The organism is Methylophaga sp. UBA2496 (assembly GCF_002341635.1).
Taxonomy (GTDB): domain Bacteria; phylum Pseudomonadota; class Gammaproteobacteria; order Nitrosococcales; family Methylophagaceae; genus Methylophaga.
Genome location: NZ_DDOK01000007.1, coordinates 56,863 through 114,533, shown reverse-complemented (window position 1 = coordinate 114,533; position 57,671 = coordinate 56,863). Strand labels below are relative to the sequence as shown.

General features: G+C 46.2%; 56 protein-coding genes (2 of these 56 only partly in view). 15 read left to right on the top strand and 41 right to left on the bottom strand.

Annotated elements, in window-relative coordinates:
* The 17 genes from B2W60_RS10405 to B2W60_RS10325 all read right to left on the bottom strand — a co-directional run.
* Window positions 1-1,738: the 5' portion of a hybrid sensor histidine kinase/response regulator gene (locus B2W60_RS10405; RefSeq protein WP_292360824.1), read on the bottom strand. The gene continues 1,649 nt to the left of window position 1, outside the view; only the first 1,738 of its 3,387 coding nucleotides appear in the window; its start codon is at window positions 1,736-1,738; its stop codon lies beyond the left edge, outside the window.
* A gap of 194 nt (window positions 1,739-1,932) precedes the next feature.
* Window positions 1,933-2,502 (bottom strand): HupE/UreJ family protein, encoded by a 570-nt coding sequence (locus B2W60_RS10400; protein ID WP_292360825.1) that lies wholly within the window; start codon window positions 2,500-2,502, stop codon window positions 1,933-1,935.
* A 24-nt stretch (window positions 2,503-2,526) separates the two neighbouring features.
* Entirely contained in the window at window positions 2,527-3,135 is a 609-nt protein-coding gene (gene ureG / locus B2W60_RS10395; protein WP_292360827.1) for an urease accessory protein UreG, read from the bottom strand.
* 16 nt (window positions 3,136-3,151) lie between these two features.
* Complete coding sequence (locus B2W60_RS10390; RefSeq protein ID WP_292360829.1) at window positions 3,152-3,832, bottom strand: urease accessory protein UreF; 681 nt, start codon at window positions 3,830-3,832, stop codon at window positions 3,152-3,154.
* A gap of 1 nt (window position 3,833) precedes the next feature.
* A complete protein-coding gene (gene ureE, locus B2W60_RS10385) occupies window positions 3,834-4,337 on the bottom strand; it encodes an urease accessory protein UreE (RefSeq protein ID WP_292360831.1) in 504 nt (167 codons plus the stop codon).
* A 22-nt stretch (window positions 4,338-4,359) separates the two neighbouring features.
* The gene (ureC, locus tag B2W60_RS10380; RefSeq protein ID WP_292360832.1) at window positions 4,360-6,078 is read right to left on the bottom strand and encodes an urease subunit alpha; all 1,719 of its coding nucleotides are present in this window, start codon (window positions 6,076-6,078) and stop codon (window positions 4,360-4,362) included.
* Window positions 6,078-6,383, bottom strand: a complete 306-nt coding sequence (locus B2W60_RS10375) for an urease subunit beta (protein WP_292360834.1) — start codon at window positions 6,381-6,383, stop codon at window positions 6,078-6,080. Before B2W60_RS10375 ends, ureC begins: the two co-directional genes overlap by 1 nt.
* A gap of 11 nt (window positions 6,384-6,394) precedes the next feature.
* Window positions 6,395-6,697: an urease subunit gamma gene (gene ureA, locus B2W60_RS10370; RefSeq protein WP_292360835.1), complete on the bottom strand. Its 303-nt coding sequence runs from the start codon at window positions 6,695-6,697 to the stop codon at window positions 6,395-6,397.
* 24 nt (window positions 6,698-6,721) lie between these two features.
* Window positions 6,722-7,612: an urease accessory protein UreD gene (locus tag B2W60_RS10365; RefSeq protein WP_292360837.1), complete on the bottom strand. Its 891-nt coding sequence runs from the start codon at window positions 7,610-7,612 to the stop codon at window positions 6,722-6,724.
* A 121-nt stretch (window positions 7,613-7,733) separates the two neighbouring features.
* Entirely contained in the window at window positions 7,734-8,423 is a 690-nt protein-coding gene (gene urtE / locus B2W60_RS10360) for an urea ABC transporter ATP-binding subunit UrtE (protein WP_292360839.1), read from the bottom strand.
* Between the two features lie 21 nt (window positions 8,424-8,444).
* Entirely contained in the window at window positions 8,445-9,191 is a 747-nt protein-coding gene (gene urtD, locus B2W60_RS10355; RefSeq protein WP_292360842.1) for an urea ABC transporter ATP-binding protein UrtD, read from the bottom strand.
* The gene (gene urtC / locus B2W60_RS10350) at window positions 9,191-10,357 is read right to left on the bottom strand and encodes an urea ABC transporter permease subunit UrtC (protein ID WP_292360843.1); all 1,167 of its coding nucleotides are present in this window, start codon (window positions 10,355-10,357) and stop codon (window positions 9,191-9,193) included. Before urtC ends, urtD begins: the two co-directional genes overlap by 1 nt.
* Before the next feature lie 16 nt (window positions 10,358-10,373).
* A complete protein-coding gene (gene urtB, locus B2W60_RS10345; RefSeq protein WP_292360845.1) occupies window positions 10,374-11,297 on the bottom strand; it encodes an urea ABC transporter permease subunit UrtB in 924 nt (307 codons plus the stop codon).
* 114 nt (window positions 11,298-11,411) lie between these two features.
* Window positions 11,412-12,662 (bottom strand): urea ABC transporter substrate-binding protein, encoded by a 1,251-nt coding sequence (gene urtA, locus B2W60_RS10340; protein WP_292360846.1) that lies wholly within the window; start codon window positions 12,660-12,662, stop codon window positions 11,412-11,414.
* A 64-nt stretch (window positions 12,663-12,726) separates the two neighbouring features.
* Window positions 12,727-13,083, bottom strand: coding sequence for an FmdB family zinc ribbon protein (locus tag B2W60_RS10335; protein ID WP_292360848.1), 357 nt, complete (start codon window positions 13,081-13,083; stop codon window positions 12,727-12,729).
* 16 nt (window positions 13,084-13,099) lie between these two features.
* A complete protein-coding gene (gene fmdA / locus B2W60_RS10330; protein ID WP_292360850.1) occupies window positions 13,100-14,323 on the bottom strand; it encodes a formamidase in 1,224 nt (407 codons plus the stop codon).
* A gap of 46 nt (window positions 14,324-14,369) precedes the next feature.
* Window positions 14,370-15,488, bottom strand: coding sequence for a porin (locus tag B2W60_RS10325; RefSeq protein WP_292360851.1), 1,119 nt, complete (start codon window positions 15,486-15,488; stop codon window positions 14,370-14,372).
* A gap of 196 nt (window positions 15,489-15,684) precedes the next feature.
* Between B2W60_RS10325 and B2W60_RS10320 the strand changes: the two genes are divergently transcribed.
* The 4 genes from B2W60_RS10320 (at window position 15,685) to B2W60_RS10305 (ending at window position 19,709) form a co-directional block, all read left to right on the top strand.
* On the top strand, window positions 15,685-16,182 hold the full coding sequence (locus B2W60_RS10320) for a hypothetical protein (RefSeq protein WP_292360853.1): 498 nt from the start codon (window positions 15,685-15,687) through the stop codon (window positions 16,180-16,182).
* A gap of 115 nt (window positions 16,183-16,297) precedes the next feature.
* Entirely contained in the window at window positions 16,298-17,758 is a 1,461-nt protein-coding gene (locus tag B2W60_RS10315) for a circularly permuted type 2 ATP-grasp protein (protein ID WP_292360855.1), read from the top strand.
* Window positions 17,758-18,699 (top strand): alpha-E domain-containing protein, encoded by a 942-nt coding sequence (locus tag B2W60_RS10310; protein ID WP_292360856.1) that lies wholly within the window; start codon window positions 17,758-17,760, stop codon window positions 18,697-18,699. The genes B2W60_RS10315 and B2W60_RS10310 overlap by 1 nt, the downstream gene beginning before the upstream one ends.
* Window positions 18,696-19,709: a zinc-binding metallopeptidase family protein gene (locus tag B2W60_RS10305; RefSeq protein WP_292360858.1), complete on the top strand. Its 1,014-nt coding sequence runs from the start codon at window positions 18,696-18,698 to the stop codon at window positions 19,707-19,709. Before B2W60_RS10310 ends, B2W60_RS10305 begins: the two co-directional genes overlap by 4 nt.
* A 62-nt stretch (window positions 19,710-19,771) precedes the next feature.
* On the opposite strand, the gene B2W60_RS10300 is transcribed toward B2W60_RS10305, so the two are convergent.
* Window positions 19,772-20,497 (bottom strand): proteasome-type protease, encoded by a 726-nt coding sequence (locus tag B2W60_RS10300; RefSeq protein WP_292360860.1) that lies wholly within the window; start codon window positions 20,495-20,497, stop codon window positions 19,772-19,774.
* A gap of 331 nt (window positions 20,498-20,828) precedes the next feature.
* On the opposite strand from B2W60_RS10300, the gene B2W60_RS10295 reads away from it, so the two are divergent.
* On the top strand, window positions 20,829-21,896 hold the full coding sequence (locus B2W60_RS10295) for a GGDEF domain-containing protein (protein WP_292360862.1): 1,068 nt from the start codon (window positions 20,829-20,831) through the stop codon (window positions 21,894-21,896).
* Window positions 21,897-21,907: 11 nt separating this feature from the next.
* On the opposite strand, the gene B2W60_RS10290 is transcribed toward B2W60_RS10295, so the two are convergent.
* The 16 genes from B2W60_RS10290 to B2W60_RS10215 all read right to left on the bottom strand — a co-directional run bounded on the left by B2W60_RS10290 (window position 21,908) and on the right by B2W60_RS10215 (window position 39,507).
* Complete coding sequence (locus B2W60_RS10290) at window positions 21,908-23,605, bottom strand: TadG family pilus assembly protein (protein ID WP_292360864.1); 1,698 nt, start codon at window positions 23,603-23,605, stop codon at window positions 21,908-21,910.
* A gap of 34 nt (window positions 23,606-23,639) precedes the next feature.
* Window positions 23,640-23,918 carry a DUF3613 domain-containing protein gene (locus B2W60_RS10285; RefSeq protein ID WP_292360865.1) on the bottom strand — a complete coding sequence of 93 codons (279 nt, stop codon included), beginning with the start codon at window positions 23,916-23,918 and terminating at the stop codon, window positions 23,640-23,642.
* 23 nt (window positions 23,919-23,941) lie between these two features.
* Window positions 23,942-24,631: a tetratricopeptide repeat protein gene (locus B2W60_RS10280; RefSeq protein WP_292360866.1), complete on the bottom strand. Its 690-nt coding sequence runs from the start codon at window positions 24,629-24,631 to the stop codon at window positions 23,942-23,944.
* A complete protein-coding gene (locus B2W60_RS10275; protein WP_292360868.1) occupies window positions 24,628-25,539 on the bottom strand; it encodes a type II secretion system F family protein in 912 nt (303 codons plus the stop codon). The genes B2W60_RS10280 and B2W60_RS10275 overlap by 4 nt, the downstream gene beginning before the upstream one ends.
* A gap of 26 nt (window positions 25,540-25,565) precedes the next feature.
* Window positions 25,566-26,468 (bottom strand): type II secretion system F family protein, encoded by a 903-nt coding sequence (locus B2W60_RS10270; RefSeq protein WP_292360870.1) that lies wholly within the window; start codon window positions 26,466-26,468, stop codon window positions 25,566-25,568.
* Window positions 26,468-27,763 carry a CpaF family protein gene (locus tag B2W60_RS10265; RefSeq protein ID WP_292360872.1) on the bottom strand — a complete coding sequence of 432 codons (1,296 nt, stop codon included), beginning with the start codon at window positions 27,761-27,763 and terminating at the stop codon, window positions 26,468-26,470. The genes B2W60_RS10270 and B2W60_RS10265 overlap by 1 nt, the downstream gene beginning before the upstream one ends.
* Window positions 27,764-27,767: 4 nt before the next feature.
* Complete coding sequence (locus B2W60_RS10260; protein ID WP_292360874.1) at window positions 27,768-28,985, bottom strand: hypothetical protein; 1,218 nt, start codon at window positions 28,983-28,985, stop codon at window positions 27,768-27,770.
* Between the two features lies 1 nt (window position 28,986).
* A complete protein-coding gene (locus B2W60_RS10255) occupies window positions 28,987-30,369 on the bottom strand; it encodes a type II and III secretion system protein family protein (protein WP_292360876.1) in 1,383 nt (460 codons plus the stop codon).
* A gap of 1 nt (window position 30,370) precedes the next feature.
* Entirely contained in the window at window positions 30,371-31,351 is a 981-nt protein-coding gene (gene cpaB, locus B2W60_RS10250; protein WP_292360878.1) for a Flp pilus assembly protein CpaB, read from the bottom strand.
* Between the two features lie 77 nt (window positions 31,352-31,428).
* Window positions 31,429-31,962 carry a TadE/TadG family type IV pilus assembly protein gene (locus tag B2W60_RS10245; protein WP_292360880.1) on the bottom strand — a complete coding sequence of 178 codons (534 nt, stop codon included), beginning with the start codon at window positions 31,960-31,962 and terminating at the stop codon, window positions 31,429-31,431.
* Window positions 31,959-32,510 carry an A24 family peptidase gene (locus B2W60_RS10240; RefSeq protein WP_292360882.1) on the bottom strand — a complete coding sequence of 184 codons (552 nt, stop codon included), beginning with the start codon at window positions 32,508-32,510 and terminating at the stop codon, window positions 31,959-31,961. The genes B2W60_RS10245 and B2W60_RS10240 overlap by 4 nt, the downstream gene beginning before the upstream one ends.
* A 27-nt stretch (window positions 32,511-32,537) precedes the next feature.
* Window positions 32,538-32,732, bottom strand: coding sequence for a Flp family type IVb pilin (locus tag B2W60_RS10235; RefSeq protein WP_292360884.1), 195 nt, complete (start codon window positions 32,730-32,732; stop codon window positions 32,538-32,540).
* A 261-nt stretch (window positions 32,733-32,993) separates the two neighbouring features.
* A complete protein-coding gene (locus B2W60_RS10230) occupies window positions 32,994-33,728 on the bottom strand; it encodes an endonuclease/exonuclease/phosphatase family protein (protein ID WP_292360886.1) in 735 nt (244 codons plus the stop codon).
* Window positions 33,698-35,815 carry a VTT domain-containing protein gene (locus B2W60_RS10225; RefSeq protein ID WP_292360887.1) on the bottom strand — a complete coding sequence of 706 codons (2,118 nt, stop codon included), beginning with the start codon at window positions 35,813-35,815 and terminating at the stop codon, window positions 33,698-33,700. The genes B2W60_RS10230 and B2W60_RS10225 overlap by 31 nt, the downstream gene beginning before the upstream one ends.
* A 177-nt stretch (window positions 35,816-35,992) precedes the next feature.
* Complete coding sequence (locus B2W60_RS10220) at window positions 35,993-36,481, bottom strand: hypothetical protein (protein ID WP_292360889.1); 489 nt, start codon at window positions 36,479-36,481, stop codon at window positions 35,993-35,995.
* 62 nt (window positions 36,482-36,543) lie between these two features.
* Window positions 36,544-39,507, bottom strand: coding sequence for a bifunctional diguanylate cyclase/phosphodiesterase (locus B2W60_RS10215; RefSeq protein WP_292360891.1), 2,964 nt, complete (start codon window positions 39,505-39,507; stop codon window positions 36,544-36,546).
* Window positions 39,508-39,780: 273 nt separating this feature from the next.
* On the opposite strand from B2W60_RS10215, the gene B2W60_RS10210 reads away from it, so the two are divergent.
* The 3 genes from B2W60_RS10210 (at window position 39,781) to B2W60_RS10200 (ending at window position 43,822) form a co-directional block, all read left to right on the top strand.
* Window positions 39,781-40,587: an OmpA family protein gene (locus B2W60_RS10210; RefSeq protein WP_292360893.1), complete on the top strand. Its 807-nt coding sequence runs from the start codon at window positions 39,781-39,783 to the stop codon at window positions 40,585-40,587.
* Between the two features lie 133 nt (window positions 40,588-40,720).
* On the top strand, window positions 40,721-42,361 hold the full coding sequence (locus B2W60_RS10205; RefSeq protein ID WP_292360895.1) for an acetolactate synthase large subunit: 1,641 nt from the start codon (window positions 40,721-40,723) through the stop codon (window positions 42,359-42,361).
* A 9-nt stretch (window positions 42,362-42,370) separates the two neighbouring features.
* Window positions 42,371-43,822 (top strand): aldehyde dehydrogenase family protein, encoded by a 1,452-nt coding sequence (locus B2W60_RS10200; RefSeq protein WP_292360897.1) that lies wholly within the window; start codon window positions 42,371-42,373, stop codon window positions 43,820-43,822.
* A gap of 74 nt (window positions 43,823-43,896) precedes the next feature.
* Here the strand turns inward: B2W60_RS10200 and B2W60_RS10195 are convergent, their stop codons facing one another.
* From B2W60_RS10195 to cfa, 3 genes are all read right to left on the bottom strand, one after another.
* Entirely contained in the window at window positions 43,897-44,367 is a 471-nt protein-coding gene (locus tag B2W60_RS10195) for a Dps family protein (protein ID WP_292360899.1), read from the bottom strand.
* Window positions 44,368-44,431: 64 nt separating this feature from the next.
* Window positions 44,432-45,889 carry a catalase gene (locus B2W60_RS10190; RefSeq protein ID WP_292360901.1) on the bottom strand — a complete coding sequence of 486 codons (1,458 nt, stop codon included), beginning with the start codon at window positions 45,887-45,889 and terminating at the stop codon, window positions 44,432-44,434.
* Window positions 45,890-46,026: 137 nt separating this feature from the next.
* Window positions 46,027-47,214: a cyclopropane fatty acyl phospholipid synthase gene (gene cfa, locus B2W60_RS10185; protein ID WP_292360903.1), complete on the bottom strand. Its 1,188-nt coding sequence runs from the start codon at window positions 47,212-47,214 to the stop codon at window positions 46,027-46,029.
* Between the two features lie 274 nt (window positions 47,215-47,488).
* Between cfa and B2W60_RS10180 the strand changes: the two genes are divergently transcribed.
* The 4 genes from B2W60_RS10180 to B2W60_RS10165 all read left to right on the top strand — a co-directional run bounded on the left by B2W60_RS10180 (window position 47,489) and on the right by B2W60_RS10165 (window position 51,475).
* Complete coding sequence (locus B2W60_RS10180; protein ID WP_292360905.1) at window positions 47,489-49,069, top strand: methyl-accepting chemotaxis protein; 1,581 nt, start codon at window positions 47,489-47,491, stop codon at window positions 49,067-49,069.
* A 98-nt stretch (window positions 49,070-49,167) separates the two neighbouring features.
* The gene (locus B2W60_RS10175; protein WP_292360907.1) at window positions 49,168-49,488 is read left to right on the top strand and encodes a PepSY domain-containing protein; all 321 of its coding nucleotides are present in this window, start codon (window positions 49,168-49,170) and stop codon (window positions 49,486-49,488) included.
* Window positions 49,489-49,490: 2 nt separating this feature from the next.
* Window positions 49,491-50,153, top strand: a complete 663-nt coding sequence (locus B2W60_RS10170) for a response regulator transcription factor (RefSeq protein WP_292360909.1) — start codon at window positions 49,491-49,493, stop codon at window positions 50,151-50,153.
* The gene (locus B2W60_RS10165) at window positions 50,150-51,475 is read left to right on the top strand and encodes a sensor histidine kinase (RefSeq protein WP_292360911.1); all 1,326 of its coding nucleotides are present in this window, start codon (window positions 50,150-50,152) and stop codon (window positions 51,473-51,475) included. Before B2W60_RS10170 ends, B2W60_RS10165 begins: the two co-directional genes overlap by 4 nt.
* A 35-nt stretch (window positions 51,476-51,510) precedes the next feature.
* Here B2W60_RS10165 and B2W60_RS10160 read toward each other — a convergent pair whose 3' ends face one another.
* The 4 genes from B2W60_RS10160 to B2W60_RS10145 all read right to left on the bottom strand — a co-directional run bounded on the left by B2W60_RS10160 (window position 51,511) and on the right by B2W60_RS10145 (window position 53,609).
* A complete protein-coding gene (locus B2W60_RS10160; protein ID WP_292360913.1) occupies window positions 51,511-51,819 on the bottom strand; it encodes a PepSY domain-containing protein in 309 nt (102 codons plus the stop codon).
* 149 nt (window positions 51,820-51,968) lie between these two features.
* Complete coding sequence (locus B2W60_RS10155) at window positions 51,969-52,286, bottom strand: PepSY domain-containing protein (protein ID WP_292360915.1); 318 nt, start codon at window positions 52,284-52,286, stop codon at window positions 51,969-51,971.
* A gap of 75 nt (window positions 52,287-52,361) precedes the next feature.
* On the bottom strand, window positions 52,362-53,087 hold the full coding sequence (locus B2W60_RS10150) for an HPP family protein (RefSeq protein ID WP_292360917.1): 726 nt from the start codon (window positions 53,085-53,087) through the stop codon (window positions 52,362-52,364).
* Window positions 53,088-53,372: 285 nt separating this feature from the next.
* Window positions 53,373-53,609, bottom strand: coding sequence for a hypothetical protein (locus B2W60_RS10145; RefSeq protein ID WP_292360919.1), 237 nt, complete (start codon window positions 53,607-53,609; stop codon window positions 53,373-53,375).
* Window positions 53,610-53,698: 89 nt separating this feature from the next.
* On the opposite strand from B2W60_RS10145, the gene B2W60_RS10140 reads away from it, so the two are divergent.
* The 3 genes in view from B2W60_RS10140 to B2W60_RS10130 are tightly spaced (at most 58 nt apart) and all read left to right on the top strand, a layout consistent with a single transcriptional unit that may run on beyond the window.
* Complete coding sequence (locus B2W60_RS10140; RefSeq protein WP_292360921.1) at window positions 53,699-54,139, top strand: RrF2 family transcriptional regulator; 441 nt, start codon at window positions 53,699-53,701, stop codon at window positions 54,137-54,139.
* Complete coding sequence (locus tag B2W60_RS10135) at window positions 54,136-54,696, top strand: 5-formyltetrahydrofolate cyclo-ligase (RefSeq protein WP_292360923.1); 561 nt, start codon at window positions 54,136-54,138, stop codon at window positions 54,694-54,696. Before B2W60_RS10140 ends, B2W60_RS10135 begins: the two co-directional genes overlap by 4 nt.
* 58 nt (window positions 54,697-54,754) lie before the next feature.
* On the top strand, window positions 54,755-57,671 hold the 5' portion of the coding sequence (locus tag B2W60_RS10130; RefSeq protein ID WP_292360925.1) for a hybrid sensor histidine kinase/response regulator. The gene runs 47 nt beyond the window's last position; only the first 2,917 of its 2,964 coding nucleotides appear in the window; its start codon is at window positions 54,755-54,757; its stop codon lies off the right edge, out of view.

Sequence of the window (57,671 nt, the reverse complement as noted above, 5' to 3'; positions counted from 1 at the left end):
TCATGCCCATCAACAGGATGTAATGGCCTACACCATTCTGGATATATCCCCATAAAGACTTCGGCAACAGCTTTGTCATGGCAGCCTGCCATTGTGAATCCAGTTTGGCATGCGGCTTACAGGCATCGTTGCAGCGCGCATCCAGACAACAGCACAATGAACAAATCGCGCCCTGATAAGCAGGGCAATAAGCTATGTCGTCAATCTCATATTCACGCTCACAGATACTGCAGGTTTCTTTAGTCTTGCCGGGATGAAATTTATAAGGCTGACGCGCCAGATAATATTTGCCTTTGGTCCACCAGGCGAACAGGGGGGAACAGATTAATGCGGTAAACATCGCGATAAAGGATGAAAAGGACTGTGCTTCCAGTCCAAACACACCGACAAATGCCAAAACCGATAACAGGGAAGCCATGGCCATAGCCCCCACTCCGACCGGATTGATGTCATATAAATAGGCCCGGCGGAATTCAACCCCTTTAGGGCTTAAGCCCAGAGGTTTATTGATCACCAGATCGGCGACCACAGCCGTGATCCAGGAAATCGCGATATTCGAATACAAGCCCAATATCTGCTCCAGCGCCTGAAACACATCAAGCAGCATCAGCATGGTGGCAATCAATACATTAAATAATAACCATACCACCCGACCGGGATGGCTGTGGGTTAAACGGGCAAAGAAATTGGACCAGGCCAGTGAGCCGGCATAGGCATTGGTGATATTGATCTTGATTTGAGACAGCACCACAAAAAATACGGTGACCGCCAGCAACACATCGGCATTGGAAAAGACATAGCTGAAGGCCACATGATACATGTAGGTAGGGTTAACGGCTTCTTCAACGGATTTGGCTCCCATTAACACCAGATAGGCCAGCAACACGCCGGCAAACATTTTGATCATACCGACGAAGATCCAGCCCGGTCCCGCCAGTATCACGCCTAAATGCCACCGAAGCCGGTTGTTTTTGGTTTTTTCCGGCATAAATCGCAGAAAATCGACCTGCTCACCCACCTGAGGAATCAATGCCATGCCGATGGCGATGGCCGTGCCAAACATGTAAATGTTAAATCCACCATCAAAACCCGACCCACCGGCAAATGTCGTCAAACCTTTGAATGCATCCGGATCTTTGGCAAAGATAAAAATAAAGGGCAGCACCATCAAAAACAGCCATATCGGCTGAGTGATCATCTGAATCCGGCTGATTAATGTCACCCCATGAGTGACCAGTGGAATCACTACCACCGCCGATATCAGATACCAGATATAGATTGGCAAGTCGAAATACATGCTCAGGGCGTACGCCATGATCACGGCTTCCAGCGCAAACAGAATAAAGGTAAAGGTGGCGTAAACAAACGAGGAGATAGTCGAACCGATATAGCCAAACCCGGCACCACGGGTCAGCAAGTCCATATCCAGACCATATTTCGCAGCATAATAGCTGATAGGCAAACTGGTCAGAAAAATAATCAGACTAATCGTCAGAATAGCCCAAAAAGCATTCACAAAGCCGAAGTTGACGGCTAAAGCACCGCCAATCACCTCTAAAACCAGAAAGGAAATGGCCCCCAATGCCGTATTGGAGACACGGAAAATTGACCACTTCCTGAACGAGTGTGGTGTGAAACGCAGCGCATAGTCTTCCAGCGTTTCATTAGCCACCCAGGTATTGTAATCACGGCGGATTTTAACAATACGCTGTGGTGCGTTATGTTCTGATGACTCCATCAAAGCATTTTCCCGATAAATTTAGCCCAAGGCTTGATGGATCCCCACGCTCAATTATTGAGAGATACAGAGCTTACCCAATCGCATCATAACGTATGACGACCGATTTTTTATCTACGTAGTATTACGTATTGATTTTTCCATACCTAAGTCTGGCGAGGATTTGCAGCAACCCCACCGGAGTTTCTGGCTTTTTACATCACCAGCAAATAGAGTCCACTGAACGTCAACAGCGCTGCAAAGCCACGTTGCAACACTATACCAAGTTGATCTTTAAAGCTTGCCAGATAGACCCCCATACTCAGCAGCATCATGGTCGCCAACACCATACCGGTTACCGCCATCAGGCCATTCCCTGCAGCAACCAATTCCTGACCATGAACAAAGCCATGTAGCAACGCAAACACTGTGGTCAACCCTAGTTGCCACATGCTGCTGATGGAAGTGTTTAATAAAATCACCAGCCCCATTGCCAGAACACTGACCGCAATGGCCACTTCAACAAATGCCAGACCCGGAATCATGGCACCTAATGCCACCCCGCCCAATATAAACAACACAAACAGCATTGGCACCTGCCAACGTGTTGCTGATATGGATTGTCCGGCCCAATAGCCTACTGCCAGCATCACCAGTAAATGATCAATTCCGGTAAACGGATGGCTGAATCCGCTGGAAAAATTGGCCATATCATGTCCCGGATGGGCAAACGCAATAGCTGGAAAAGCCAAAAAACCCAACAGCGTTAACATCATTTTTTTCATTTCTTTTCCCTCTTGATTTAATGGTTAATTCAGCATTAATCCCTGTTTTTCAATAAACGCCACAATCTCATCCAGACCGTCTTCCTGTTTCAGGTTGCTGAAAACAAAGGGCCGTTCGCCACGCATACGTTTTGAATCACGATCCATCACTTCCAGCGAAGCACCCACCAAAGGCGCTAAATCGGTTTTATTGATCACCAGCAGATCCGACTTGGTAATGCCCGGGCCGCCTTTACGGGGTATCTTTTCACCGGCAGACACATCAATCACATAGATAGTCAGATCCGACAATTCCGGACTGAACGTCGCAGCCAGGTTATCGCCACCGCTTTCGACAAACACGATGTCCAACGGATCGAAACGTTTACTGAGTTGAGCCACGGCTTCCAGATTCATCGATGCATCTTCACGGATGGCTGTATGCGGACAACCGCCAGTCTCAACACCAATAATACGGTCCGCAGACAAAGCTTCATTGCGGGTTAAGAACTCGGCATCTTCCTTGGTGTAAATATCATTGGTGACCACGGCGATATTGTATTTATCACGTAATCGTTTGCATAAGGCCAACGTTAAGGCGGTTTTACCGGAACCAACCGGACCACCGATGCCAACTCGTAAAGGTTCTTTCATTTTGTCTTTCTCTTCTTCATGAACGAAATAAACGGGAATACTGGGTCTCATGTTTACAGCCAGCAATGCTCAGTGCCGGACAGAAATTCTGAATATCGTCATCAGGCAATTGTATGGCTTGATCGACTAAAGCAGGCAAAGTCATCGCTAACTCTGACAGAATACGTTGCCCGGCCACCTGCCCTAAAGGCACGGTTTTCATCACTGCACTGACCTGATTTTCCAGAAATGACCAGGCATAGGCGTGCAACATTTCCTCAAGCGAAATTTCCCAGCACAACGCCGTGACGGCATAGATCGTCGGAAAGGCGGGTTGCTGCAAGCTGCCCGTTAATAAGACGATTTGTGGTGGCCATGTGGCTAAATCCCGTTGCAGTCTTAACAACGAGTAGGCCATTTGACGGGTTTCGGCGAGCGCTTCGCTGCTATCGCGTCCTGCCTGATAATATTCATCCCAATACTGAATTTGCAAGCCATCCATTTGCTGCCAGGCTTTGAACAGCCTCAGTAAAACCGGCAGTTCGAAGTTGGCGTAATAGATTGACAGCACATCACCAATCCACTGTTTCGACGATTCAATATCCGTCACATCACCGCTTTCAATCGCCCACTCCAGGCCCTGCGAATAACTGTAGGCACCAACCGGTAGCATCGGGCTGGCAAGTTGTAACAGACGGGATAAAGATGCAGAACTCATCTCAGTGACTGTGACCGTGCTCATGGCTATGAGTATGTGAGTGATCATCGTCATGATGATGGTGATGACCGCCACCGCCAGCATAGGCTCCGGATTCCGGTTCAAATGGCGCTTGCAGTTCTTCAACCTGAACGTCTAACCCCAGCAACATTGCTTTCAGCACTGAATCTGTTTCCAGCTTCAGCCAGCCGTCTCCAATTTCAAGAGGAACATGACGATTACCCAAATGATAAGCGGCTCGGGTTAAAGACTTTGAGGTGGTAGTAGTCACTTTCATCACAGACTGATCAGCAGCAATGACTTCAATGATTTCACCACTATCAGCTTGCAGAAAATCCCCACCCCGCAGGATAGTGCCACGTTGCATATATAACGCCGCTTCTTTACCGGATTGTAAGGTCACGCGAATACGGCTTTTCTGCCGCAAATCAAAACTGAGACTGACCACATCATCTATCACCGTATCGGTGTGAATATGATCCAGCTTGGTCGAAATCGATAACATTTTTGTCCTTGAATATAAGCTGTCAAAACAGAAAATAACGTTGTGCCATCGGCAATTCAGTTGCCGGTTCACAGATTAATAATTCACCATCGGCCAGTACCTGATAGGTTTCCGGATCGACCTCGATTTTTGGTGTGGCATCGTTGAATACCATATCTTTTTTGCTGATATTCCGGCAGTTTTTCACTGCAACCAGTGGCTTTTGTAAATCCAGTGCTTTGACAGCCGGATTCGATAAGGCGGCTTCAGAAACAAAGGTTAATGAGCTTTTTAAGGCTTTACCAAAACTGCCAAACATAGGCCGGTAATGTACGGGCTGTGGTGTCGGGATAGACGCATTAGGATCGCCCATCGCCGCTGCGGCAATCATGCCGCCTTTTAATATCAGGGTCGGTTTCACGCCAAAAAACGCCGGACGCCATAACACTAAATCAGCAAATTTACCGGCTTCAATGGAACCGACTTTATGCGAAATGCCATGGGTTATCGCCGGATTAATGGTGTATTTGGCAATGTAACGTTTAATCCGGAAGTTATCGCAGTCACCCTCTGCGCGTTCGGCATCCTCTTTGAGTGTGCCACGTTGGACTTTCATTTTATGGGCCGTTTGCCAGGTACGAATCACCACCTCGCCAACCCGCCCCATCGCCTGAGAATCCGATGACATCATCGCAAACGCACCGGTGTCATGCAGAATATCTTCTGCAGCAATGGTTTCACGGCGAATACGTGATTCGGCAAATGCCACATCTTCAGCAATGGATGGATCCAGGTGATGACACACCATCAGCATATCCAGATGTTCATCCAGGGTATTGATGGTAAATGGTCGAGTGGGATTGGTTGATGAAGGCAATACATTGGCAGAACCAATGGCTTTGATAATATCCGGTGCATGGCCGCCACCGGCACCTTCAGTGTGGAAAGTATGAATGGTGCGACCTTTGAAGGCTGCCAGGGTGGTTTCGACGAAGCCCGATTCATTAAGGGTATCAGTATGAATTGCCACCTGAATATCCATCTCGTCCGCTACGGACAAACAGTTATCAATGGCCGCAGGTGTGGTGCCCCAGTCTTCATGTAATTTCAGACCGATAACACCGGCTTCAACCTGTTCTCTGGCGGGTTGTGGCTGAGACACATTGCCTTTACCGAAAAAGCCCAGATTCATTGGAAAGGCTTCAGCCGCTTCCAGCATCCGGTGAATATGCCAGGGTCCGGGTGTACAGGTGGTGGCATAGGTTCCGGTTGCCGGTCCGGTGCCGCCACCCAGCATGGTGGTAATGCCGGACATTAAGGCTTCTTCAATCTGTTGCGGGCAGATCCAGTGAATATGACTGTCAATGCCGCCAGCCGTGAGGATCATGCCTTCACCGGCAATAATTTCGGTACCGGCACCAATCGGGATGGTGACATTGGGTTGAATATCCGGATTACCGGCTTTGCCAATGGCCCAGATATGGCCGTCTTTAATCGCCACATCGGCTTTGATAATGCCCGTCACTGCATCAATAATCAGTGCATTGGTAATCACGGTATCGGCGACTTCACTGGCGACCAGCTGGGATTGCCCCATGCCATCACGTATGACCTTGCCACCGCCAAACTTGACCTCTTCACCATAGGTAGTGAGGTCCTGCTCGACTTCAAGCCATAACTCGGTATCGGCCAGTCGGACCTTATCGCCCACCGTGGGGCCAAACATTTCGGCATAGGCTTGCCGATCAATTTTAAGACTCATCACAAGGCTCCCATAACGCGGCCGGCAAAGCCGTAAACATGACGTAAACCGGATAACGCCACCAATTCAATGGTGCGGGTCTGGCCCGGCTCAAACCGGACAGCGGTACCCGGCGCAATATTCAAACGGAATCCATAAGCCAGTTGCCGATCAAATTGCAACGCATCATTGACTTCAAAAAAATGATAGTGAGAACCAATCTGTACCGGTCGGTCGCCACTGTTAGACACATCGATTGTGACCCGATCACGATCTACATTCATCTGCAAATCGCCCGCTTTTACTCGCATTTCACCTGGAATCATTGTCAGTGTCCTCAGATAATCGGGTTATGCACGGTCACCAGTTTGGTGCCATCAGGGAATGTCGCTTCGACTTGTATTTCCGGCAGCATTTCCGCAATGCCCTCCATCACGTCATCCCGTGTCAGCAATGTCGCGCCAAAATCCATCAGTTCAGCAACCGTTCGGCCATCTCGTGCCCCCTCCATAATCGCAGCAGAAATATAGGCAACCGCTTCGGGATAATTCAGTTTTACACCACGGTTTTTTCGTCTTTCAGCTAACAGTGCCGCGGTAAAAATCAGTAATTTATCTTTTTCTCTAGGGGTCAGTTCCATTGCTTTATTACCTTATTCATCTCTCTAGGTCGACCAGATACGGGGACGAACAGCATCACGTTTGCCATACCAGGGACGCAAGCAGTGCCATAATTTTTCAAAATAAACTTTAGCTTCCTGGGCGCACGGCCCGATATAACGTGCGGTAAAAATGTCTGGCAACGCCGACACACCATATTTTGCCGACGAATCAAGGGTAATCTGCTGACATTGCTGCAGGATCTCAGCAGGCGTGTTACTCGCAGCCACCACAAAACTGCCAAATACCACCTGAGATCGTAATCCGGCAATCGATGTTAATAAGGCGCTATCGGGTTTCAGCAATGCGGTTTCATTCCAGATCAGTTTGTTATCACGTTTAATGGTTAATTGTTGGCGGAAACGTCCACTATTCCAGCGTTCGCCACTGGCTTGTCTACCCAGACAAACCACTTCCCATCCGGCAAACACAGCATTATCACTCAGTTGAATCCGGGTTGTTAACGCCACATCGGCGCCATCGAACACGATATTTTCCTGCGGCAACCATTCCAGCTGACTATCTTCGCTCAACGTCATGTCAATATGTTGACTGGCTCGGCGACCGGCTGATTTATACCATTTTGTTGCACCCGGAGTGGTTAAAAGAGCAGATGATTCGGATTGCATTTCGACTGTTAACTGCAGATTATCGCCACCCGCCACTCCACCGGGAGGATGAATAATGACACCATGTGCCGGATTGTTACCTTCGGGATAGAGAATTTTTTGAATCACCAACGGCCCATGATGCTGACGACGGGCCAGGATGGTTTTAGCAGAGCGGCTATCAAATATCAGTTTCAGGCTGGCATCCCAGCCAGTCATCAACTGATTAATTGCAGGTTTTTCAATTTGTCGGGTTAACGGTAAAGCTGCTTCTGAGCGCACATTCATGCCAACACTCTCCTTCATGTTGGACATTGATAAGCATATTTGTCTGCCTGGATCTGTTGATCTTTCATAGTCGCCTTTGTTGTAAAACCTGAAATATCAACAGACCCTAATAACATTTGTCTTAAACCGTCAAATATTTCTTTATCGTGTCGGCATCAACGTCGGCACGCATATCTTCATGAATGAATTTACCTTTTTCAATCACGATAATACGGTCAGCGATTTCCATGGTGAAACTCAATACCTGCTCGGAGACAATAATGGTAATTTCACGCATTTTACGAATTTCATTTAACACCTTGGCAATATCTTTGATGATTGAAGGTTGAATGCCTTCCGTCGGTTCATCCAATAGCAACACTTTAGGATTGGTCACCAAGGCCCTGGCAATCGCCAATTGCTGTTGCTGACCACCTGACAGGTTACCGCCCTTACGATGACGCATGTCGTGCAGGACCGGAAATAACGCAAAGATCTCATCAGGAATATGTTTCATTTTCGATACCTGTAAACCGGTTTCGATATTTTCCTGAACGGTCAGTGTCGGAAATATCATGCGTCCCTGTGGAACATAAGCGATGCCGTTTGCTACCCGGCTGTGACTCTCCATACTACCGACCTCTACTCCTCCAATACTGACCTTGTCAGACTGGCTGGGCAGAATCCCCATCAGCGATTTAAACAGTGTCGTCTTACCCATGCCATTACGCCCCATAATGGCCAGCGTTTCATTTTGTTCGGCTTTAAAGCTGATGTCATGAATAACCTGGCTTTGACCGTAACTCACCTGCAAATTTTCTACTTCAAACATGGTTAATCTCCCAGCTTATAATCAATGCCCAAGATAGACTTCAATGACCTTTTCATCCGCCTGAACCTTGTCCATCGGACCTTCAGCCAGGATTTTCCCCTGATGCAAAACCGTGACCTTACGGGCGATTTTCTTGACGAACTCCATATCATGCTCAATCACAATCACCGCCCGATTTTCACAGATTCGATTCAGCAATTCTGCCGTTTCGTCCCGCTCCTTGGCACTCATGCCGGCGACCGGCTCATCCAGCATCAATAATTCCGGGTCTTGCATCAGGAGCATGCCAATTTCCAGCCACTGTTTCTGACCATGACTGAGAATGGCCGCTTCGGTATCCAGAAATTTATCCAGCTGAATTTCTTTGGCTACTTCGTTCACACGATTAATGACTTGCTCGGTGGTTTTGAAAAACAGACTGCCGAATACGCCACGGCCTTCGGGATAGGACACTTCCAAATTCTGATACACCGTCAGGTTTTCATAGATTGAAGGCGTCTGGAACTTACGCCCGATACCGGCACGAACAATTTGATGTTCGGCCTGTTTGGTCATTTCGGCATTTTTGAACTGAATTGAGCCGGAACTGGCTTTGGTTTTACCGCAAATCAAATCCAGCAGGGTGGTCTTACCGGCCCCGTTGGGACCGATAATCACCCGCAGTTCATTTTTATCGATATACATGGTTAGTGCATCCACGGCCTTGAAGCCATCAAACGATACCGTCAAATCTTCAATTGCCAGCAAAAAATCAGTTGTGGTAGTCATTATTTGGCTCCCTCAGTCGTCGGTTCGGATTCAATTTTGGCCGGTTCGGTTTTGCTCTCCGCTTTTTTCGAGCCAGCTAATAAAGGCCGAAGGAAAGGGACTTTGGGCGCGTATTTATTCCAGATGCCGGCCAGTCCATTCGGGAAGAACATGACCACGGCAATAAACAATCCGCCCATCAGGAATAACCACAATTCAGGGAACGTTTCAGAAAAAGCCGTTTTGCCATAATTGACCAGCAGGGTGCCGTAGACCACACCAATCAATGACATGCGCCCACCGACAGCAGCAAAGATAACCATTTCAATAGACGGCACAATGCCGACAAACGACGGTGACATAAAGCCCACCTGCAAAGTAAACATGGCTCCGCCGATAGCCGCAATCACTGCCGAGATACAGAAGATAAAAATTTTGAAATTGGACACGTCATACCCTGAGAAACGCACCCGATCTTCCTTATCTTTCATTGCCAGCAGCAATTGGCCGAACTTGCTGGTCAGGATGAATTTACCCAGCATAATGACACCCAGCAGCAAAATCGCATTGAGGAAATACAACAGATATTTTGCTTCATCCGTTCGGATATCCCAGCCGTTGAGCGTTCTTAGATCCGTAATACCATTGATACCACCTGTATACCCCTGCTGACCAACGATTAATACCGTCAGAATCACGGCAATAACCTGAGTGATAATCGCAAAGTACACCCCACCTACCCGACGTTTGAACATGGAGTATCCGATGATAAACGCGAATACCGCCGGCACCACCAGAATGGCGATCAAGGTAAAGGTAAAGCTTTCAAAGGGTACCCAGAACCATGGCAGTTCATATAGCTGGTTCCAGTCCATAAAGTCGGGAATCCCCGGTGTCGTCTGGATGCTGGTGCTTTCCGGATCAGAGGCCTCCAGCTTGAGAAACATGGCCATCGCATACCCGCCCAGACCAAAGAAAATCCCCTGCCCCAGACTTAAAATACCGCCATATCCCCAAAGTAAAACCAGACTGACCGCAGCAAACGCATAGGTCAGATATTTACCGACCAGGTTCAGCCGGAACAGATCCAGTGCCAGAGGCAATATCACCAGAATCAGTAAGGCCAGTATTCCAATGGCCAGAGCTCCGCTTTTTCCACCCAAAAATCGTTCATAGACAAAATTCATGATTATCTCCTGCTCGTTACTTACGAACTTTGATTGAGAACAAACCTTCAGGACGCATCATCAGGATGATGACCAGGGCCAGTAAGGTGAATACTTTCGCCATGGAACCACTGATAAAGAACTCCAGAATAGATTGCGCCTGTGCGATGGTAAATGCGGATGCAATGGTGCCAAACAGACTGGCTGCACCACCAAAAACCACAACCATGAACGTATCAACAATGTAGAGAGAGCCGGATGTCGGCCCGGTGGAAGCAATTGTGGTAAACGCCGCACCGGCAATACCGGCAATACCGCAACCCAGTGCAAACGTCAGCCGGTCAACCTGTTTGGTATTGATCCCGACGGCACCACTCATGACACGATTCTGTGTGGTGGCCCGCACATTCAGTCCCCAGGTGGAGCGATACATCAAGAGAAATACGCCGATGGTCACCACGGTTGTCAATCCCAAAACAAACATACCGTTTATCGGGATAAAAATAGTGTCTGTCGGCATCCACGATCCCATCAACCAGTCCGGTAAGCTGGGACTCACTTCACGGGCACCGAAAATAGAGCGGAATGACTGCTGCATAATCAGACTCAATCCCCAGGTGGCCAGTAACGTATCCAGAGGACGTTTATAAAGATGCCTTATCAGTACAAATTCTGTGAGGTAGCCAAATAATCCCGCTACCAGAAAAGAAGCCACGATGGCCAGTAAAAAGTAATAATTCATGAACTCAGGAAAATACGTTTGAGTCATTACAGAAAGCAGGTAAGTTGTATAGGCTCCCATCGCCATAAATTCGCCATGGGCCATATTAATAACACCCATTTGTCCAAAAATAATTGCCAATCCCAGTGCCATCAGCAGTAGCACACTGAACAGACTGATCCCGGCAAAGCCCTGCATGGCTAGAATTGAAGTCAATTCCTGAACTGAATACTCACCCATAACGGATACTCCGAAACATTTTCCATTGAATCAAAGGTTGTTGAACCTTTCGCCTTTCTTTCAACTGGCAGGCTGGTCAGGGACCAGCCTGCTGTTGTGAACGTTTATGTCGATCTATTGGTAACCTTCTGGGAATGGATTTGGCTCAATCAGCTCAGACTCATAAACCACTGTTGCCTGACCGTCTTTATTCCATTTTCCGATACGGGTTTTACTCCACAAGTGATGATTTGGATGCAGTTTCACGTACCCTTCAGGTGCTGTATCCAACTCGATTTCACCGGTTCTGGACGCTTCTACGATTTTGTCCACATCAAAGCTTCCTGCTTTTTCAACGGCTGCCTTCCATAACCATGGACCAAGGTAAGCCGCCTGCGTCACGTCACCGATGACACTGTCTTCACCGTGCATTTCCTTGAATGCTTTAACAAACTCAGCATTGTTAGGGTTATCCAGACTTTGGAAGTACTTCATCACTGAGTAAAAACCTTCCAGGTTTTCACCACCGATACCCAGCACTTCATCTTCTGTCACCGACAGCGTCAGCAGCGTCTGCTTATCAGACGTAATGCCGGCAGCATTCAATTGTTTGAACCAGGCCACGTTACTGCCACCCACTACGGCAGCGAAGATAACGTCAGGCTTTCTCAGACGGATTTTGTTGATAACCGAACCAAACTGGGTATCACCAAGAGGCTTGTATTCTTCACCGACCACTTTACCGCCCAGTACTTTTTCAATATGAATACGGGCAATTTTCATTGAAGTACGTGGCCAGATGTAATCCGAGCCAATCAGATAGAATGTTTTGGCACCTTTCTCTTCAGCAACCCAGTCCAGACCGGCAAGGATCTGTTGAGTGGCTTCCTGACCGGTGTAGATCACGTTTTTGGATTGTTCCAGACCTTCATAGAAAGTCGGGTAATACAACAAACCGTTCTCTTTTTCGAAAACCGGTAAAGCGGCTTTACGTGACGCCGATGTCCAGCAACCGAAAACTGCTGCAACCTTGTCGTTTACCAGTAACTTTCTGGATTTTTCGGCAAAGGTTGGCCAGTCACTGGCACCATCTTCCTGAATGATCTTGATTTGACGGCCGAGGATACCGCCGCTCTCGTTGATCTGTTTGATAGCCAGCTTTTCCGCTTCCTGAGCACCGGTTTCACTGATCGCCATAGTGCCGGTCAGTGAATGTAAAATACCCACCGTCACGGTGTCATCGGTTACTGAAAGCCCCGTGGTGTTGACTTCAGCAGTCGGATAATCCGCCGCTATCGCCGTACTGGTAATAAACCCAGCCGCCACCATTGCACTAATCAGTGCACCGGTTTTGCCTAAAAATTTTCGTCGACTAAAGTAGCTCATCGTATATCTCCTGTTAACAAATTAGAGTGAACAGCATTGTTCCGAACGGTTTTGTTTTGGGGGCTCAGTGTCCGAGCATCCAGGGTCTTGCGGTTTTCTTGGTCTGCATCTGCAAGCCGTTGGGATTGCTTTTGGCCTGAGCTGCAGCTTTGGTTTTTTGTGCGGTATCGGTTTTACAAGTGTGTGTACCTGAGCAGCCACAGCTGGAACGTCGCAACTGTTTCGGCTCATGTGCCGACTTTTCATTACGCTCTTTAGCCACTCGCGTGTTTCGGTCCATCAACGCAAGATAGGGAGCAGAAATAATCCGCACCGCCATCTCGCCACATTCAACACATTCCATTGAATTACCGGCTTCACTCATTTTGCGCAGTGCACTGAAATCGCCACACTGCTCACATCGGTAGTCATATATCGGCATAATGTGATGTCCCGTTTTATGATGTCGAACTTAAATCAAAGCCCTGGGTGACAAATTGCGTTGGGCCATCTGCCGTCGGGTTGATATTGAAATCGAAGATTTCTGTCGGAATCCACAACGTGGCACAGGCATTCGGAATATCCACTACGCCGCTAATATGACCCTGAACCGGGGCGGTACCTAGAATCGATAAAGCCTGCTCACCTGTGTAGCCGAATTTCTTCAGATATTCGATGGCATTGAGACAGGCCTGACGATAGGCAACATGCACATCCAGATAATGTTGTTTGCCCTGCTCATCCACCGAAATCCCTTCAAACATCAGGAAGTCACTGTAAGTCGGTGTTAACGGGCTGTTTTTGAACAGGGGATTTTTAATACCGTATTTCTTCACACCGTCTTTAATCAGGCTGACTTTGATATCCAGATAACCGGCCATTTCGATAGCACCACAGAAAGTGATTTCGCCATCACCCTGAGAAAAGTGAAGGTCACCCATTGATAGGCCACCATCTTTCACATAGACCGGGAAGTAGATTTTCGAACCTTTGGTCAGATCCTTGATATCGCAGTTACCACCATGTTCACGAGGCGGTACGGTACGGGCACCTTCTTTTGCGGCTTTAGACGCTTCGTCTCCTTTCAAACGGCCCATGACTGCTGCCTGCTCGTTAGGTGGCAGTGCTAAAGGTGGAACGCGATCCGGTTCCGTTGCGATCAGTTCAGCTTCACGTTTGTTCCATTCCGCCAGCATCTCTTTCGATGGTAAACAACCAATCAAACCGGGATGCATGATGCCGGCGAACTTTACGTTCGGCACATGACGTGAGGTGGTGTAAATGCCGTGGAAATCCCAAATGGATTTACGCGCTTCAGGGAAGTGATCGGTTAAAAAACCACCGCCATTCTCTTTAGAAAAGAAGGCGTTGAAACCCCATTGCGAATCTTCAAAGGTGCCGACATCCAGGATATCGACCACTAACAGGTCACCCGGCTCGGCACCTTCCACGCCAATCGGGCCACTGAGGTAGTGGACCTGTAACAAGTCCACATCACGAATGTCATTGGCGCTGTCGTTATTTCCGATCTGGCCACCGGTCCAGTCCATACATTCCACACGGAATTCATCGCCCGGTTTGACCATGGCAATCATCGGAATATCAGGATGCCAGCGATTATGGATTTGACCGTCCTGTTCCCAGGGCTTTTTATCTAAATCAAGTTTTACTAATGTTTTCATCGGTATCTCCTACGTTGAAGAAACGTTTTGATAGGTAATATTTGGATTAAAATTGCAACTGCGTTGAGATGACGAATTGACCTTGATCATCGCTGCCCTCGACTTCCAGATCGCGGTAAACCGCTGTTATGGAGGCGTTATAACCATCAATGAAATAGTTCAAGCCGAAGTCTGTGCGCTTGGTTTCACCGGCATCAGAATCAAAGTTCTGGTAACGAACGAATGGCATAAATTGACCCCAGCCGACTTTTTCCTTGAAGATAAAACCAGTACTGACGTAATAGGCTTCACCCTGTTCTGAAAGGAAAACATCATCCGTGTCATAATCGAAGTAGGCGGCCTCCAGCGATACAGCGCCTGCAGCCAGTTTCTTCTCTACGAGTAAATCAACTGTCCACTGAGAGTAGTCACCGACTTCTGTGGTAGAAGCAGAACCATCACCTTTATGGCGGCCTGCCAAACCAATGGTGAATATATCTTTGGTGCCCAGGTAGTTACCTGTGCCGTAATAACCCGGTTCTTTATCCCAGAAGCTGTATTGCAAACGACCGGCATACATTAATTCGTCGTCCTGATCGGGATTATCAGTTACGTCACCCACCCCACTGAATTCAAAAATCTTGTCGGCTTCAAAAACACCAAAGGAATAGGCCAGACGTTGATCAAATGCAGTCGCAACTAATGCCACACCGTCATCACGGCCGATGGTGCCGCCATTCCAGCCATAGCGAGCTGTAATGTTTGCCCAATAACCATCACCTGATGTGTAGTAAGGTCCAGCCATATTGGCGCGGCTACTGGGCGACAGGAAACGACCAGCCCAAATCGCCATATCGGGAGTAAATTGAAAAATACCGGCAGCATCGATAATCTGGAAAGAATCGTTACCACCTGATTTTTCCGAGTTGAACATACCTTTGATGTATTTGTTTAATGAGCCTGAGACGTATAGACGAGCGCTGTCCAGTTCAAAATCATTGGAGCGACTGCCATCATTTGCTGCATCTTCAATACTGCTATAGCTTCCCCGCAGACCAAATCCGACACTGATGTACTGATCTTCACCAAAGGTAATCGTGCCAGCAGCATGTGTGGTGGCTATCGGAGCCAATGTAGTGGTTGTGGCCAAGGCGACCAGGTATGCGACTTTGTTCATTTTTTTCATTTTTCTTCTCCCGAAAATCTCACCAGAATAAAAAGCGTCGTTGAATTCGCCTCGGTGCTCATCAACCTTTAAGTTCGGGAGCCATACTAGTCAGCCGGGTCGGGTGCTTAAATACGTCAAATTGCGTACAGGGGTTGCGAAGGGTTTCAGTTACTCTGATCACAGGTCTTCAAACAACTGATCGTCAGGAGGAAAAATGAAACACCCATCTATTCCAACCATTGGAGCGCTATGGTTAATCAGCAGCGTGTCATTACTGTCAGGGTGCGGAGGTGAATTCAGCTATAAGCGCGGGGCGACTGCGCAAGATTTTCAGAGTGAAAAACAACGTTGCGAAAAGGGGGCAAGCTCAGAAAAAGAGATTGATCAATGTTTGCAACAACAAGGCTGGTTAGTGGTTGGCCCTGATAAGCCATTTATCCCTCTCAGTCGTGGCGAAAGTAAAACCATCGCTGTAGCAGATGATGCGATGGCTGAAGTTGACGACCAACCTGTTGATCCCATGGAAAAATTACAGGTTAATTCGTGGTGGCGCATGGGGGCTGGTCCGGAAAAACTAATGGCAGATAGTGAAGCTTGTGTGGCTGAATTAGGTGAAGCACATTCACCCGAAGCCAATATGAGTCTGGTGACCCGAGGCTTATTAGGCTGTATGCAGAAAAAAGGCTGGGCTGCTTTATTGCAACAACAATGAGCGGTTAATCACTACTAAAAGCTGTTGTGTGGGCTGCAATATTGAGTCTGTTGGGATTTAGGGCATAAGTATTGCAGTCCCACTTTCACGACTATCCGACGAAAGGGAAATGAGCATGATGCAGCTGTGGCGTGATTATGATCCCGGGGAGTTCTACGATGAGCTGATGTACGATCAACATCAGCCAAGACACTTCAGTTACAAGCTGCTGGATTATCTGAAATCCATGCGTAAAGAGGCATTCGAGCAGCGTATTGTCGACTCTGAACTCGAAATTCTGGAGCGTGGTATCACCTTCACGGTGTACAGCGATGCCGGCAATATTGATCGTGCCTGGCCTTTCGATATTATTCCCCGCATCATTCCCAAGCGAGAATGGGATTGCACCGAAAAGGGGCTGGTGCAACGGATCCGTGCTTTAAATATGTTCATCAATGACATTTACAATGATGGCAATATGATTCGGGATGGACTGATACCTGAAGAAGTGGTGTTGCAATCCAAAGGTTACCGGCCACAGTGCAAAGGCATGCAACCGGCGCATGGTGTATGGGCACATATCTGTGGCTCGGATTTAGTGCGTGATGACAATGGCACAATGTATGTGCTGGAAGATAATCTGCGGGTACCCTCAGGTGTGGCCTATATGCTGGAAAACCGTAAAACCACCAAACGGGTATTGCCCGAGTTATTCAAATTACTGCATATCAGCCCGGTCAATGACTATCCCTCTCATCTCTCTGCGATGCTGGCTTCACTGGCACCGGATATAGCCAAACCCAATATGGTGTTGCTGACACCCGGCATCTATAACTCAGCCTATTTTGAACATGCCGCGCTAGCCCAACAGGCAGGGCTGATATTGCTGGAAGGTGCCGATCTGACGGTCAATGATGATGGTTATGTGTATATGAAGACCATTCATGGACTGGAGCGGGTCGATGTCATTTATCGACGTATTGATGATGATTTTATTGATCCACTGGTGTTTAGAGAGGATTCCACTTTAGGTATTCCCGGCATCATGCAAGCCTGGCGCGAAGGCAAGGTAGCGATTGCCAATGCACCAGGATGCGGGGTGGCCGACGATAAGGTGATTTATGCCTATGTACCGGCGATGATCCGTTATTACCTGAATGAAGAACCTTTATTACCCAATGTACCCACCTGGATTTGTCGAGATCCCGACCAATTGCAGCATGTTCTCGACCATTTGCCGGAACTTGTCGTCAAACCTGCCAATGAGTCCGGTGGCTATGGCATGCTGGTGGGGCCGCATTCCAGTGAAGAGAAAATTGAAGAATTTCGCCAGTTATTAATTGCCGATCCCAATAATTATATCGCCCAACCGACCCTTAAACTCTCGGTATCACCTACCAGTTGTGGCGATCATATTGCACCTCGCCATGTGGATTTACGTCCGTTTATCCTGTCCGGTAAACATAACTATGTCACACCGGGCGGTTTAACAAGGGTAGCTTTGGTCAAAGGGTCACTGGTCGTCAATTCCTCGCAAGGGGGTGGCAGTAAAGATACCTGGATAGTTGATGATTCCTATTTTGGAGGGCTGAGCTGATGCTTTCGCGGGTTGCAGAGCGGGTTTACTGGCTGGCACGGTATCTGGAACGGGTGGAAAATACTGCCCGGCTCATTAATGTGCATACCGGGTTATTGATGGACTTACCCCGTGATGTCGAAATTGACTGGTTCACGCTGGTGACCATTTTTGATGCTGAGATGTTCTATCACGCTAACTTTGATCAGATTAATGAAAACAATGTGATGCAATTTTTGCTGGCAGAACCCAACAATCCCATTTCTCTGCTCAATTCATTATCGGCTGTTCGGGAAAACGCCCGGACCTCTTTGGATATCTTGCCGGAAGAAACCTGGGAACAGGTGAACGAACTGTATTTACTGGTTAAAAATGAAATGGCCGCCATCAGTAACCGGCGGCGCCGCCAGCAATTGCTGGTAACCATTATGGAACGTTGTCAGACAGTCTGGGGCATATTGGTCAATCATATGAGTCGTAATCATGCCTATCATTTTATGCAAACCGCCAAACATCTGGAACGTGCGGATATGACCAGCCGCATACTGGAAATGACCTCACTGTTGATGGCTGAGAATCGCAGTGAATCATTGCGGGCAGCCGAAGGTATTCTGTGGACACATTTATTACGCGCATTAAGTGCCCAGCAGATGTACACTCAGACACATAGCTCATCCATGAATGCCGAGGGCGTGTTAACCTTCTTAATCCGTGACGAAGCTTTTCCACGTTCGTTATTCTTCTCGCTCAAAGCAATTGGACGCTATGTCTGGCCTTTACCGCAGTCCACTACCACATTGGAACACCATCAAAAACTTATGTCCGACATGTTTACTGAAAAACTGAATGAACTGCCGGCCGAGATGATCCATACCCGTATGGATGATTTACAGGCCAAACTTGCCGAGCTGAGCAGCCAAATCAGTCAACAATGGTTTCATCCGGATAGATCGGTTGCATGAAACGGTTTTATTGCCATTGCGGGCAAGAAATCTTTTTTGATAATACCTACTGCAATAGCTGTAACAGTATTTTAGGTTTTGACCCTGAACAGCAAAAACTCATCAGCATTGAACCCTACAAAGGCCAGTTCCGGTCGGTGCTGAATCCGGAAAAACGTTATAAACGCTGTGAACATCATCAGCATCAGATGCAGTGCAACTGGTTGTTATCTACCGATGATAACTTTACCCAATGTTTGTCCTGTCGGCTGACACGCGTGATCCCCAATCAAATTTATCCTTACAATGTAAAACGCTGGTCCGTTTTGGAAGCCGCTAAACGCAGAATGCTTTATGGTTTGTTAAGACTTGGCTTACCCATTGATCAATGGCCGGTTAACGATTATCGGCAACTGCAGTTTCATTTTCTCGAAGATCAGATTAGCAATCCAATTGATGGTCATGAACAAGTGTTTAGTGGCCATGCGGCTGGGGTGATTACCTTAAATGCCTCTGAAGCTGACACTAGTTATCGCGAAGCCACGCGTGAAGCCATGAATGAGCCTTATCGCACGCTACTAGGCCATTTTCGTCATGAAATCGGCCATTTTTACTGGGATAAGCTGATTAAGGATCAGCCTATTTATAACGATTTCAAAGCGCTGTTTGGGGATGATAGCGTGGATTATGCGCAGGCATTGTCAGCCTATTACGAGGCAGGTCCTCCCGACGATTTTCAGCAGGAATATATTTCAGCCTATGCCAGTGCACATGCGTTGGAGGATTGGGCAGAGACCTGGGCACATTATCTGTTGATGCATGAAACATTGGAAACAGCAGTGGAATTTGAAGTCATTCGACCACCTGAGTCTGATCGTGAATTCCATGTGTGGCTTTCAGAGTGGATGCAGTTAGTGCTGGTGTTAAACGCGTTGAACAGAAGTATCGGAAATGCCGATGCCTATCCATTTGTTGTGTCGACAAAGGTGCAGAAAAAATTACAGTTTATTCACGACTTGGTGCATCGCTAACAGAGACAACTGTTTTACCGACGTTAGTGGTTTGGTACAGAGGAATACAGCGTGATGACACCTTACTGCTCGCTGAAACGGGGCATCTCAGTAAAAGCTTGACGAAGCTTATCCCCCCAGGCTTTTCTTAATTCGATCAGATAAGGGTGTTCCACCCCAAAGCGATAGTGATTTTTCAGGTTGTAACTGTCTTTTTTATACATCAGCACTTCAATTGGCGGCCCTACACTGACATTACTCTGCATGGTCGAGTCCATTGAAATCAGTGAACAGGTAGCGGCATCCAGCAAAGACGTATCTGGCCGGATAAAACGATCCAGTACCGGTTTGCCATATTTGCTTTCTCCAATCTGCAGGTAAGGCGTTTCCCTGGAACTGGTGATGTGATTTCCCTGTGGGTAAATCATAAAGGCCTGTGGCGGCCCCCCCTGAATCTGCCCGGCAAGTAATAACGTCGCTTCCGGAGCAAAACCGGATGCTTCATTTTCAGAGTAACGGCGGATCCGGCTACTGAGTATTTCACCAATATAATCAGCTGTATCTGATAAGTAACTTAACGTATTTAAATTGCGTGCCTGACTTTCACGAATATCGCGATGGATCTGTTCAATTACAAATTGGGTTGTCGCCAGATTACCTGCACTCATCAACACCAGACAGCGATCTGCATGAGTCTCAAAACGCGTCATTTTGCTATAGGTACTCACCTGATCGATCCCGGCATTGGTTCGGGAATCAGATGTCAGCACTAATCCGGCATCTAAGGTAATGGCAACACAGTAGGTCATACACGCCTCTAAATAATCGTTATAAAGATAGTCGACATTGAACCGCAGAGCAATGCCCAACCGGGTTTATTTAATGCCACTGCAAATTGTCAAAATGATCTGCTCAATAATATTGCCATGGCTTACGAGTACTGAGAGAATGAAATGGCTAATGCAGCCAGCAGCACTCTCACTTTCAGCCTACCGGATTGTGATTAAGTAAAATCTAACTCTGTAGAAAGATGGTTCATTGATATCACCCCGTCAGAGTTACCCAACCCAGGAATAATGCTTGATAGATCCTCATCAATTATCCACACATTTATTTCGTGAATTGCATAGACACCCACGAATGTCTTTTTTGCAACATTGCGGTTTTATTGCGTTGTTTGCACTTTATCTGGCGCCACAATTGCCTTTACTAATCTTTTTGATTTGGGTGCTGATCGCTATAACGGGTGGTTTATGGCAATGGCGGATAAGTAATAACTTTGGCAAGGATATCTCCAACACTCTCAAATCCCACAATCTGGCCTCATTTAAAGTTGCCTCCTTTGCTGCAGGGCTTGGATTGGGTCTGACCGCTTTTCTGCTGCCCGAGCTTTCTTTTTCCACCAGATTGTTTGTCATTCTGATGTTAAGTGCCATTGCGGCCAGTGAGCTGCTTAAACTCAGTGCCTATCCTATTGTCTATGGCAGTTATCTGGCTGGCCTGTTTTTACCTTTACTCCTGATGTTGATCACAGTGAATGATTCACCAGGTTGGGAGTTGATTCCACCGGTATTGATTATTATCGGCATACTTTATTACTCCGCAATACAGCGCCGCCGCGATTTAATGGATGATTTGATTGCCCGTTTCGGACTGGAACATGATGCTGGTGAAGACAAACTCACTAATCTCGCCAACCGTCGACGTTTTGATATTACGTTGGAACAGGTATGGGTGCAGGCTCGCCGTTCAGGCCTCCCCCTGTCACTGCTTATGATCGATATCGATTATTTTAAAAAGTTTAATGACCGCTATGGGCACCAGGCCGGAGATAAATGCCTGACAGCCGTTGCCAGGGTTTTAGCGAACTCGGCAAAACGTGCCACCGATTTGGTCGCCCGTTACGGAGGCGAAGAATTTGTTATTTTGCTCAATCAAACCACACGAAATGATGCCTATCAGTTGGCTGAAGAAATCCGTCAACGGGTCGAGGATTTACGTATTGAAAACCTGGATGCAGACCTGGGAATCGTCAGCCTGAGCCTGGGTGGGGTTACCGTTTATGCCAGCGATGATCAGGAGGCAAGCAACCCGCTGAAACTGGCTGATATTGCTCTGTATCGTTCAAAAGAACAGGGCCGCAATCAGGTTACCTGGTATCAGGCTGAGGTTTTTTCCAAAGCAAGTTCTGACGAAACGTCAATCTGACCAGCACCATTTCAGACTTTCAAATCCGGCCGTTCCACCTCAACGGTGAACAGGTTGACATGCATAGCGCCAATTTCCAGGCCTAATACCGATAACAATGGATCAACCGTTTCCTGACCAATTTCACTGAGCAGTGGGGTTAACACCTGATTCAGCAAAGCCTGTTCGATCAATTGATCCAGTAATGGCAAAGAAATCGCCCCCAATAATGTCACATCTGTTTTGATACCTTGGGAAATATTCGAAATCGCCAATCCCGGGGCTGTTGAAGCATGCTGTGTTTGCGGCAAATCATCCGGATCGGACAGATTGACTTCATAGATTAAGTCGGTCGAGGTCGGATTTTGCAGCGCTATATCCAGACCAACGCCAACATTGGCAACCGGCACACGACCAAGTAGCAATAAGGTGGCTGATATATCAATATTAGCTGTTTCAGCATCCGGATCACTGGCTTGCGTTAAATTGAGCATTGCCGTGCCGGGTTGAACACCAATGGTTGCTATCGCCCGATTATTATTAAGTTGTCCACATTGCAACGTTTGCAACCAGGCACTGCCCTGCGCCATATCGACTTGTAATGCCAAATCAATTTCTGCTTTTGTCCCGACTAATCCTGCCACATTCAAATCTACCGTGCTTTGAACAAGCGTTGTTAAATCAAACTGAGCGGTTTCCATATAGGTTCGCCATTGCCCCTCAGCATTCCTGCCCGGTGGGCCAATCACCATTTTGGGCGGCTCCGTTATATTAAGTTGGCTAGTCACATTGAGTAAATTTCCAGGCAGACTCACGCTTAGCGGCAGGTTGATGGCTTGAGAACCATTGGCGACAAATGCCGTTGTCATTAATAGATCGAATAGATTCACACTGGCTTCAGCAGCTGCCTCCGGAGCATCGCTGGTGACCGCAACAATATCGGAAAACCGGGCTGTAAGCTCGCTCACATTTGCCATGACCAGACTTTGCATCGCCGCTGATAAGCCCACATCGGCCGCATCAGAAGCATTAACGGCATCAGCATACAGGTTCAACCAGTCATTCAGACTCAGGTTGCTGCTCAACAACTCTTCGGTGCTGGCGATTGTGGTTGAGACGCCAGCCAATTCAGCCAGCGTAATATTGGCTGCAGCGATACCCTGATATGACAATACGTTTAAATTAACAGGCGACCCTAAAATACCACTGAGTAACGAATTTAAAACAGCTTGCTCAGAAAGCCCAATTAAAGAACTGCCCGCCACAAAACCGGCAACTCCCTGCCTTTCAGCAACAGCGCTGGCGGACAAGTTCACGCTGCGTCCCAGAATACCGCCGGCAAAAAAACTGGCAGGAACAGATTTTGCCGCTATGACCTGAACCGCCGTTGCGGAGTCTGCAGTGGTTGTCGTGAACTGCCTCAATCCTGCGGTAACGGTATCGACACGGCCTAACGAAACATCCAGCGTTTTATCGACCGTAATAACATGATTATTTCGTGCCGCGCTGGCTTGTGCCAACGCCTGTACCTGAGCCAGATCGCCTTCTCCACAATGTCCTGCCAAAGCAGAAGCATCCAGAGCGGCCATATCCGCTACCGTCTGCATTCGCCGTTGCTCCATCAGCAAGCGACCGGTATCCACTGCCAAGGCAACAAATAAAGTCGCGAGCAATAAGGTCATAATGCCCAACAGGCCTATTGCTCCTCGCTGCTTAATATTAAGTTTCATAGTCACAGACAATGATTATCAGCCCACCACACACTTAACGCGAATTGCTAAACGGATTCGATTCAATTTCACTGAAATATTGCGGAATCGGATGACTGAAGCTATTCAGATAACGTTCATAGATTTTTGCTGCCACAGGACCCGGAAGCGTCTGATTATGTGATGAAGCGGCCTGACCGTTTTGCTGCAAGTTCAGCCATTTCCGGGTTTGTTCACCTTGTTTGGCTGGCGGTTTGGCAGGTTCTGCCATCACCCCGCACGTAAACAGAGCAAAACAGAGTAAACCGATGGGTATCAATGGTATTTTTTGCATCTGAGCTTCCTTTTTTTATACAGCTATCTGCTGCGTGTCTGGGCACGAATGGACATCGCCTGCTCATTCAAGTCAGCCACTGTTTGCGGATCCATATTGATACGTCTGGCAAACGCTTCCGCTTTTGACTGCTCCCCCGTTGCCAGCAGTAAAATCATCATATTGGTTTCCGCCAGACGCGCATCCTGATCCAGTTCCAATGCGGTAATAAACTCATGCTGGGCTTTTTCGAAATGCCCCTGCAGTAATAATGCATAGCCTAAATCGTTTCTGATTCTGGCATTGACCGGCAACTGCTCTGCTGCCACCGTTAAATGTTCAACGGCTTTATTTAAGAGGTTCTTACGCCCGGCAATAAGACCCAGTCCATGATGTGCCTCTCCCACCATGCAGGTTTGCAATAAGGACAGATAATATTCGGCGGCCTCCTGATTGCGATCTGACTGACGAAGAATCTCCGCGCGTAAATAGGTAGCATAAGGCGAAGTTGACTGAAGGTTATCCAGATGTGCCAGTGCAGCATGCAAACGACCAGAAGTCATAAGCTGCTCGATCAAATCCAGATTCATCGAGGTATCTGCATCCACTGCTTTTCCACAACTGGCGTGTGCGGCTGACATCGTCTGCGATTGCGTTTGAGTACCTCCGCCCAACTGACTGCAGCCAGTCAGGCTCACTATCAGGCCGAGACAAACTGTTGATGTTAATTTCATAATGCTCCTGATAAGCCTTTGGCGAGCGCCATAAATCCCGGTCCGGCCAGAAAAATCAGCAGGGCGGGAAATAAAAACACCATCATCACGACAGACATTTTTCCGGAAAGTACATTGACGTATTCCCGTAATGCCGAGAGTTGGCGTTCTTCAATAAGCTGGGCAAATTTCACCAGCGTTTCACGAATATTGCCACCATGCCGGCTGACCTGCTTCAATATCGCCACCAAATCATCAAGTTCATTCACTTCCAGTGGTGCAGCCATTTCTGCCAGAGCTTCTGCAGGTTCCAGTCCGGCATCAATCTGACGTAAGACTTTGTTTAACTCTTTGGCCAGTTCGGGTGTAAGTAACCGGCCTTCCTGCTGTAATACTCTGATGGCATGCTCCGTCGAAAGGCCGGCATCAAATAGCATCCGTAACAGATGAATGGCCGTAGGCATTTCCCGGGATAATCTGTTACGACGATCTTTTGCGCTTCGGCGCAGAATATATTTGGGTAACAAATAGCCTATCGTAGCGGCAATAAAAACCTTGGCCCATGCCTGACCATCCAGCCCGCCGGATTGAAGGTAAAGAATAATCACACTGGCAAATGTCAGTGCAACAGGCAATAGCCAGGTAGCTAAATAAAAAAATGACCGCCCACTTGGTGTATACCAGCCAGCCTGTCTGAGTAACTGAACCGTTTCAAAGTGTTCCAGTTTCGGTAACCAGTGGGCCAGTTTACTGTGGCCCATTCGCCGGACGACACCTCTCATCCAGTGATGATCAATGTCACCATCAGCAGAATTTTTTTCCAGCAGTTCAAAAAAACGTCGTTGTGAAGCCTGATCAGCTCTACTGACCTGATGCTGGGCCCAAAAGACCAGGACCACTGCCATTATTATCAGAAAAATTATTGTCATGATAATCCAGCCGGGCATCATTACCTCTATATGCTCTTAATCATTCGCCATAAGGCAAATGCGCCAATCAGCTGGAAAAACACCGCGGTGAACAGCATAAATCTTCCTGAGCTGTCTTCCCACATAGTCGTCATATACCCGGGATTCATCATCATGATATAGCCGGCTATTACCAGTGGTAACAGACCCAGAACCCAGGCTGTCACACGCGTTTCACCAGTCATGGTTTTTAACTCTCGTCTGGCCGCTTCCCGCTGATGAATCATCTTAACGATATTTTTTATCAACTCACGAACACTGCTGCCATAGCTGCGGTTAACACGGATTGCCAGTGACACCAGATACAATTCATGTAATCGATATAGGTCCGCTGTTTCCTGAATTGCCAGCCCCAGATCCTTGCCTAACTGATTTTCTCTCAGAACACGCTCAAATACGGCTTTTAAAGGTTGAGGGGATTCCAGAGTGGCCAGTTCCAGAGCGCCCTCCATACTACGTCCGGTGCCCAATGCTCTTAACACCTGATCCAGAAACAGGGGCAGTTGAAACAAAATATCTTTAATGCGTGTTGATGCTCGTCGCTGCAACCAGAGATAAAGAAATACAACGACCAACAGCGGAATAAATATTGCTGTGAGCAGCCCTTTGCTCATCGCAACCAGAGCCGTCAGCAAAAGAATACCCATAACAATAAGCACAATATGACGCTCTTTGGGTTCAACACCGGCTCGCCATAACAATGTTTTAACCCGAGTGGATTTTTTTTTGGGCTGGCGGCTGAATCGCCCGTCAATGGTGATTCCGACCACTTGCGTAAAATTACGATTGGTCTTTTCCGTCAGTTCTTTTGAATGACTTTGAACTAAGGCGAAAACGGCGAGAAAAATCATCAGGCCGGTAAACGCATATATCACTAATACCAAAGTCATTAGAAATCGGGTGACACTGAAGTGAGACGATGGTTTTTACTGTGTTGGTTACCACTGGTGAATTTCTCATTCACTGGCCGCACATTGTTGATTTCATGCCGGTTTAACGGGTGGTTATAGCTGAACAGTTCATTCAGCAAATACTGCCCGTCACGATGCCCGGTAATCTCAGCAATCGAGGTAATGCGCCGGGTTCCATCGGCAAATCTGGAAATATGCACCATTAAATCAACCGCACTGGATATCATTTCCCGGATTACATCATGTGCGCCTTTGAAGTTAGCCAATGAGGCCAGCATTTCCAGCCGAACCAATGCATCCCGCGGATTATTGGCATGTACCGTGCTCATTGAACCATCGTGACCGGTATTCATGGCTTGCAGAACATCCAGCACTTCTTCACCACGCACCTCTCCCAAAATGATGCGATCCGGTCGCATACGTAATGCATTACGAACCAGATCACGTGCCCTGACTTCGCCATCCCCTTCAATGGTAGGTGGCCGGGTTTCCAATCGAACGACATGGTTATGTCCCAATTGCAACTCAGCCGCATCCTCAATGGTGACAATACGCTGAGCTGGATCAATAAAGCGACTCAAGGTATTTAACAGTGTGGTTTTACCGGTACCGGTTCCACCACTAACCATAATATTGCAACGGCTTTTGACTGCCAGTATCAATAAATCCAGCATTTCCTGATTCAGCGTGCCGTAGACCAGCATATCGGTTTCACGCAACATTTCCCGACGAAATTTGCGGATGGAAACACATGGACCATCCAATGCCAATGGCGGAATAATCGCATTAATCCGGCTGCCATCCGGAAGGCGGGCATCGACCATTGGACTTGATTCATCCAGGCGCCGTCCCATTGGGGCAATGATGCGGCGGATAACTCGCAGAACATGTTCATCATCAATAAACCGTAATGAGGACTTTTGTACTTTTCCCTGTTTTTCAAAAAAGATATGGTAAGCACCATTGACCATGATATCGCTGATGCTGTCATCTTCCAGCAAACTGTGTAATGGGCCAAACCCCACCAGTTCATTGACCATTTCCTCAGTCAGATCATCCAGATCTTGGCTACTGACGGCCATCTGGCTTTTATTTGCATACTGTGTGACATGCCCATAAACATAGTCGTTTAATTGTTCTTCCGACCACTCCACAATCGGAATTTTATCCTCTTCTACCTGGGCGATAAGGTAGCGATGCAATGCATATTTGATATCCTGATACGTCTGGGTATTTTTAAGACTGAAATCGTACTGGGGATATTGAAAAGCCATAGCGTTATCCTAATTTTGTCTTCATCCAGGCATTAAACTGTGGCCACAACCCGGACTGATTGCTTTCCTTACTTTCCTGTTCAGCCATCGTCAGCTTCCTGGCCATTTTTCTGACTGCCTGGGTGTATGGATCTCTTGGTGCACATTCAAATAAACTTTCTCCGGAATTCATCATTTTCAAGCGAGCCATCCCGGAAGATGGCAGTGTTGTCAGTAAATTAATGTTCAACCCCCTGGCCAGATTTTCTGCATCGGGTGGTAAATTCGGTAAATATCGATCGACGACCAGCTTCACCGAATCCATATCTATCTGGCCCTGGGAAATTTTACGAATCAGCTGCATGTTCTGTTTACAGCTGGGCACACTCTGCTCCAGCAAGGCCAGAGTGGTGTTCGAGTTACTCACCAGCAGATGTAAGAAATCTGAATAGGGCACGCCCCCCAGATTGATAATGATATGGGTAAAATACTGCTGTAATACACCAAGTAAGACATACACATCAGCGGAAGTGACATCTCCAATACCCGTGTGGTCTTCGGGTAAAGCTAACAGCTTCAAACCGCTCTCATGCTTGGCAAACGCACTGTCAATAAGGGTCGAGTCCAGGCGCCGTAAACTGCGTATTGCATCGAGAAAGCTGTAGGGGGCATTAATGCCAAGATAGGTCAGCGTATCGGATGCCGGTGTCCCCATATCCAGTAATAAAACCTTCTCGTTTTGTCCTTCAGTCTGAATGGCTAAAGCCAGGTGCAATGCCAGCATGGGGGTATCCGAGCCAGGACGGGCACTGACTAATGACGTCACTTTGCCCCGCCTGTCAGTTGCATGCTGGGCAATCGGCGCACGATGTTGCAGGCGATTCAACAGACGCATAACTTCATTATGCCGGGTGCCGGTAGTGATGAATTCCCGTGCACCTGCTCGCATCGCACTCAACACCAATTCATTATCCAGATGATCCGCCACCGCAATGACCAACAACATGGTTTTAAATGTCACCAGATCTTCGATAAAGGCAATATTCTGACGAAGATTGGTTTCGGATAAACCGACAAAAACGACTTGCGATCCCGTCAGATCCAGTAATTGCCGGACACGGTCGATAGAGGAAACATCGGTTTTGATAACCTCCCCTTCGTCAATCAGCACTTCCTGTAACCAGTTCAACTGACTGTCATTATCCGGAACGACGATAAAAGAATTTTTCTGTAATTTAGCCATATTATTTCGAAAAACCTGAAGAAACGGGTGGTCGATTCACAAAATCTCCCTTTTCAAAAAACAGAAAATCGGCAAAATCTGGATTGTAATTACGGTATTTCTCACCAGGCAACTCTGGCAATGCAGCATTACGTGCCAATGGTTTTACCAGATGCGGTGTGACGATCATCAGCAACTCTCTGTCACTTCGATCCAATTGGTTGGATCGAAAGAACGCACCGATAATAGGGATATCGCCAAGCCATGGCATTTTATCGACATTGGCAAGGGTGTTCTGACTGATAAGGCCACTGATCACAAAACTCTCTCCATCACCCAGCGCCACCGTCGTATCCGTCCTTCTCACCCGCAATGCCGGTACTGTCACCCCACCTGTCTGGATACCGGCATTAAAGTCCAGCTCACTGACTTCCGGAGAAACCTTTAAGGCAATTCTTTGCTGATCCAGAACAGTAGGGGTCAGTGATAACCTCACCCCAAACTCTTTATATTCAATGGTCACACTGTTATCCAGCCCTGAACCCCGAACCGGGACTGGAAACTCTCCACCTGCAAGAAAGTTGGCGCTTTGACCACTCATGGCGACTAATGAGGGTTCGGCCAATGTGTAAGCAAATCCATTACCCTCTAAAACAGAAATCGCCGCAAGCAAACCATTAGAAGCACGACCGTAGATCAGATTAAAGGTATCGTTACTCAAGGCGAAATTATCACCCAGTAATGACAGACCACCCGCGGTGTTACGGGATAAAGTGGAGGGGCTGCCCGGCGCGGAAATGGATCGTGGAGTTCGGTTGCCTTTACCAAAAAAGAAGCCGGCAGACTGTAATCGATTTTTACTTAACTCAACGATTTTGATATCGATCTGCACCTGCGATCCTTGATCAAAAACCGTGCTATCGATGCCCGTTTCAGTGTCGAACCCCAGAACCGATCGTGCTACCGCATGATTATCAAGCGAATTTATCTCACCCTGTAACTGCAGCTGTTCACCAACTTCATCCAGCTGCAAATCTGGTTCCTCCAGCTTATCCAGACCATGCTGCTTCAACTGTTTTGCAGGCGTCACGGTTAGTTGAATCATCTGTTTTGGTGAATTGTTTTTTGACCAGATGGTTAAACTGGTCACGCCAGGCTGTTGAGGTGTTATCAGTATTTCATATTCCGTAATCACCGAGACATCCGCTATGGTGGGATCGCCTACAGCAACCCGCCCGACGGGCTGAGTCGACTGAAAACTCTGCTGCAACCCCTGTTCCAGTGTGAGCTTACTATCTGCAATGGCTGTATTCATCAGCATGAATAGCAAAACGCCGAAGGATATCGGACATTGTTGTCTGGCAGATGTCCACAAGGTTCTGATACCAGGCTGGCTTTTACTCATATCATTTCTCCTGCCCGACATTTACCACTGTTTCCTGAAGTCCCCGGTGCACAGTCACTTGCGCTGCTGCCTTTGGCGTTGACGATTTCACGGGGGGTGGTGTAACTATTTCAGGTGGAGTAACCGTTTTAATTGCCGGACCTTTCAGGGACTCCAGAGAAATAAAATAATTGGTTTTTGCAGATAATTGGGAAGGTCTGTTTTCAGTATTTGCTTCGTCAGCCACTAATGCCAGCCGAATTCTGCCGGTGGATTCGGCTAATAACAATGTTGATGCGAAAGCCTGATCAACGGCTAACACTGCCGTTTTACTTTGTTTCCCACTGGATTTTCCATCATTTTCTGTTTTACGGCTTTCCGATAGCTGATCGCTTAGTGCGCCGTCTTCCGAAACAGAAAGATAGGCCCGGGACTTTTGCCGGATTTGCTGTTGATCCAACTCATCCAACTGGTTGCCATAGGCAATTACTCGCAGAGCAGGCAACAATAGTTGAGCAGAGCTTTTTTTATCCGTTTCCTGTCCGGCAGGCAGAAACAGTAAAACATCCACCTTGTCACCCGGTTCGATGTAGCCACCAACGCCCGTGACCTCATCTACTTTCACCGCCACCGCCCTCTCACCCGGATGAAGATTAGCCGTGACGGCACTTAATGACTGGAAATGTTCCGGCAACAGCATTTCGCCAGCAGCAATTGTCATCCGGCTGCTTAGACCGATAAGTGGTGGTGGCTCGCTAAAACTGTCTTTTACTTGCTTGTCTACCATTGTCACCTTGATATCCTCCGCAACGATTTTATGATCGGGAGCAATATCTCTTGCCGCGATAACAATGGGGTAGCTTATCGGAGCTGCTTCAGAGGACTCGGCCATACGGCTTTCCGGGGGCTGGGTATCCTGACTTGCTTGATATCCTATATACCCTAAAACCGTTGCACCGATAGCCAATAAAATTGCCAAAATACGTAAGGCAGAACTACTCATCTCTGACTCCAGTTATTTATTTAATCCGTATCACCGTCCATAACGGATTGCTTTATTTTTTTCTTTCTTTTTTATTCTCACAAACTGACTGAAGCGCTTCCCTGCAAGTTGGCTGGCAATCTGGGTACATCTCCCATCCCTGGGAGTTTTAAGGTTGGAATTAACGGCGCATCACGATAGCCTGCATACACTACCGTCACAGCCAACACACCGGTTGCTTCATTAAATTCAACAACAACATTATTGTTCTGATTGCCCAGAACCGTGGTTTTGGCTGTGGGTGGTAACCAATCCAACGTATCGGCAATCACCTCTCGTACCCTTGGTTTTACTCCCTGCTCAATATATTGCGTTATGTCATCAAACTCATCTGCATTGGGATCAACAGCCAGGGCAGAACGAGCGCCAGAAGCAGCGGCATGGTTAAACGCCTGCACCATTAACAGGGGTAAGGAGTAGCTGACAATGGCATAAAACAGGGAGAAAAAAAGGACAAACATTAATGCAGCTTCGATGGCTGCTGCACCACGTTGCTTATAAAAAGAATTTTTGGGTGCCAATAGACTTGTAAAGCCATCTGGATAGAGAGGTGATATAACAGAACGAGTCATGAAAAGCCCTCTAAACTTTTAAGAGGGATAAAGTCAACATAAGCTGGAATACAAAGCGTGATTAAAACGCTGACGGCAAGAATGGCACCGAAAGGGAGAACCTTTCCAGTTGGCCGAGCCAATACCGGTAACTGAATTTTTGTGGATGCAAGTTGCAGATTGAGATAGGGCAAAACCCGCTGTGCCGACAGCCATGCAACAACAATCATGCCTGACAGCAAACCGGCAATAGCATAGCTTACTAAAAGAAAATTCAACCCGGTCAACAGACCTATTGACGCCAGGAATTTTACATCGCCTGCCCCAAGCCAACGGAAGGCATAGGCCGGTAATGTCAGGAAAAGGGCAGCACTCCAGGCCAAAAGGCATGAAATGGCTGTGGCTCCCAGCAAACCATGCCCGGCTATCAACAAAATAGCCAAAGCAGGAATATGCACGCCAAGAGTCAGAAAATTGGGCAGTCGACGTTGTGTTAAATCATAAAACGCACACGCCAGACACCAAATTGTTAACAAACCGGCTGTAAAAAGAGGCTGGGAAAACAGCACTTTGATTCCGTGAAAAACTAAGTACTTTTAATCGGTACTGTCTTCTAAAGCGCCCTGGATGTCGGTGAACACACCAACAATTGCATCCCGAACAGGTGCAACAAACGCAATCAATGCCACTGCAACCATAGCCGCTACCAGCGCATACTCAATACCACTGGCACCCTCTTCGTCTTTGAGAAAATCCTGAACTGCTTTTTTTACCATTTTTATATTCATCATTTGAGCTCCCTTAAAATGAAAAAACACCTACCAAATATGTTTATTCTGCTAACGTCCGTTGGGCAATTGTTGCTACATCACCAGGTATTTTGCAATAAAAATTACTGTGAAAATGTTATATGGGACACGGGAAAACATGCTGTTATGCGTATAAGGTGAAGTCTCTCACACTGTTTGTAAAGTTTGTTCAGGCAAAAATAAATAAAAATTAATAACCCAGGATCAACATCCTGATTATCTGTTGTCTGATCAGGCAACAAATCAAAAACGCATTTTGACTACCAGTGGCAAATGGTCTGAAGCCTGTCGAGCTAACGCCGTTTTGTGAACAGATAGTTTAATTTGACAGCGTTGGGGAGAAATCCAGATACGATCCAGTGCGAAAACAGGCCAGCCTGCCGGGAAGGTTGGCAAATGCGGTTGAGCACTGAAATGTTGATGCAACCAGCGCAACGGTCTTCCCCACAACAACCACTCATTGACGTCGCCTAATAAACAACTGATATCCGCTTCCTGCTGTGATTTTATCTCCAGCAATTGTTTGACCTGCCAGCGACGCTCCGCCGGTTTCAACCCTAAATGGGTAGCGATAACCTGTAATTCATAGCCGGCGACATCAAAGGTTGCCTCAATGGCACCTCGTGGCTCACAACCCGAAAAACTTAAATCAATATGCTTAAAGGATCGTAATGGCAGTCTTGTCAGCAAGGCATTGCCATAGTGGCGGGTTTCCCGAAACAGGGTCGGACCGGCAAGCGCTTCATGACCAGTCTGATAAGCCAGATACTCCAGCAGGTCCAGCTCATCAATCGAATGGTGTTCAACTTCCTGCAAAGCGATAATATCAGCATCCAACTCTTGTAAAACGGCTGCTATGCGTGCCGGATCAAATTGACCATCAGATCCTATGCAGGCATGGATATTGTAAGTAGCAATCGTGAGGGTGTTGGAGGGTGTTACTTGCGTCACGAGTCTGTTGAAATTCTGTTCAGCCATCTTTTAACACCGTACATCAGGCTGCCAATCCCTAAAACCACCATTATAAAAATAATAATTTCTATAGGTTCAGGCTGTTGAACAACTCGTAACAGTGAATTCGCAAAAACGGTTATGGCTAAAATCCCCGGCAACATGCCCAGCAGGGTTCCCCAGATAAAGTCTTTTAATTTGATATGCGAAGCACCTGCTACCAGGTTAATCACCGTAAAAGGTGCTACCGGAATAATCCTCACGGTAATAATCGCCATCACACCATGATTGGCTAACCGTTTTGACAGCCGGTTTAATTTTGATCCGGCCATTTTAGAAACACTTCTACGCCCCAGCCACTCACCAGCGAAATATCCCAGAATGGCACTCAGCATTGAACCCAGAATGGCGTATATACTCCCCGGCCATGCGCCAAAACTTATCGCAACAGCCACAACCAGTATGGTCAGGGGAATCGCAAACAATCCGGCTATAGCAAAACCCGTAATAACAATGACGGGGGTAAAAGGATTGTCGTTTAACCTGCTAATCAACTGTTTCAGGTTTTCCGGCGTTAACCATTCATTTAAAGGTGTCCACTTCCATAATGCGGTCAATGCAACTACAGCCAATAAAATCAATGCAGCGATGATAATCTGCTTTTTAGGTGATTTCGGTTCATCAATTGGCACCAGTTTCCGACTCATTTCAACCGAATCGACCGGTCGTTCAGGATCGATATAGTCAGCCGTAGGAGTTAAACCATCAATATTTTCATCTATCTCACAATCTAGCTGGCGGAGTGTTCGTGGAAATTGATTACGTGCATCCAACACTTGAATCAGTGAGTTATGTTCAGCAAGTAAACTTTCCAATTCAGTTTCATCGAGCTGCAGATGTTCACTCAGCAGCCGCTGACGGAATGCTCGTATCGCCTGAATGTGATCAGCATTTTCAGCTTCGATAGCCAAATCACATTCACTATCCAATCCCATAGACCGGTTGCTTAAATTCGCCGAGCCAATCCGTAAAAAGCAGTCATCAACGATCATCATTTTGCTATGCAGACTTATGTACATTTCACCCAACGCTTCATGATGCGGGTAGCAAATTCGTAAACGATCATGTTTATCGGCATCGCAAAGTTTGCGGCTGACTCTTGAACGCAACACATCCATCGTATGCTGCTCCAGCCATCCTCCTGTCATTTTGGGACAAACTATCACCACTTCAGGCCCATCACTTTCAGCTAAACGCTGGGCCAACACCTCTGCGACCTTCCAGGAGGTAAAGTATTGATTTTCGATATAGATAAGCTTTTCAGCGGCAGCGATAGCATCAAGATATAAGGTTTCAACTTCAGTGATTTCCGGCTGCCCCTCAAATTCCGGTTGAGTACGTGAAATGGCAATATTGACCTGTTGAAAATCCGGCCTGATATAGTGAGGCCAGATATCCTCAACATAATGAGGTGGCTGGGTTAACTGTTGCCCCGTTGCTTTCAACCAACGTTCCCGGGCCAATTCAGCAAGACTTTTAGCAGCTTCACCATCAACTAACATCTGCATATCATGAAAAGGTGGATAGGCCACATTATCTGGATCTATACGGCGCTTATCCTCAGGCGCATGATCACTGCTGTCCCAACGGTGCTTACCGGGATCTATGCCGCCACAAAAGGCGATTTTGTCATCGATTACGACGATTTTTTGATGCTGAGATCCACCGAAAGGACATTCCCCATCCAGCTGATAATGCAAACGATCCTGTTTTTTCCAGCCGGGCCGGAATAATGGCAGCCATTCTCTTTCCAAGGTATACAGCATCGCCCAATCCCAGTTCAGGATATAGAAATTTAATTCTGGCTTTTGCTCTAAAACGGCATTAATCAAATCGCCTAACTCGGCGGGAGCATCGGTTTGTTTTTCACCGCGAACCAGCCTCAGTCGACTATCAATATCCCAGGCAAGAATATAAACGGCATATTGAGCCTGCATAATTGCTGTATGCAGGGCACCAAAATAATTTTCGCCATCAACCAGTAGCGCTGCTCTATTGGCATTACGGGAACGCCAGCAGTTTTCACCAACGCGAATAATTTTCTTATCATCCATAAATTGGGGCGCACTCCCAGCCGAAGATTAAGTTCGAACAAAGACTATCACAGCAACATTCCAGAGAAATTGACCCAGGTTAATCTCAATAATTCATATTTATGAAGGCGGATGAGCCTGATTAAAAGTTTTTGAAATAACTGACAAGTGGAATAATTAATTTAAATTTTGAGATGGCTATTGGGGAATAATTCGATAGTAGCCGTTTTTACCACGCATCAATAAAGCGGGGGTATTCGCAGGTAACATTTCATCAGTACTTTTTACCGCCTGGACCACGGCAAACTTGGCACCACTGGGTTTATCCAGAATATACTCCACGCCCAGCTGGGATTTTATCTTCTCATCAATAAACTGACCCGCCAATGCACCACCGACTAGTGCAATGATGGTAATCGCCACGCCGGCAGGGTTATCCGCCTGGGTAATACCGTATGCAGTTGAACCGGCCACAGTTGCTCCGACCGCCGCTCCCCAGCCGGGTCGGTTTTCTCCGAGCCCTTCAATTTTGACCATACGGGATGAGACAATCCAGACATCTTCAACGGCCATGACTTCCCCCACTTCATCACGAAAATAATTGCTCTGTGATCGTGAAGCACAGCCATTAACAAATGTCACCAGAATCAAAATAGCGAAAAGGCCGCTGACAGGATAACGAAACATGGAAAGCTCCAGATTCAAAGTAATGTTATGAGGTTATTTTTGGGTGGCTGCTCAGCATCTCATCAGGGAAAAGGGTCAGTTTTTGATACCTGTTTTTGCCAGACTGGCTCCAATTGAAACTCCTGGCACCATACTAAAATATCTTCGGCCGGCATGGGGCGGGCTATCTGATAGCCTTGTGCCAACTCACAGCCCATAGACAGCAACATCAGTCCATGTTCAATGGTTTCCACCCCTTCCGCGATAACCTGGCGATTAAAGGCTTTAGCCAGACTGATCACACCATCGACAATATTGTAATCACTGGGATCCTCTAACATATCACGAACAAAACTCTGGTCAATTTTGACCGAGTTTGCTGCCAGATGCCGCAGATGAGTCAACGAAGAATAACCGGTACCAAAATCATCCAATGCTATCTGTACCCCCACCTGATGCCGGCATTCATCGATAATACGGCTCAGCGTATGCACATCTCCCAATGTACTGCTTTCCAGAATTTCCAGTTGCAAAGACGAGGGCTTGATATCCGGATAACGACTTAAGATCTGCTGTAAGGATTGAATAAAATTTATCGCATGCAGATGGTTGGCTGCAATATTGACACTCACCACAAGATTTAATCCCGCCTGCTGCCATTGCTGCAACTGACTCAGCGCCGACTCAACGACCCACAGACCCAAATCAAATTCCAGATCACTGCCTTCCACGACAGACAGAAACTCATTAGGGTAAAGCAAACCACTTTCAGGATGCTGCCAGCGAATCAATGCTTCAACCGCGATGATTTCGCCGGTTTTCATATTTATTTCCGGTTGATAATGCAATACAAACTCATTATTTAACAGGGCTTCACGTAAACGATGAACAACATGATGCTTCTGCATAACCTGTTGATTTAATTCAGGGTTAAACAGTCTGAATGTATTGCGTCCGGTGATTTTAGCCTGATACATTGCCTGATCTGCATGACGCAACAGTGTGTCTAAATCAACATTATCCATGGGATATAAAGCAATACCGCTGGAGGCACTGATAACGATGCGTTGATTATCTATCCAATACGGCTCAGCCAACGTCTGATGTAATCTGGTCAGTAATTGCTCACATTGCTCGTAGGAACTGATATCTCTGAACAAAATAGCAAACTCGTCCCCACCAAAGCGGGAAATGGTGTCTTCTTCCCTGACACTTGCCCGCAATCGGTCTGCCACGTCAATCAGTAATAAATCACCAATGTTATGGCCGTGAGTATCATTCACCGGCTTGAAATCATCCAAATCCAGAAAACAAACCCCAACCCATGTGCCTAAGCGCTGACTATGGGCCACAGCCTGACTGTACCTGTCAGCAAACAATACCCGATTGGGTAAATGCGTGAGCACATCATAATGTGCCATTAATTCCAGCTTTTCCTGCTGGGTTTTAGATTGGGTAATATCCGAAAACAAACCTACATAAAATTGTTTATCCCCCTGAGGATTGGTCATCGCTGTAATGGTCAGAAGCAGCGCATATAAATGTCCTTCTTTATGGCGATTCCAGACTTCTCCCTGCCAGTACCCCTGATTTTCCAGGCTGTGCCACATTTGCTGAAAAAAATCATTGTTATGTTTACCGGATTTCAACATTGCCGGGGTGCCTTGCAACGCCTCTTGCATGGTATAACCGGTTATTTCGGTAAAGGCCGGATTCACTTCTAAAATCCGACTTTTTGTATCGGTAACCACAATTCCTTCATGTGCCTGCCTGAAAATCTGCTCTGAAAAATGGATTTTCTGCTCAGCCTGTTTACGTGTGGTTATATCGTAGAAAACAAGCAGTAATTCATTATTTACCGCATCATGTAATGGTGAAACTGAAAGCAATGCAACACGCTCACTGCCATCCAGGCAGTAAATGCTCACTTCCAATGAGGAATCGGGTAACAACTTATGCTCTGGATTGGCAGACCACCATTCATTTACCGTTTTTAAATAGTCCTTACTGACATTCGTTTTCTCCCACCACAAAGCCAGCGTGGGTAAATCATCCAGCGTATAGCCATAAAGCTCAGTAAACGCCGGGTTGATAAAACTGACTTTCCGCTCTTTTCCCACCAAAATGTAGGGGATGGGTGAAGATTCAATTACCTGTCTGAATTTTAGATTTGCCATTGATGCTGAAAACATAAATCGCACAAAGGCTGTCAATAACGCGAAAATAGCTATGGCAATACAAAATAGCAGGATTCGGGATTGCTTCACGTCACCCAGGCCACCTTTCCAACCTCCCTTTGGCTGTCCCACCAAGACCCAGTGCCCCTCTGGCAAGGCAAGTGGCATCGTTAACCTTGCATTATCAAATAAAGCTTCTTCACCGAAAAACACCTCACCTTGCTCACCCAACCCATCTTTACCCCGAATGGCCATCTCAATCGGTAAATCTGCCGCATTTAATCCAGACGCTTCAAAAAAAGCATCAACGTCAATAACGGCCGAAATAATGCCCCAAAAATATTCTTGCTGTTGATCATCAAGCAGATACACGGGTATCCGGGTGATCAATCCAGTGCCGCCTTGTTTAAGTTCAAGCGGACCCGCAAGCACTAAATTCCGGCTCACCCTGGCGCGTTCGGCTGCCGCAGCTTGGGTAGGTTCCTGACGGTAATCCAGTCCTATAGCCTGTTCATTTCCTGCCACTGGATACATGTAGCGAATCACCATATCCGGAGCGGCAGCGATATTGCGTAACTGAGTATGTTCGCCAATCAGATGGCTCATGGCGACTTCGAACTGTTCCTGAGTCAACTCCGGATTAACGGCAAATAAACCCGGCAGCCCCCGGATAATTTGAATGTGGTTTTGTAAGTTTGTCACCAGATTATTGTGATATTGACTTAGCTTCTGCTGGGTCTTTGCCTGTAAAGCATTGCTGTATCTATCCTGAATAACATAGTCAATATAAATCGCTGCTGAAAAGATGAGCAGAGCGATGATGGCGATCATGCTATTAAAAACCAGTTTAGTCGCTATTAAATGTCGCATTTAAAATCCATGGATGACCAGTGCACAGCAACAGATTGAAGTTGGTTGGTCGGATCGAAATTATTACAGTATTTACAGGCTATAAGAACAAATTGTTTAACACTGTGTTACCTGTCACATCCATCAGCATCTTCTTCAGGCTAGCATTAAACAGCTTTAGTTCCTCAAATCTTGATTTATCAGAGAGTTACGGTAACAATGAAACCCCGTATAAACACTGGCTCATTTCCGCCTATTCATTCAGAAATTGTTAATGAACTGGGAGACGGAGCATTGATAAACCAAAATTTGAATCCGGGTTCTTCAATTCGAATGTTAAAACGTAAAGCGCTTCCAGCTTATATTGCGATCTTTGCAGACTTGATGACTTTGCTGTTGTGTTTCTTTGTGTTGTTATTGTCGATGTCAGAGCTTGATGTTATTCGTCTAAAAATGGTAACGCAATCAATGCATAACGCTTTTGGTGTTGAGCCTCCGGAGATTCCTGAACCTGTCCCCATGGGTACGTCCATAATCAAACAGACTTTTTCACCCAATCCTTCTGATGTCACTGTCATTGAGGAAGTCAGGCAAACGGCTGATCCCAATAACCCCATTATCGACACCAACGATCTGAATTTATATTTACACGCTAAACAACAACGTCAACTCATGCAGATTAAGCAAGCGCTTCGTGAGCAGCTTGATGAAGGTATTCTACAGGTTGAAACGCGTGAAGACCGAGTGGTCATTACGATTGATGAACAAGCCTCTTTTCCATCCGGTCTGGCCACCATAAAGCCCGCTTTTATGCCCGTATTAAAGGCTATTGCCGAGGCATTATCCCATATTGACGATCCTTTAGTCGTTTCCGGCCATACTGATAATCGTCCATTGAGTACACAACAGTACCGATCCAACTGGGAATTATCTGGCTCCAGAGCAACTTCCGTCGTACATGAATTATTGCGTTATCCCGAATATCAAGCTGACCGATTCCGTGTTGAAGGTTATGCTGACACACGCCCAATTACAGAAAATGACACTGATTCCGGTCGAGCACGCAACCGAAGGGTGGAAATAGCTGTCCTCACTCAATAAGGGCTGTGATGCCCCGATTATTTATGGTACAAACTAGGCTTGTCTGTCTTTCATCTCCAACTCTGTTGCAAGCTGAAAGATAACAAGCTCTTGCAAAGGCGCGATGATTTTTACGCCAACTCAGAGGACCTCCATGAAAACATCTGATCTGATGGTTAAAGCATTAGAAAACGAAGGGGTAGAATACATTTTCGGTATCCCCGGTGAAGAAAACCTCGATTTCCTTGATTCACTGCAACATTCTTCAATAAAACTGATCATTACCCGACATGAACAGGGTGCAGGATTCATGGCTGCCAACTATGGCAGGTTGACGGGTAAGCCCGGTGTTTGTTTATCGACCCTGGGACCAGGGGCGACAAATCTGATTACCCCCGCCGCCTATGCTCAGTTAGGTGGTATGCCTATGCTGATCATCACCGGACAAAAACCGATTAAGGCCAGTAAACAGGCATTATTTCAGATTGTTGATATCGTCAACATGATGCGACCCATTACCAAGTTCACCAAACAGGTGGTGCATGGCAACACAATTGGTGCTGTGGTTCGTGAAGCCTGCCGTATTGCAGTACAGGAAAGACCTGGTGCGGTGCATATAGAACTACCAGAAGATATCGCTGCAGAAGAAGTGCAGGACCGTATTTATGCACTGGAAAATATTCGTCGCCCTGATGCCGATAACACCGCGATTAAAGATGCATTGGAGATGATCCGTAAAGCCAATATGCCATTGTTACTGATTGGTGCCGGGGCAAATCGCAAACGGGCAAGCAAAGCCCTGACTCGTTTTGTCGAAAAAACCGGTATTCCGTTTTTTAATACACAACTGGGTAAAGGTGTTATTGACGAACGTCATGACAGTTATCTTGGTACAGCAGCATTATCTGAATCAGATTATCTGCACTGTGCAATAGATCGGGCTGATTTGATTATCAATGTCGGTCATGATGAAGTGGAAAAACCGCCTTTTTTCATGAAAGACGGTGGTGCACTGGTAATTCACATTAATTTTCTCCCGGCAGAAGTCGATCCGGTCTATTTTCCACAACTGGATGTGGTGGGTGACATCGCGACTTCCATCAACCGTATATCAGATGCTTTGTCACCGCAGTCTAACTGGGATTTTTCTTATTTCTATCGCGTCAAACAGGAAGTCCAGCAACGTCTTGGTTTGTATAGCGATGATGATCGCTTTCCGATATTGCCACAAAGCGCTGTGACTACAATTCGTGCGGCGCTTGGCGAGAAAGATATTCTGGCGCTGGATAACGGGCTTTATAAAATCTGGTTTGCCCGTAATTATCAATGTTATGAGAACAATACACTTTTACTTGATAACGCATTGGCCACCATGGGCGCCGGATTACCCACAGCAATGCTAGCCAAATTACTGCATCCGGAACGTAAAGTCGTTGCGGTCTGTGGTGATGGCGGCTTTATGATGAATTCACAGGAAATGGAAACTGCGGTTCGTCTTAAGCTGGATCTGGTTGTGATAATTCTGAACGATAATGCCTATGGCATGATCAAGTGGAAACAACAGGGCATGGGGTTTAAAGACTTTGGTTTAAATTTTAATAATCCTGACTTTGTTAAATATGCTGACAGTTATGGCGCCATTGGTCATCGGCCCTCCAGCTATATTGAATTCGATAAGATGCTGCGTGAAGCAATTAACACTCCCGGCGTGCACCTGATCGATGTGGCCATCGATTATTCGCTCAATCACTCAATTCTCAATGAAGGTTTGAAACAAAAAATCTGTATTTTATAAGGAAGCTTTATGTCTACCGCACCTCATTTCGCCCTGAGCTTACCCGGAGTAAAAACCAGGCAATGGGCACAGATTGATGTGACCAACCCCTATAATGATCAGCTTATTGCCACGGCTGATGTCGCAGACAGCGATGCCGTCGAAACGGCTCTGCAAACAGCACATAATTTATTCACTGACAGAACCAAATGGCTTTCAGTCCCTGAGCGTCTGGCTATTCTGGAAAAATCCCTCGGATTAATGCAGCAGCAGGCAGATGCGCTGGCCAGAGGTGCTGCTGAAGAAGGCGGCAAACCCTTGATCGACTCCAAAGTTGAAATGGTGCGCTGTATCGACAGTATTCGACATTGCATGGATACACTGCGCCATCAGACGTCTCATCCTGTTCCCATGGGCGTAAATGCGGCTTCACAGCATCGTTTAACCATGTTGCATAAAGAACCGATAGGTGTAGTCGTTGCCATCAGCGCCTTTAACCATCCGTTAAACCTGATTGCCCATCAGGTGGGGCCCGCAATTGCCGCAGGATGCCCGGTTATCGTCAAGCCAGCTGAAAACACACCACTATCCTGTTTCCGTCTGGTGGATATATTCCATCAGGCAGGTTTGCCTGCAGAATGGTGTCAGGCTTTATTAACAGAGAATCATCAGGTGGCAGAACAATTAGCCACTGATAACCGGGTTGCCTTCTTGAGTTTTATCGGCAGTGCCAAAGTGGGCTGGTATTTACGTTCAAAACTGGCGGCTGGAACACGTTGTGCCTTGGAGCATGGGGGCGTTGCGCCGGTGATTGTCGATGAAAAAGCTGACCTTGATGCGGCTATTCCTGGCCTGGCCAAAGGCAGTTTCTATCATGCTGGTCAGGTATGTGTCTCAGTACAACGTATTTTTGCTCATCACTCTATTGCCCGTGATTTAGCCGAAAAATTAGCGGCCGCAGGCAATAAGATGCAGATTGGTGATCCGTTATCCGATCAAACGGAAATTGGTCCACTCATTCGTAAAAATGAGGTGTCCCGGGTGCACGAGTGGGTACAGGAAGCGGTTAACCAAGGCGCAGAATTATTATCGGGAGGTGAAGCGCTGGATAATAACTGTTATGCCACAACCGTACTGTTTGATCCACCAGCAGATGCCAAAGTATCGAAAAATGAAATTTTCGGGCCTGTGGTCTGTATCTATCCTTATCAGGAAGTTGATCAGGCTATCGCCGATGCCAATAGTCTGGATTTTGCCTTCCAGGCTGCGGTCTACAGCCAGAATATTGATAATGCAATGTATGTCGCAGAGCGGCTGGATGCGTCTGCGGTGATGATTAATGAACACACGGCATTCCGTGTTGACTGGATGCCATTTTCAGGCTTGAAACATTCGGGCCATGGCACAGGTGGCATTGCTTATAGCATGGAGGATATGCAGATAGACAAGATGATTGTGCTGACATCAAAAAGCATTCCGTAAATTTTATAGCAAAAATGTCAGACAAAAAAAGACCGCCATAAGGCGGTCTTAAAAGAGGGAGAGAGAAGTACTTATTATTGAGACATCGCTCGTAACATCCAGGCCGTCTTTTCATGAATTCGCATACGGTCTGAAACCAGAGCCAATGAAGATTCATCATCTGCTGCTTCTGCCAGTTTCAAGACTTCACGGCAGGTTTTGACCACTAATTCGTGGTTATGCGTCAGAATTTCTGTCATTTCCTTCGCATCAGGCACACCGTCTTTTTCTTTGATAGAACTCAATTCAGCAAATGCTTTATAAGTACCAGGAGCTGAGACCCCCAGTGTTCTGATTCGTTCCGCAATATCATCAACGGCGGTTGCCAGTTCAATGTAATGCTCTTCAAACATCAAATGCAGTTCACGAAAGCGTGGCCCTGTTACGTTCCAATGGAAGTTGTGGGTCTGCAGGTACAAAGTGTAGGTGTCGGCAAGCAGCTTCTTCAGGCCTTCCGCTACCTTTTCTCTGTCTTTTTTATTAATTCCAATATCAATAGAACTCATACATTTACCTCCTGATAAAATTCGACGTCGGCCGTAAAACACGGCGACCATAATCCATCTGTGTTTAGTTCAAATCATTCAGCGAAATACCGATGGCATCAGCAACACCCTTACCATAAGCGGGATCAGCTTTCAGACAATTGCGAATATGACGTTTTTTTACTTCCATATCTGCCCCATCAATTGCCCGAGCCGTATTCTCAAACAATACTTGCTGCTTTTCAGGTGTCATCAAACGGAACAGATTACCGGGCTGTGAATAGTAGTCATCATCATCTTCTCTAAAGTTCCAGTGATCTGCCGCACCGTTAATGGCTAAAGGCGGCTCACTGAAATCCGGTTGCTCCTGCCAGTCACCATAGCTGTTAGGCTCGTAACCTTTGGTTGCACCATAGTTTCCATCCACACGCATTGCGCCATCACGATGAAAACTGTTTACCGGACAACGTGCAGCATTCACCGGAATCTGATGATGATTCACCCCTAATCTGTATCTATGGGCATCACCATAGGAAAACAACCGTCCATGAAGCATTTTATCGGGTGAAAAGCTGATTCCCGGCACCACATTTGCTGGGCTAAATGCTGATTGCTCAACATCTGCATGATAGTTTTCCGGGTTACGATTAAGCTCCATCACACCAACATCAATCAATGGATAGTCTTTATGTGGCCAGACCTTGGTTAAATCAAAAGGATGGATATGGTAAGTATCCGCATCTTTCTCCGGCATAACCTGGACTTTCAGTTCCCAGCGTGGATAGTCTGTACGCTCAATCGCTTCAAACAGATCCTTCTGATGACTTTCACGATCGTCCCCGACTACTTTTGCGGCTTCTTCGTCGGTCAGGTTCTCAATTCCTTGCAAACATTTAAAATGAAATTTCACCCAGAAACGTTCGTTATTGGCATTAATAAAACTATAGGTATGACTGCCAAAGCCGTGCATATGTCGATAGCTTTTCGGTAAGCCGCGATCACTCATCACAATCGTGACCTGATGTAATGCTTCTGGAAGCAAAGTCCAGAAATCCCAATTATTCTGGGCACTACGCATGTTGGTCCTGGGATCACGTTTAACAGCATGATTCAGATCCGGAAACTTCAATGGATCTCGTAGAAAGAATACCGGAGTATTATTGCCGACCATATCCCAGTTACCTTCTTCGGTATAGAACTTGACGGCAAAACCGCGGATATCACGTTCGGCATCCGCCGCTCCTCTCTCGCCGGCAACGGTTGAAAAACGGGCAAATAGCTCGGTTTTCTTTCCAACTGCGGAGAAAATCTTAGCGCGGGTATAGTGTGAAATATCGTTAGTAACAGTGAATGTACCAAAAGCTCCAGAACCTTTGGCATGCATTCGTCGTTCTGGAATAACTTCACGATCAAAGTGAGCCATTTTTTCCAGAAACCAGACATCCTGCATAAGCAACGGACCACGAGGACCTGCCGTCATACTGTTCTGATTATCTACAACCGGTGCACCACCGATTGTGGTGAGTTTTTGTTTGTCTGCCATGCTCGGCCTCCTTAATAGGCGATAAAAACTCATCTCCGTGAGCTTTAAAATCACTATAGGCTAAACCGGAGCATTGGTAAAACAAATAATTTCTATTAAATTAATCGCTTGTTCCGATTTATATATTTTTAAACTTTTCAGCGTAAAGAGAGATATTCCCCATCCCGGCCATGTTTACTTAGCACCAGCTGCCACAATTGCCCTTGCTTGGATCGGAAAAAACCGGCACAACTATGCAAATAATACTTCCACATACGATAAAAACGTTCGTCATAATGGGTTGATAATTCAGGCCAGGCTTTATCGAAATTTTCCCACCAGGCCATAAGCGTTTTATCGTAATCCGTGCCGAAATTGTGCCAGTCTTCTATGACAAAACGTCCATTGATAACTGAGGCCAGTTCTTCGGCGGAGGGTAATTTGCCATTACGGAAGATATATTTGTCAATCCACGGATCAACTTTCAACGAGGTGGCATGAATGCCGATGGTATGTAATAAAAACAAACCCTCAGGCTTTAACAGCTTCATAGCACTGTCAAAATAAACCGGATAGTTTTTTGGCCCAACATGCTCAAACATGCCAATGGATACTATTTTGTCAAACTGGCCTTCAAGATCACGGTAATCCATTAACTCGATTGTTACCGGTAATCCAGCACAACGCTCTTGAGCCAGTATTTGCTGCTCTTTGGAGATGGTAATACCATAGACTTCCACGCCATAATTCTGGGCAGCGTACTGAGCAAAGCTCCCCCAGCCACAACCAATTTCCAGTACCCGTTCGCCGGGTTGAAGCATCAGTTTTCTACAGATTAAATCCAGTTTGCCAATTTGCGCCTGGGCCAGTGTGTCGGCGTTCGCCCAATAGCCACAAGAGTAACTCATTGTCGGATCCAGCATTGCCTGGAAAATGTCATTACCGGTATCGTAGTGTTTTTTACCTACTTCATAAGCCCGTTTACTGGTTTGGCGATTGAACAGGTTTTGTCGGATGATTTCGAAATACAGGCGGAATTTCGCGACACTCCCCAAATGCTTTTCGATATCAACCTTTAATAATCGATGAAACAACTCATCCAGTTCATGACATTCCCACATGTTATCCATGTAGCTTTCACCAAAGCCTAATGAGCCATGAGTCAAAATCCGGCGATAGACTCTGGAATCAAACACCTGAATATCCCATGGCTGATCGCCATTAAAACTGACGCCCGCCAGATGAGCGGCATCCCGAAGTATAGTGGGTGGAGAAACCGTTTTCGTTTGACTTTGCCGTTCTTCACTCAAATGAACATGGGCTGCTTTTGATGTTGAATCAGTCATAGATGGTATTTCTCCTCTATTCTTTCAGATTTACAGTCTTACCATAGCTGAAAAATCTGATGATTTGTATAAGGGAATTCCTGTTTTTTTGATCCTTCAGGCTTCTGCCAATTAAGCGTATTGTTCATATAAATTATGCAAATTAATCATTTATCGAGTGTTGGCTTAAAGTCTGTGATGAATATGCCGATATGTATCTCAAATTATTCTCAGCCAGATCGGTAGGATTTTTACAAATACCATCGATAAAAATAAGAAATCAAGGGGCAGCATCATGAAAAAAAATCTTCCAATAACTCATAAAGAAGTGCCTTTCCCCGAAGGCGAAGAGATCATTTCAACCACCAGCCTGAAAGGCATTATTACCAGCTTTAATGACACCTTCCAGAAAATCAGCGGCTTTGATGCTGAAGAATTAATGAATAAAAACCACAATGTCATCCGTCACCCCGAAATGCCTCCGGTAGCGTTCGAAGACTTATGGAAGACAATGAAATCCAATCATCATTGGATGGGTATCATTAAAAATCGGGTTAAAAATGGTGACCATTACTGGGTGGACGGTTATGTCAGCCCAATGATTGATAACGGTGAAGTTACCGGATATGAATCTGTTCGCAGCAAGCCCAGCCGGGAGCGGGTTGAAAGAGCTGAACGAGTTTATCAACGAATTAATAATGGCCAATCAGCAATTGATGGAAGCTGGCTATTTCGCCTGAATCTCAAATACCGTTTTTTAGTCGCCCAGTTAGTGGCATTATTTATATCGCTGATGATTGCCAGCTCACTGTTAGAAATCCCCCCCTACAAATCCGCTATTATCGCCGTGATAGCTGTTTTGGTTTTTCTGGGGCTCGCCACCTGGGCATTTTCACCATTAAAGAAAGCGGCTGAAAATGCTCGGAAGGAAATCAATAACCCGCTAATGGCATTAATTTATACCGGCCGCTGTGACGAAGTTGGTCAGATACTGCTGGCGACAGAGTTTTTGAAAGGACGACTGGGGACGACTCTGGGTCGGATACGCGACTCTGCTGCCAGCATCGAAACAGAAGCGGATAACAGTGCACATTCTGTTGCCGAAATTCAATCCGCTATTCGTGAACAAGCCATGCGAATGGAAGAGGTTGCGACCGCAATGACTGAAATGACTGCCAGCATTCAGGAGGTCGCCAATAATGCGGCCTATGCGGCCACCAAAGCTCGGGAAACCGATGAACTTTCCAAAAACGGGGTTTCCAGTGCATCCAAAGCAGTCAATTCGCTAAGTGATCTCAGTACAGCCATTGGCAATATTTCAAATGTTGTTGTTCAGCTGGATAAAGATACCCGCAACATTGGCCAGATCATTGATGTCATTACCAGTATCGCCGATCAAACAAACTTGCTGGCGCTGAATGCTGCGATTGAAGCTGCCCGTGCCGGAGAACATGGTCGTGGATTTGCCGTTGTTGCTGAGGAAGTTCGCTCCTTGGCCAGTAAAACGCAATTATCAACTCAGCAGATTCAAAACTTGATTGGTGAGTTGAATAACGCCGTCAAAGAAGCTGTAAAAGTCATGGAACAAAGCCAGCAAACCAGTGAAACCAGTGAACTTCATGTCAAAGCGTCTATTCAGGCATTGGAAACCATCGCCCATGAAGTCAGCAGTATGAATGAGCTGAACACGCAAATTGCTACTGCTGTTGAGCAGCAAAGCAGTGTCAGTGAAGATATAAACCGAAATATCGTACAGGTGAATGAAAGCGCGGCTCAGGTAACACATGGTGCTGAGATAGCGGATAACGCCGCCAATGGTCTTTCGACTCAATCACATCACATGAGCGATATGATTAAACGTTTTCAACAAGGATAAGCTTTGTCCATCTTAAGTCAGTTCAGCTTAAATTAAGCCTGGACAGTTAATATCCTGTGTAATTGTAAGTGATATTGATTTTTAGATTAGGAATGACGATGAAAAAGCCATTGAATGCAATATTACAAGGCCTCGGCTTATTGATGATGACGGCCTTCATCTCTGGCCCCGTCGTGGCAGATGATGTCAGCCATTCTGAAGCACGAATGTTACGTGAATCAGGAAAAATCCTGCCGTTGGAAACCATTATTGAAAAAGCCAAGGCTTACCGTAAAGGTGAAGTTATTGATACCGAACTTGAACGGGATGACGGTATGCTGGTCTACGAAATTGAAATTCTTGATGAGCAGGGACGTGTATGGGAACTTGAATTTGACGCAACCAATGGTGACTTACTCGAACTTGAGCTGGACGACTAAACATGCGATTGCTTCTGGTTGAAGATGACGTGCAAATGGGTCCAGCCCTGCAAAATGCGCTTTCCAATGCAGGTTATGCTGTCGACCTTTCGGTAGACGGGATAGATGCAGAGGCACTTGGTGATATCGAGCCCTATGATTTAATTGTTCTGGATCTCGGTTTACCCAAACGCTCAGGTATGGAAGTACTGCAAAACTGGCGGAGCCGGAATAACCATGTACCTGTAGTTATTCTGACAGCCAGGGGCAGCTGGGAAGAAAAAGTCCATGGCTTTAAAGCAGGCGCAGACGATTACGTCGCCAAACCATTTCAGACAGAAGAGTTGCTAGCGCGAATCAGTGCGGTACTGAAACGCAGTTCAGGCACCAGTGGTGGCCCATTACAGGTCGCTGGATTACTGCTTGATGAAGACGCACAGTCTGTGACATTGAGTAATGGCAGTCTTTTTACCCTGACTGGAACCGAGTTTCGTTTATTACGCTACTTTATGCTGCATCCCGGTCAGGTTATCTCGAAAAGTCGTTTGACCGAACATGTGTATGAATATGATAGCGATAAAGACAGTAATGTCATCGAAGTGTATGTTAATCGGCTGCGTCATAAAGTGGGTACTGACTTAATTCAGACCCGCCGTGGGCAGGGTTATATTTTCGGCTCTGCATGATTTCCCTTAAACGCCGACTGTCTCTGGGTCTGACGTTAACCTTAAGTCTATTGATTTTTCTGCAATGGGCCCTGATCACACTGGTGATTGAACGTGTTACCGAAACCCAGTTACTGGAGCGCCTGGAAAGTGAGAGTGAAGGGTTATTGGCCAGTATCGAAATCAGTCCGGACGGGACTTTCGAACTTAATTCCCTTCGACTTAGCAGCTTGTATCAACGGCCATTTTCCGGCCACTATTATGTTGTCTGTACAGAACAATCCTGCAAGCAATCGCGGTCTTTATGGGATGAGTCATTAGATATCGAACGACTACCAAGTGGCCAAAAATCCCAGTCATCTATCGATGGGCCCAATGATGAACGCCTGTTTACCTTACAACGTGGTTATTACAAGCAAGGTCACAGCCTCACCATCACGGTTGCTCAAAATATCAGTGCGTTGGATGAAGATATCTTTCAGTTTCAGATGCTTTATTCTCTGGTCTCTGCGATTGGTCTGGCTTTATTGCTCTTCATTCAATGGTTAATTGTCGGCAAAGCTTTACAACCTCTGCAGCAAATACAGCAGCAACTCTCCCGATTGCGCCAGGGTGAAACGGCAAAAATTGATGCGCAGGGCCCAGCAGAAATTCAGCCCATGATTGAAGAGCTGAACCGCCTGCTCAACACAATGACTCGAAAAACGCAGCGTTCACGTGTTGCTCTGGGCAATCTGGCTCATGCTCTCAAAACCCGGTTATCGTTACTCAACCAGACGGCCGAACGTGAAACTTTAAAAGACTTACCGGAAATACAAAATTCATTAAATCAGGTGAGCAAGGATATGGGACAGATTATCGAAAGGGAATTGAAACGCGCCCGATTATTAGGTTCACCTATGCCGGGTCAAAAAGTTGAACTTGAACAGGAAGTCACTGAATTAAGCCGCACATTACAATTACTTTATCGCGATAAATCCCCAATCATTGATTGGGAAATTGAACCCGGACTGCTGTTTATCGGTGATCGGGAAGACCTTCTCGAGATGCTGGGTAATTTGCTGGATAATGCGTGTAAATGGTGCCGCAAAAGAGTCAATATCCAGGTTTATCAAAACCATTATTGCTGTTTTGTCGTCGAGGATGATGGTGCTGGCTGTGACGATGGCGAATTGTCACAACTCGCCCAACGCGGATACAGAGCTGACGAATCCGTTGCCGGAAGCGGGCTTGGATTAGCAATTGTCGCTGATATCGTAGAAAGTTACAGTGGTGAAATGCTGTTCAGTCGATCGTCAATGGGCGGATTGAAAGTGGAAGTCAGGTTACCGTTAATCGTATAGAAAACCCGCCATAAGGCGGGTTTCCCAATGCTTATTCAGAATAAATCCCAATCTCTGCTGACTTTTCTCACTTCACCAGTCTCAGCATTGATATAAACATCCCACTCCTTACCATCTTTACCAAGTACTTCGATTTCATAATCCCAGCCACCAAAAAATGAACGGTTTTCCAGATCAATATCATCAATGATGCCCGGCCTGGCCTCCAAAGCGATTGATTTTGCTTCATCAACACTGATAAGACCCAGTTGTTCACTTTTCGCTTTTATTTCATGAATATCATCTGCAAAAGCTGGAAAGCTTAATACAGTACCAACTACAGAAAATATTAATAATTTTTTCATATCACGCCTCTTATTATCTATGATAGGCAACGATATAAAAGTAAAATTAAATCAAACTGAATATTAAAATTATTTTTTAGCATTTATACATAAAAAAACGGCCCGTCAAAGACGGGCCGCTGCTTTTTACGCCAGGATAGAATTACCTATCAATCACGTTCTACTTTACGAAGTTCACCAGTTTTAGCATGAATATCGATATCCCATTCAGTGCCATCTTCCTGTACAACTTCAACTTCGTACTCCCAGCCATTTCCGTTATCAATACCATCCAATTCAATATCGGTAACCACGCCAGGTTTTTCCTGTAAAGCAATGTTTTTGGCTTCTTCCATGCTGATCAAACCGAACTGTTCAGCTTTCATCTGCATCGTAGCGACATCATCATCTGCCATGACTGCTGCTGTTGAGAAAGTTAATGCTGAAGCCAGAAGTGTTGCTAGTGTCATTTTGTTAAATGTTTTCATTTTGGTACTCCTTTCCGATTAAGGTGTGCCCACTTTACAAATCAAAACTTAAATCAAACTGAATAGAGTTATCTTTTATTTTTTTTGATTTAAATTTCGTCGCTCTGCGTGTTCAGCAGCAAACTCATATAAATCCACCAAGTCTGTTTCCGAAACATCTATGATGGCCTCAATTTGAGAAAGTGCCCAATTAAAATCCTCTTCTTTTAATAGCAATGCCTTATCCGTTTTACGAACAAATTGATCATGATGTTTATGATGGTTATCTCGTTGTGGATATTGGCGTCCAGGCAGCAGATTATTGATCAGCAACGATAAAATCAGCAGACTTCCTGCATTAATAATCACTATGGCATAGACAAAATGCCAGAAAATTATATTTTGTTCCGGGAAAGCGATTACAGCGATCATCGCTGTTGCCGCAGCAGGCGGATGCAGTGCATGAAACAGATGCATGAAAAATACTGATAAGCCAACTGCAGTTGCTGTTGCCAAAATGGGATCCGTCATCCAGTAATGACAATTCACACCGACAATAGCGGCAATTAAATGTCCAGCCATTAACGGCCAGGGCTGGGCCATTGGGCTGTGTGGAACGACAAACAATAAAAATGTTGAAGCTCCCATGGAAGCGAGAACCAACACTTGCATTTCAGTGGTCAACTGCAACTGGTTAATAGCCATCATCAGTACCCAAATAGCCATAAAGGCACCCAGGCTGGCACTTAATTTCTCTCTTAATTTTGGATGGTTTGACAATAATCGTTGCTGCTCTTTTTGCAGACTCTTAGATAGCTTCATTGCTGATTCAGATTTACGTTTTTGGTTAATAAAAACCGCTTATCTGCCTCGTTGCATAATAAGCGGATGCAAAAGAAATTTACTCACAGAGAAAGACGCAAACTATCATCCTCGTTATCTGGCTAACGCCGGCCAGAGAATTCCCGAGTGAAAGCGTTATCCCCAGAGCTTGTTTATTTTTCATCTCCTCTATAAATTAAGAATACTCACCATAAATCCTGTAAAGATCTGTACGCACCTCAATGACTCCAACGGCAATATCACACAACGGTGATAACCGTTATTTCAATGCTGGGTAACAATCAGATTGAATCTCCCAATAAACACAACATCACGGTGTGCAAATGAAAGTTGCCGTATAGTTTGCAGGGGACCGGTTTGCTGATGAGAAGGAATAAAACGTTTACTTCCCGGTTGATTACGGAACGTATTTTTATATAAACAGTCTTTTAATAGCTCAACATGACGCTCTATAAATCCATAAAACACCGTTTGACGGATAATATTGAGAATTTCAGGCATTATTGCCAAACACTGTTATACAAACAGGCATTTTACATGCCTATTTAAAAACGCATAGTATTGGTCCATCTTTTAGGAGTCAATTAATAATGCAACTGACCACGCATACTGACTATGCGCTTAGATTGCTGGTATATCTGGCAATACACCATGGTAAGCAGGCTGCGACCATTCAGGATGCAGCGACACGCTTTGGCATTTCATCCAATCATCTTGCTAAAGTGGCACAAACGCTTGTGCAACATGGTTATATTGTCAGCCATCGAGGTCGTGGAGGTGGCTTAAAACTGGCTTTACCGGTAAATGATATCGGCATAGGAAAACTGGTCCGTAAAACCGAAAATCTGCAATTACTTCCTTGTTTCGGTGATGAAATCGCCTGTCCTATCCAGCCTGCATGCATACTGCGAAATGCTCTGCATAAAGCTCAGGCTGCTTTTTTAAAGGTGTTGGATGATTACACCCTGGCTGACGTAATCTTCAATAAAGATCGCTTACAGGAATTGCTTGAAATACCGGAATCCGCATGAATACCTGGCAGCAATGGCGCATAGAACAAAGGTTACGCTTGACGGAGCAACGGCTTGAGTTTGCCAATGAGCTGCGTGTTTTACATCAGGTTGCCTTATTTAAAAAGTTACAAAGCGTTATTGATACTCTCCCTAAAGGCGTCATTGGCTTTTACTGGCCGGTGCGTGGCGAAATTGATTGTCGTGATTTTATATACGGACTTATCAAACAGGGTTGGCAAGCGGCTTTACCAAAAATTATTGACCCGCAACAAGCCTTGCAATTCCGCCAATGGGGTCCGGAATCTATCATGCAGGCTGAGGTATGGGATATCCCCGTGCCACAAAACACGCAGGTTATTCAACCGGACGTGCTACTTATTCCACTAGTGGGGTTTGATGCAAATTTACATCGTTTAGGCAACGGTGGAGGATTTTATGATCGTACGCTGGACGTTTCGGCAAAACCGTTAAGCATTGGTATCGGCTTTGAATGGATGTTACTTGAAACCATACAGCCGCAGCCACATGATATCCCCATGGATATTATTGTTACAGAAGAAAACATCTATTCTTAACATCTCCTTTTGTGACATTATCAATGCCAGTGCCGGATGACTGGAGTCATCTATAGATATGAATCAGACCATAAGCCGTTTATCAAGCAGCCCGTTATTTGATGGGCTGATTTTTTTATTGTTGTTTCTGGTGTTACTGGCTGACCGCTACACTGTTCCGGGGTTTGCCCACGGTATTTTGTATGCCCCCATTCTAATGCTGGCGAGTGTTGGTGCCAGCATTCGTCGTCTGACAATTACTTTCATCACCAGTTTATTATTTGTTTGGTCCGGGATAGTAATAATACCCGCTAGTCTTGAAGCTATTTTACAGACCCAGTTTATCGCTAACCGGGTGCTGGCCACCCTGGCCTTGATGACCATTTATTTGATCAGCAGTTTTACTATTCGCTCACAGCAACAGCAATCCAGACACCAGCATCAGCTCAAGCTGGCTGCCGACATTGCAAAGCTGGGTTATTGGCAACTAGGGAAGTCCGGACAGTTACATTTAAGTCCCGAAGCCGCTCAAATACTTAATCAGCATAATCGCAGCACAATTTCTCAGTCGCAATTCGTCTCCTTATTTGTCGACAAACAGCAAAATACCTTACATCAGGCTCTGAATGACATGTTAAATCAACAGAGTTCTATGGATGGCGAATTCTCTTTGATCGGACAGAGTGGGCCGCATCGGATAAGAATATTTTCTTGTCACAACGAGCAGTTACCAAATCAAATTCAAGGTGTCATTCAGGATGTGCATGACAGTAAATTGGTTGAAGCGAGTCTGCATGAAGAACAGCTTCGTTCGCATTATATGGCTGAAAACACATTGCAGTTTATGTGGACGGTTACTGCAGAAGGTATTCTCGACTCTGTTTCCCCCTTCACACTTGAATATTTCGGTAAGTCCGAAACGTATGTTTTAAATAACTGGCTTGAATTGGTTCATCCGGACGATAAACTAAGAGTGCATGAACGATGGCTTCACTCAATGAAAACCGGAGATGCTTATTCTGATGAGTTTCGTCTGCGTCGTTTTGATGATGAATATATGTGGTTTCTGGCGCAAGCCAATGCCATCAGAGATGAGCAGAATCAAATCGCCAAATGGTATGGCTGGAGCACTAATATCCATCAAATCAAAATTCTCCAGCAACAAAGTGAAGCATTATCACAACAACTGCAAAACACACTGGATAGCATCACCGATGCTTTTTTCACATTAAGTACTGATCTGCGTTTTAGTTATCTCAATAACCAGGCAACAGCTTTATTTAACATGACACGCTCCCGGTTATTGGATCATAAAGGCATCGAAAATACCGATATTGATCCTACCGGCTCACTGGTTAAAAAATTGTCATCCGCATTGCTGCAACAACAGGTCATGTCGTTTGAACATTTTTATGATGCAAAAAAACTATGGCTGGATGTCAGGATCTATCCTTCCACCAGCGGTTTAACCGTCTATCTGCGGGATATATCCCGGCATCGCCGGGAATCTGAAGAGCTTAAGTTATTACGCAGTGCTGTTTCACAGCTTAATGATGTGGTGATTATTACTGAAGCACCCAGGAACCCCGGTGAAAAACCCAATATCGTTTTTGTAAACAGTGCGTTTGAACGCATAACGGGCTACAACCGTCAGGAAGTAATCGGTAAAACCCTGAAAGTATTACATGGCCCAAAAACTGAAAAAAATGAACTGAGAAAAATTGAAGCAGCCTATAAAACCTGGCAGCCCATTCGAGCTCAGCTGACGCAATACCATAAAAGCGGGCGGGAGATCGTGCTGGAACTGAATAGCGTGCCAATTGGTTTAACGGCTGGCTGGTATACCCATTGGGTTTCTGTAGAACGTGATATTACCGAAGAAAGACAACTGCAAAAACAACTGCAACTGGCTCAGCGCATGGAGGCGATCGGTCAGCTGACAGGCGGAATTGCTCACGATTTTAATAACCTGTTGACGGTTATCACTGGAAATAGCGACTTGTTAATTGATGAACTGAACGATAAACCATCTTTGCAACCGCTTGTCAGACTGATCAGCAGTGCGGCTGAGCGTGGTGCAGGGTTAACCCGTAATCTTCTGGCCTTTGCACGACGTCAACCATTGTCCCCTGAAGCCGTTAATATCAATATGCTGATACGCAATATGGAAGCGTTGCTGCGAAGTTCATTAGGCCAGAAATACCAGCTGGAGCTGAGCCTCAGCAGTGATCTCTGGCCAGTAATGATTGATCCGGTTCAACTTGAAAGCAGCTTATTAAACCTGACGCTTAATGCGCGTGATGCGATGGCTGATGGGGGCACACTGACGATCAGTACTGAACGGTTTGTATTACTGAAGCAGCAAAAAACATCAGCGAATGATCTGAACGCCGGAGAATACGTAAAAATAGATGTTCTGGATACGGGGGATGGCATATCACAGGATCTGCTGGATAAAGTATTTGAACCATTTTTTACCACGAAACCGGCCGGTAAAGGCAGCGGCTTGGGATTAAGCATGGTTTTTGGTTTTATCAAACAATCTGGCGGGAACATTCAGGTACAGTCCGAAGTGGGTCAGGGCACGAGATTCCAGCTTTTTATTCCGCATACTGACATGCTATCTCCCGCACCGGTTCTCCATGATATTGAAACGCCTGTCCAGGTGGAGAACGGCCAACAGACAATACTGGTTGTCGAGGACAATGATTTGGTCAGGCAATATGCACTCTCTCAGCTTCGGGATGCCGGCTATCAGGTTCTGGCTGCTGCAGATGGCAATCAGGCATTAAACTGGCTTGCGTCAGTACAGCAAATTGATTTACTGTTCACAGACGTGCTTATGCCAGGCGGACTTACTGGTTACGAACTCGCTCAAAAAGCCAAACAACTCCGCAATAATCTGCCCGTTTTATTTACCTCGGGATACACTGAAAAAGTATTAACTGAAGAACAAAGACAAAATGGCAGCATTGCTATTTTGAACAAACCTTATC

What these genes read in the sequence shown, in the direction of transcription:
- B2W60_RS10400 (WP_292360825.1), bottom strand. Translation starts at nt 2,502, where the DNA reads ATGAAAAAAATGATGTTAACGCTGTTGGGTTTTTTGGCTTTTCCAGCT.
- ureG (WP_292360827.1), bottom strand. Translation starts at nt 3,135, where the DNA reads ATGAAAGAACCTTTACGAGTTGGCATCGGTGGTCCGGTTGGTTCCGGT.
- B2W60_RS10390 (WP_292360829.1), bottom strand. Translation starts at nt 3,832, where the DNA reads ATGAGTTCTGCATCTTTATCCCGTCTGTTACAACTTGCCAGCCCGATG.
- ureE (WP_292360831.1), bottom strand. Translation starts at nt 4,337, where the DNA reads ATGTTATCGATTTCGACCAAGCTGGATCATATTCACACCGATACGGTG.
- ureC (WP_292360832.1), bottom strand. Translation starts at nt 6,078, where the DNA reads ATGAGTCTTAAAATTGATCGGCAAGCCTATGCCGAAATGTTTGGCCCC.
- B2W60_RS10375 (WP_292360834.1), bottom strand. Translation starts at nt 6,383, where the DNA reads ATGATTCCAGGTGAAATGCGAGTAAAAGCGGGCGATTTGCAGATGAAT.
- ureA (WP_292360835.1), bottom strand. Translation starts at nt 6,697, where the DNA reads ATGGAACTGACCCCTAGAGAAAAAGATAAATTACTGATTTTTACCGCG.
- B2W60_RS10365 (WP_292360837.1), bottom strand. Translation starts at nt 7,612, where the DNA reads ATGAATGTGCGCTCAGAAGCAGCTTTACCGTTAACCCGACAAATTGAA.
- urtE (WP_292360839.1), bottom strand. Translation starts at nt 8,423, where the DNA reads ATGTTTGAAGTAGAAAATTTGCAGGTGAGTTACGGTCAAAGCCAGGTT.
- urtD (WP_292360842.1), bottom strand. Translation starts at nt 9,191, where the DNA reads ATGACTACCACAACTGATTTTTTGCTGGCAATTGAAGATTTGACGGTA.
- urtC (WP_292360843.1), bottom strand. Translation starts at nt 10,357, where the DNA reads ATGAATTTTGTCTATGAACGATTTTTGGGTGGAAAAAGCGGAGCTCTG.
- urtB (WP_292360845.1), bottom strand. Translation starts at nt 11,297, where the DNA reads ATGGGTGAGTATTCAGTTCAGGAATTGACTTCAATTCTAGCCATGCAG.
- urtA (WP_292360846.1), bottom strand. Translation starts at nt 12,662, where the DNA reads ATGAGCTACTTTAGTCGACGAAAATTTTTAGGCAAAACCGGTGCACTG.
- B2W60_RS10335 (WP_292360848.1), bottom strand. Translation starts at nt 13,083, where the DNA reads ATGCCGATATATGACTACCGATGTGAGCAGTGTGGCGATTTCAGTGCA.
- fmdA (WP_292360850.1), bottom strand. Translation starts at nt 14,323, where the DNA reads ATGAAAACATTAGTAAAACTTGATTTAGATAAAAAGCCCTGGGAACAG.
- B2W60_RS10325 (WP_292360851.1), bottom strand. Translation starts at nt 15,488, where the DNA reads ATGAAAAAAATGAACAAAGTCGCATACCTGGTCGCCTTGGCCACAACC.
- B2W60_RS10320 (WP_292360853.1), top strand. Translation starts at nt 15,685, where the DNA reads ATGAAACACCCATCTATTCCAACCATTGGAGCGCTATGGTTAATCAGC.
- B2W60_RS10315 (WP_292360855.1), top strand. Translation starts at nt 16,298, where the DNA reads ATGATGCAGCTGTGGCGTGATTATGATCCCGGGGAGTTCTACGATGAG.
- B2W60_RS10310 (WP_292360856.1), top strand. Translation starts at nt 17,758, where the DNA reads ATGCTTTCGCGGGTTGCAGAGCGGGTTTACTGGCTGGCACGGTATCTG.
- B2W60_RS10305 (WP_292360858.1), top strand. Translation starts at nt 18,696, where the DNA reads ATGAAACGGTTTTATTGCCATTGCGGGCAAGAAATCTTTTTTGATAAT.
- B2W60_RS10300 (WP_292360860.1), bottom strand. Translation starts at nt 20,497, where the DNA reads ATGACCTACTGTGTTGCCATTACCTTAGATGCCGGATTAGTGCTGACA.
- B2W60_RS10295 (WP_292360862.1), top strand. Translation starts at nt 20,829, where the DNA reads ATGTCTTTTTTGCAACATTGCGGTTTTATTGCGTTGTTTGCACTTTAT.
- B2W60_RS10290 (WP_292360864.1), bottom strand. Translation starts at nt 23,605, where the DNA reads ATGAAACTTAATATTAAGCAGCGAGGAGCAATAGGCCTGTTGGGCATT.
- B2W60_RS10285 (WP_292360865.1), bottom strand. Translation starts at nt 23,918, where the DNA reads ATGCAAAAAATACCATTGATACCCATCGGTTTACTCTGTTTTGCTCTG.
- B2W60_RS10280 (WP_292360866.1), bottom strand. Translation starts at nt 24,631, where the DNA reads ATGAAATTAACATCAACAGTTTGTCTCGGCCTGATAGTGAGCCTGACT.
- B2W60_RS10275 (WP_292360868.1), bottom strand. Translation starts at nt 25,539, where the DNA reads ATGACAATAATTTTTCTGATAATAATGGCAGTGGTCCTGGTCTTTTGG.
- B2W60_RS10270 (WP_292360870.1), bottom strand. Translation starts at nt 26,468, where the DNA reads ATGACTTTGGTATTAGTGATATATGCGTTTACCGGCCTGATGATTTTT.
- B2W60_RS10265 (WP_292360872.1), bottom strand. Translation starts at nt 27,763, where the DNA reads ATGGCTTTTCAATATCCCCAGTACGATTTCAGTCTTAAAAATACCCAG.
- B2W60_RS10260 (WP_292360874.1), bottom strand. Translation starts at nt 28,985, where the DNA reads ATGGCTAAATTACAGAAAAATTCTTTTATCGTCGTTCCGGATAATGAC.
- B2W60_RS10255 (WP_292360876.1), bottom strand. Translation starts at nt 30,369, where the DNA reads ATGAGTAAAAGCCAGCCTGGTATCAGAACCTTGTGGACATCTGCCAGA.
- cpaB (WP_292360878.1), bottom strand. Translation starts at nt 31,351, where the DNA reads ATGAGTAGTTCTGCCTTACGTATTTTGGCAATTTTATTGGCTATCGGT.
- B2W60_RS10245 (WP_292360880.1), bottom strand. Translation starts at nt 31,962, where the DNA reads ATGACTCGTTCTGTTATATCACCTCTCTATCCAGATGGCTTTACAAGT.
- B2W60_RS10235 (WP_292360884.1), bottom strand. Translation starts at nt 32,732, where the DNA reads ATGATGAATATAAAAATGGTAAAAAAAGCAGTTCAGGATTTTCTCAAA.
- B2W60_RS10230 (WP_292360886.1), bottom strand. Translation starts at nt 33,728, where the DNA reads ATGGCTGAACAGAATTTCAACAGACTCGTGACGCAAGTAACACCCTCC.
- B2W60_RS10225 (WP_292360887.1), bottom strand. Translation starts at nt 35,815, where the DNA reads ATGGATGATAAGAAAATTATTCGCGTTGGTGAAAACTGCTGGCGTTCC.
- B2W60_RS10220 (WP_292360889.1), bottom strand. Translation starts at nt 36,481, where the DNA reads ATGTTTCGTTATCCTGTCAGCGGCCTTTTCGCTATTTTGATTCTGGTG.
- B2W60_RS10215 (WP_292360891.1), bottom strand. Translation starts at nt 39,507, where the DNA reads ATGCGACATTTAATAGCGACTAAACTGGTTTTTAATAGCATGATCGCC.
- B2W60_RS10205 (WP_292360895.1), top strand. Translation starts at nt 40,721, where the DNA reads ATGAAAACATCTGATCTGATGGTTAAAGCATTAGAAAACGAAGGGGTA.
- B2W60_RS10200 (WP_292360897.1), top strand. Translation starts at nt 42,371, where the DNA reads ATGTCTACCGCACCTCATTTCGCCCTGAGCTTACCCGGAGTAAAAACC.
- B2W60_RS10195 (WP_292360899.1), bottom strand. Translation starts at nt 44,367, where the DNA reads ATGAGTTCTATTGATATTGGAATTAATAAAAAAGACAGAGAAAAGGTA.
- B2W60_RS10190 (WP_292360901.1), bottom strand. Translation starts at nt 45,889, where the DNA reads ATGGCAGACAAACAAAAACTCACCACAATCGGTGGTGCACCGGTTGTA.
- cfa (WP_292360903.1), bottom strand. Translation starts at nt 47,214, where the DNA reads ATGACTGATTCAACATCAAAAGCAGCCCATGTTCATTTGAGTGAAGAA.
- B2W60_RS10180 (WP_292360905.1), top strand. Translation starts at nt 47,489, where the DNA reads ATGAAAAAAAATCTTCCAATAACTCATAAAGAAGTGCCTTTCCCCGAA.
- B2W60_RS10175 (WP_292360907.1), top strand. Translation starts at nt 49,168, where the DNA reads ATGAAAAAGCCATTGAATGCAATATTACAAGGCCTCGGCTTATTGATG.
- B2W60_RS10170 (WP_292360909.1), top strand. Translation starts at nt 49,491, where the DNA reads ATGCGATTGCTTCTGGTTGAAGATGACGTGCAAATGGGTCCAGCCCTG.
- B2W60_RS10165 (WP_292360911.1), top strand. Translation starts at nt 50,150, where the DNA reads ATGATTTCCCTTAAACGCCGACTGTCTCTGGGTCTGACGTTAACCTTA.
- B2W60_RS10160 (WP_292360913.1), bottom strand. Translation starts at nt 51,819, where the DNA reads ATGAAAAAATTATTAATATTTTCTGTAGTTGGTACTGTATTAAGCTTT.
- B2W60_RS10155 (WP_292360915.1), bottom strand. Translation starts at nt 52,286, where the DNA reads ATGAAAACATTTAACAAAATGACACTAGCAACACTTCTGGCTTCAGCA.
- B2W60_RS10150 (WP_292360917.1), bottom strand. Translation starts at nt 53,087, where the DNA reads ATGAAGCTATCTAAGAGTCTGCAAAAAGAGCAGCAACGATTATTGTCA.
- B2W60_RS10145 (WP_292360919.1), bottom strand. Translation starts at nt 53,609, where the DNA reads ATGCCTGAAATTCTCAATATTATCCGTCAAACGGTGTTTTATGGATTT.
- B2W60_RS10140 (WP_292360921.1), top strand. Translation starts at nt 53,699, where the DNA reads ATGCAACTGACCACGCATACTGACTATGCGCTTAGATTGCTGGTATAT.
- B2W60_RS10135 (WP_292360923.1), top strand. Translation starts at nt 54,136, where the DNA reads ATGAATACCTGGCAGCAATGGCGCATAGAACAAAGGTTACGCTTGACG.